Genomic DNA, 57,671 nt, shown 5'->3' with positions numbered 1-57,671 from the left:
TTTTACCTGCCTGCGCATATGAAGAGGCACACCGGTTGATGGAGGAGGCGGTCGGGGAGTTCGGTCACCTTGGTCCGCTTGTTTGGTATCACAACCTGGATGAACGACCAGAATAGCAGTTAATTGGTTTTTATTCCCAGTTTAATAGAAAACAGTACTTGCTATATCCAAAATTTACAGGTAGTTTCCAAATGGTAGGGATGATATATTGTTTGTACCAGTTCTTTAGGGAACTCAGTCCAACAATCACACTGAGAACGGGTCAGGGCGGGAGCGCAGCAGCCATAACTAGTGAAATTGTGTGGGCTAGTACATAACGATGGTTTTTAAGCTAAACTGACATAAGTTTAGCTTTTTCCTATTCCCGCTTCATTCAGTTTATATAATTTCCCCATAAATTAACTATAACCCAAAAGAGCACAATGTCCATTTAATGTCTATTAATTCAGAAGCAGTTAAAACCCTATCTATTTGACGTCAGAATCTGATTATCCGACCACTTAATTAAATAATTAAAGACCGCCATACTAAAAGCATTATAGCCTTCTGCAGTTAAATGGATGCCGTCATCACTGATTAAATTAATCGAATCACCTGCTTTTTTAATTGCCGTTCTAACATCAATTTTGGGTACCTTTAACTCATCTGCCAATTTATTTAAATGGTAGTTATACATTCCATGCCAGTGTTGAATGCCCCCCAATTTACCGATCCAGTTCCCAATAGAAGGGCTATATTGGGTGGAAATGGTCTGATAATATCTGACTGGGTCTAATGGGGGTAAGGTTGCTATGATTGGTATAATACCACCTTCTCGCATTTTTTTAACAATTTCACTGATATTCGCTAAATACCGTTGGAGAGAAACGATTGCTTGGTGTTCCTCCTTGGGTTTTTCGATAATTTCATTCCAGTTAAAATTGCAGTCGTTTCCGCCAACTTCAATAATCGTATAATCGGGATGTTCATTAAGTACATCCTTTTCTAGTCTTGACAACATTAAATCAGAGTTATCATTAAAAACTCCTTTGTTAATAACGGTAACATCATTTTCTTCCTGCTGATTAAATAACTCTTGTAAGAAAGCAGGATAGTTTTCCTTCAGGATTCGCAATCTCCCTTTTACTACGGAGACCCCACGTGTTAGACTATCGCCAAAACAAATAATTTTCATTTATATCACCATTCTTAGGCGGATTTTTCTTTTAATATAACATCTTCATAAAATGAATAATAATTACATTCGTCATCTTTTTGATAAAAATTAAAAAGGGGACAGACTTTTTGTCACATTTTTGGGGTTAGCGAACTTCAACAATAACCCCATTGTAGATACAAGTTATTTTTTAAAAGTTATCAGAAAGCAGTTTAAAACTCTAACATTAGATATTGGGATAAAAGCTGCTTTTCTATCCAAGGTTCTTTTAAATTGTAAGTAAATAGAGTGCTTGGCACTTTTTTTAACTCTCCAACGGGGACTGAATCCATTTCTCCCAAATAGCGGTGTCACCGCCTGAGTTTAGTAGTATTTTGTCGAAAATAAAAAGAATTCAGTAACCATTCAACAATTTTTGGTAAGTGCACTCTTTTGTATTCTAATGTAATAATTGGTCCCTAAATAGTAGAAAACAAAAAAGTTGAAGAAAGAAGTCCAAAATCAACTTTTATATCGGTTAATCTTGGACTTTTTCTGTACCTGAAATTCAATTTTTGTAATACATTACTGATATAATCTGAAACGAAATCATAAATCATATGGTAAAATAATACTATAGTTAGATTAATATAACCGGGGGAAATAACAAATGGAGAAACAACCATCCTATTTTTATCAATTTCTTGAACCGATGTCAAAAGAGCTAGCCTTAGTTGCAAATGAACTTGAAAATAGTATTTTCAGTAGCCCGCGGACAATGCTTACCCATGCAAGGATATTTGTAGAAAATATTTTAAAACAGGTCATTCGAGCAGAAAAATTGCCGGATGAGCAATGGTCAAATATAAAAGACCGTATCGATATACTAAATGTAAACGGTTATATAAAACCCGATATTCGAGATGCACTTCATTATGTTCGACAAATCGGTAACCAAGCAGCACATGATACTCGGACGTTTCGTTTTTCAGAAGCGTTATTATCTTGGGAATCTATCTATAAAATCGTTAAATGGTACGTAGAGGTATATGGTTCATTAGATTTTACGGTTCCAAGTTATCAAGACCCATCACCACAGGTGAAACAATCGTTTGACATAGTAGAAATACAAGAGCGGCTCAAATCGTTGGAAAAACTTCTTATTGCATCAACTGAAAAACAACAGGGTAAGCAAGGAGAAGGGGATGCAGGAAAGTCTACAGAAGGTTTTTCACCTAAATCAGAACAGCCGGGTTTTACACCTATTCGTAAACTTATCTATAAAGGAAAAGAACTTGAAGTTCCATACTTCTTACGAGATGCATTTCTATTGCCTCAGCGATTTGCCATTTCTGAGACCTTTCTCATTAGACTTGGGGCAGAGCAGCAAGCGCGAATTATGAGTGAATTACCAAACAATCTAGAAGGATTGCATAAACATGTAAAACGATATAATGAAAAAAATGATGAAACCTTCTTTCAAGAACTAAAAGTATTTTTTGAGGAGGAGAAAATACGGAGACAACTTTCACTGGAACGGACAGGGGAACTCTTCTACTTCTATAAAGCTGATTACATAATCGTAACGGAAGAATTATCACAAATACCCCTTACCGCTGCTGAGTTCACAGGAATACCGAGCCTTTTGAGGCAGCTTAATGAAGATCAAATTGAAACAGTTGGACAGCTGCCAAAGGAGCTTGTTATTTTGGCTAAGTATTCAAATGTAGGAATCGGGACTGTGCAAAAGTTATTTGATCAATTAAAGGAAAAACAACAAAGTAGTAAAGTTCCTGAGCCTGTAACATCTCAATTTTAATGATTTGATAATTGATTTATGAGCTTCATCGAGGAGTTTCACAAAGTAATTAAGAGGATAGTGCCGACCACAAGACCTGTGGGCGGTTCGATTCCCACGCAGTCACGCCATACATATTTGAATCTAACCTATCATCTTTTCAAATCTCTAAACGATTAGCAGGATTTATTTTGAAAATGATTGAAAATAGAATATAGGGAAAAATGAATAGAAATCTTTGAATAAACAGGTGATTCAACTTATGAAAATATTACCTGCGGAACGGGATGAACTGGAACGAAAAGGAATGAAATGGCTACTATTAACCAATCAAGTGCCCATTTTAAAAATAGTCTATCCTCCATCCAAAATGCACCGGTGGAACAATCTGAGGGAATTAGGAGGTATAACGTTTTGGTAGATTTGTTCATAAAGGAGTCAATTGTTTCAGATATAATCCATCCAAACCATACTAAATAAGCCATAAAAAGTTCCCCAGCTTAAATTTTGCAGGGGAACTTTTTTGTAATATAGATAAGAAAATTTGGGGTCTACCGCAGCCTTCAAAACTGCTTGAGACCTGCGTGCCAGAATTCTAGTGACAGTCCCCCGGTAAACTAAAGCTTTAACGCGCCGGGGGACTGACCCCATTTTTCCATTTTTGCGAAGCATGAGAACCGTCCCCCTGCTCCCTATCCTAAAAACTCAGAAATGCTATGAAATATAATATAGATGATTACTCCACTCACAAAAGAGATGGGAATGTTTCTGTTGGTGATTTTATTGGTCATTGGTAGTAAGGCGGTTCCGCCGAGGTAGAGGAATATGCCTGCGATTATGGCAATTGGAATGGCTAGAGCCTTTTCGTTTATCTCTATGAAATAAGATAACAAAATGGACATTCCAACACCTAACCACATAAATAGGCCTTGATATAACAGATTAATAACGGTTTTTTTATGATTTTGAGTTATGGCTAACACCGATGCGGCATAGGTGATTCCTTCAGGGATTTTATGTAGAACCAATGCAAAGGAAACCATTATTCCTAAATTGACACTAATAGAATAACTAACGCCGATGGATAAACCCTCAAGGAAATTATGAAGAGACATACCCAATGAGATTCCTAGCATGGAACCGTCATCGAATTCGTTGTTCCCTTTCCCTTTTTTTGATGCCTTTGACAAATAGGAAACAAGGTACATGAAAATAAGACCCAGCATGATAAAAAGACTGCTATTTTTTAGTTCAGCTTGAGTTTCTGGAATTAAATCAAGGATTGCTATAGACAACAACAAGCCGGCACTCATGGCAGCTACAGCGAGAACACTAGTTTGAGACCAGTTTTTCTTGATTAAAACAATCATGCCACCCAATATATAAGCAACAGACGAAATGAAAACAACGATAAACAGGACAATACTCATACATATTCCTCCAAGTTAGTTTGTGGAAGCATGGGGACGGTTCTCTTGCTTCTTTTTACTCCCTTCACCTAAAGGTATGATTTTAAAACAGGAGAATTGTCACAGACACTAAAAAAAAGACCAGATTCATGAGAATCCGGCCAAACCATAAAAAGACATTAAACAAGTTATATTTAATTACGAGAAGTTCCACATTATATGGTATTTCCTTCAATCAACTTGTAATCTACCATATTTTGTACTGGGACCGTTTCTCCTTGAATTTGTTTTAACAGTAATTCTACTGCCTTTGATCCGATGACATCTTCATCCTGTTTGATATGAGTGAAAATCATATCATTATACAACCATCCGGGATGGTCGAAGCAAGCAATGGCGTAATCATCCGGAATCGATTTTCCGAGGGATTTCAGTACTTGTGCAAGTACACAGGCGATTTCATACTCACAAGCAATAAATGCCGTTACATGAGAATTTTCCTGAATGAAATTCCGCAGCTTGATCTGATCCTCGAAAAACTCAGCTGATCGATCAAAAGTCGGCAATGTACTGAACATATCGGCTAAGATATAGCTCGGATTTACGGCAATCCCCTTTTGTAAATAAGCTGTTTTAAACCCTTGGATTCTCTCTTCGATTGAGGAGGTATATTCCTCTGGAGGTGAAACAAAAGCAATATGCTCATGTCCGCGAGTAAACAGAAATTCTGTTAGACTTTGAGCCGCGGTTTGATTATCAGTATAAACGGCGCAGGCTGGTATTCCTTTTAAATATCTGTCGATTAAGACGAGTGGAAATCCCTCCAGAACCAATCGCAGTAAGCTTGTTGTGTAATGCTGCCCATGGACAGGAAAAATAATGATCCCTTTCACCTGCTGCTGGACCATTGTATTGATGGCATCTTCCTCCTCTTCCTGGCTTCCATATGTCACCTTAACTAATAAGTTAAACTTCAATTCCGAGCAACGTTTCTCAATAATACTCAGTATTTGCCTGCCAAAGCAATCCCTAAAGAATTCGGGAATGATTAGTCCTATTAACTCATTCATTTCTTGATTTAGATGATCCCTTTGTTCCGAATTAGTCTTAGGACTAATGGCTCCAAAATCCGGAAGTGTATTAGATACAAAGGAGCCTTTGCCGCGGATGCGCTCAATAGCCCCAATTTGCACTAATTTCTCAAGCGCTTTTTTAGAAGTTATTCGACTGACCTGATATTGGTCGGCCAATTCTTTCTCAGTGGGAACCTGATCCCTTGGTTTCAATTGACCAGTCTCAATCTGGTTTAGCAAGTTAAGGTAAATTTTTTCATACAATGGAGTTTCCATATATCTCATCCCTAATAAGTTGGTATATTTAATATATCATATAGTACAAATTGTTTCAATGTAGTTTCATATTTTTACATGGGTATCCCTATTTTTCTTAAAGAAATAGACATATTTAATGCATTCAATAAAAAACAATCAACTAGAGCTTGAATAGTAATACGAAAATGCTATCTATTTACATTTTATAGTACTTTTGGATTGTTTTTGTGTGAATAGAAAGAAAATTCAAATGATATATTGACATGTACTTAATATATCAATTAATCTATTGATATATTAAGTTAGTATATTATGTTAAGGGAGGGATTAAGTACCAGGTGAGAGTAATCATCCATTTTTTTTAATCAAAATTGTAACCGTTTTCTTTAATGAAAATAAGCGTAAAAGGGGAGAGATTTATGAAAAAGAAGATGTTGAAGAAGATTGCGGCTGTTTCGATTATCACCGGCAGTGTTTTAGTAAGTTCAGCGTGTTCAAATCAAAGCACATCCTCCAACAGCAGTGATAAGCAAGAAATCAAAATTACCTACCGATCAGGAGGAGGAACAAACAAAGGGTTAACTGATTGGCTTAATAAAGAGATCATACCGCAATTTGAAAAGGACCACCCAAAGGTAGATGTTCAGCTTGCACCGCTTAATGTTTCAGAGGGTGATTATTTTGCCAAAATTGCCTTAATGCTGAAATCCCCAAATACGGCACCTGACATCGTCACAGAGGATACCTTTATGGTCAATTCAGATGCGAGTGCAGGCTATTTAGAGCCTCTTGATAATAAGATCAAGGACTGGAGTGATTGGAGCAACTTTAATGACAGCGTTAAAAAGGGTGTAATTGCTCAGGACGGAAAAATTTATGGGGTGCCATATAACACCGATTCCCGGGGACTTTGGTATAACAAGGATCTATTCCAAAAAGCGGGTCTTCCAGTTCCATGGGAACCTAAAGACTGGGATGATATCCTTCAAGCGGCTCGAACTATAAAAGAAAAGGTGCCTGGTGTCACACCATTATGGATGAACTCAGGTAAAGCCACAGGGGAAGCAACGTCGATGCAAACTTTTGAAATGCTGCTATATGGTACGGAAACGCCTCTATATGATACCGATTCGAAAAAGTGGATTGTAAAAAGCCAAGGGCTAACGGATTCATTCAACTTTATTCATACGGTCTATAAGGAGAAGCTGGGGCCGAATCTTTCCCAGGTACTAAATGGGCAGGGAGGTTCCATGGCATACCAGCAATTAATGCCTCAAGGAAAGCTTGCCATCGGATTGGATGGATTCTGGCAGGCAGGCACTTGGGGGGAAACGGGTGCTGCACCTTGGCCTGAAGCCTTCAAGACGTTAGGGTTTGCACCAATGCCGACTGAACATGGACAGGCTCCTGGAACTACATCCATGTCCGGTGGATGGGCTCTTGCTATTCCAAAAAATTCACATGATAAAGATGTAGCATGGGAGTTTATTAAATTTGCTTCAAGTAAAGAAAACAATCTTGGGCTCCTATCGAAAGAAAGGAATTTGACTCCGCGTACTGATGTTGCACAAGAACAAAAGTATCAAGAAATCCCAATGTTTAAAGAAGCCACTGACTTTTTGAAATTTACGCATTTCCGCCCAGCAGTTGATAAATATCCAACTGTATCGACTCAAATACAAACCCTTGTCGAAGACGTTGTATCAGAAAGAATAACACCAAATCAGGCTGCAAAGCAGTATCAGATCAATGTCACAAAAATTGTCGGTTCAGATAATGTAATCGAAAAATAGTCGCATAGGTATGCAAGGCTACCTTGCAATACCCTAAAAAGGTAGCCTTTAACATAAATAATAGGACGGGGTGTGAAATGAATACAAATACGGTTGTCTCACCAACAGTCACTATCAAGCAGAAAACGAAAAAGAATCATACGCTGCTGAAATCGGTTCTCTTTTTGTTTCCGGCATGGATCCTATTGCTTGTCTTTTTTGTTGGTCCTATTTTACTGACTTTTTATTTTGCGTTTACGAATCTTACTTTAACAGGTACAGCGGCTAAAAGTGTTCAGTTTATCGGTTTTCAAAACTTTATAACGATGTTTCAAGATCCGAATTTCCGGATTAGTGTGGTAAAAACGATTGTGTTCTTGCTTTTTTCTGCCGTCATTGGCCAGCAGGTTTTGGGGTTTATTCTGGCTGTCCTAATGAAGGAGAAAAACACAACATTTCGCCGGATCATTGGCATTATTGTCATTGCCGGCTGGGTAACTCCTGAAATCGTGGTTGCTTTTTGTTGGGTGGCATTTTTAAGTGATAACGGAACATTAAATATGCTCCTTCAGCATATTGGTTTAAAACAAGTTACATGGCTTTATACCTTTCCAATGGTCAGTGTGGTAGTCGCTAATATCTGGCACGGAACTGCTTTTTCGATGCTGGTTTTCCAGGCAGCATTGGATGATGTTCCGAAAAGTGTGGAAGAAGCAGCGATGGTAGATGGAGCTTCCCGTTTTCAAGTCTTGTTCCGTATCGTTCTGCCGATGGTGAAGGGATCCATTGTTACTAATATGATTCTAGTAACCTTGCAAACGTTAGGGGTGTTTACGTTAATTTTTGCTATGACAGGCGGCGGTCCTGGAACATCGACACAAACTCTTCCTATTTATATGTATAACCAGGCATTTGTAAATTACCAACTTGGCTATGGAACGGCCATATCATTAATTCTGCTCCTCATTGGTATTTGTGCGAGCTTGTTTTATATCCGGTCCATGAAGGTCGATGTTTAAGGGGGGAGTTAGAAGTGAACCGTTACAAAACTGAAAAAGTTGTGCCATACATCATTTTAACGATTATTGGTATTTTGTTTCTCATCCCGCTTTTATGGGTACTGTTTGCCTCTTTTGATCCTAATGCTCAGCAAGCATTGAAAATGCCCAGTTCCTTTACGGTGAAGAATTTCACTTCCATCTTAACGGATCCAGCCAACCTTCGTTCGTTTGGAATCGGGTTATTTATCTCATTTGGACAATCCGTACTGATTGTCGTTGTGGCCATCATGGCAGCCTATCCACTATCACGGTATGCTTTGAAATTTAAAAAGCCATTCATGTATTCCATTTTGTTCATGACAGCTTTGCCGATTACGGCAGTCATGGTGCCTGTCTATCAGCTCTTTCTTTATCTCAATATACAGGATTCTCTTATCGGGACGATTTTGTTTTTAACGGCATCCGGGTTGCCATATGCGATTTGGATGATGAAAAACTTTATGGATTCTGTGCCATTGGAATTAGAAGAATCCGCGTGGATCGATGGTGCATCCGTTTGGGCAGGTTTAAGAAAAGTGGTTGCACCCTTGATGATTCCTGGAATTTGCACGGTCGCGATCTTTACCTTTTCCGGAAGTTGGGGAAACTTTTTCGTTCCGTACATTTTAATCCAATCACCAGATAAATTTCCGGCCTCAGTCACAATTTTTCAGTTCTTTGGTAATTTTGGAATGATTGAATACGGAAAGCTTGCCGCTTTCTCGATGCTTTATACAATGCCTTCTGTCATTTTATATATGTTTTCGCAACGATTTATGTCCCAAGGTTTCAGTCTAGGTGGAGCTTCCAAAGGATAATCACTATTTAAAGGAGTGTTTGATATGTTTTGGACAATGGAAAAGCTAGAGAGAAGGATACAAGAACTAGATTCCTATCGTTATAGAAATATTCTGCCAGTGGCAGCGTTTCAAGCCCAAGATGATGTGGAAGGAAAAATTGCCGAAAAACCTCGTGAGGATGGGCCATGGAGGACGATGAATGTAGGGGATCGATGGGAAGGACGAGATCAATACATTTGGCTCAAAACGCTCCTGCCGATTCCTGAACAATGGGGTACTGAAACCATTGTTGGCGTGTTTGATTTCGGAAAAACAGGCGGTGGTAATAATTCAGGGTTTGAGTCCCTGCTCTACGTAAATGGAGAGCCGTATCAAGGAGTCGACATGAACCATCAGGAAGTATTTTTGGATGGAAGTACTGCAGGTACCACCATTGAAATGTGTTTCCGACTTTGGTCAGGGCTCGAAGGCGGAGGTAAACCGACCCTGCAGGAACATCAGTTGAAAACGGCTTTTATCGCCTGCCTGGATGAAAAGGTTGATGATCTTTATTACACCGCAAGGGCGGCACTCGCCACCATAGAGTATCTACAGGAAAATCAGCCGGAAAGGCAATCTTTATTAAAAGCCTTAGACAGGGCATTCCTTTTAATTGATTGGTCTGCGCCTGGTTCTGAAGGTTTCTATCATTCCCTTTCTGAAGCGCAAGCCGTTTTAAATGAAGAAATTGAGCAAATTCCGAATAACTACCCTGTAACCGTCACGGCGATTGGACACACCCACATCGATGTGGCTTGGCTCTGGAGGCTGAAACATACTAGGGAAAAAGCGGCCCGCTCGTTTTCAACGGTACTCCGTTTAATGGAGAAATACCCGGATTACGTTTTTTTACAAACACAGCCGCAATTATATGATTATATTAAAAAAGATTATCCGGAGATTTATAAGCAAATTGAAAAACGGGTTCAGGAAGGACGCTGGGAAACAGAAGGCGGAATGTGGCTGGAAGCGGACTGCAATTTAACGTCAGGCGAATCGCTTGTTCGTCAATTACTGTTGGGTACGAAGTTTTTTCGGGAACAATTTGGGAAGGAGTGCGAATATTTGTGGCTTCCGGATGTATTCGGGTACAGCTGGGCCCTTCCGCAAATTTTAGTGAAATCCGGCATTAAGACTTTTATGACAACGAAAATTAGCTGGAGTCAGTATAATCGGATGCCGCATGATACGTTTAAATGGAGGGGGATCGATGGAACGGAGATCTTAACTCATTTTATCACGACACCTGAAGATGACCGCTGGTTCTATACATACAACGGACAGATTACCCCCCGTTCTGTAAAAGGGGTTTGGGAAGCGTATCGTGATAAAGCTGTGAATCAGGAGCTGTTAATTTCCTATGGTTATGGGGACGGTGGAGGCGGTGTTAATCGTGAAATGCTGGAAATGAGAAGAAGATTAGACAAAATGCCAGGCTTGCCGGCTGTTAAGACAGGAAGAGCCGATGAGTTTTTCAAACGCCTTCATGAGACTGTAGACAATACAGATCAATATGTTCATACATGGGATGGAGAGCTCTATCTTGAGTATCACCGCGGTACCTATACCTCTCAGGCCTATAATAAACGGATGAACCGTAAAATGGAGCTGATTCTTCGTGAAACAGAATGGCTCAATACCTTGAGCAGTATCCTTTCGGGTTCATGGTCAGCATATCCTGTCCAAGATTTGGAGGAAAGCTGGAAAATTGTCCTGCGGAATCAATTCCATGATATCATTCCTGGTTCATCCATTCACGAGGTTTATGAAGACAGTAAACTGGAATACGCACAAGCCTATGAGCTTGCAGTTAATGCCTGGAAGGAAGCTTCCCAGTCTTTAGGGATAAATAATGGGCAACAATCGTTCTCCATTTATAATTCCTCTTCGTGGCAGCGAAATGATACGGTTACAATTAACACCAATACGACCGGAGATTTATTGTGGAAGAACAAGACAGGGGAAGTGCTCGATGCTCAGCAAACCTCTGATGGAGCATGGCTTGTCAAAGTAGATGAGGTACCATCTCTCGGAAAAAGCTCTATTTTTTATGAAACGGGAACGAATGAGATCACTTCGTCGTTTACGGTATCTGGAAATGGTATTTCGTCCAACTTTTATGAGATTTCATGGAATGAAAATGGTCAGCTGGTAAAAATCTATGACAAGAAAAATCAAAGAAATATTTTAGCACCTAATGCGCGTGGTAATGTGTTCCAAGTCTTTGAAGATAAACCAATGCGATTTGATGCATGGGATATTGATCTTTATTACCAAGAAAAGATGAAAGAGATTTCGGCTTTACAAGAAGTAAACGTCATTGAAAATGGTCCGGTCCGTTGTGTTGTTGAGTTTACATGGGTTTACTCAAACTCAGTGATCAATCAGAAAATGGTCCTGTATGCTGCAAGTCCACGAATCGATTTTGAAACGAAGATTGATTGGCATGATCAAGACCAATTATTGAAGGTCGCTTTTCCTGTTGACATTCGGGCAACTGAGGCAACTTATGATATTCAGTATGGAAATGTAAAACGTCCAACTCATTGGAACACGAGCTGGGATTACGCACGATTTGAATCTGTTGGCCATCAGTGGGCAGACCTTTCTGAAAGAGATTACGGTGTCAGCTTACTCAACGATTGCAAATACGGACATGATATCAAAGATAATGTCATCCGCCTTACATTGTTAAAGTCGGCAACTTACCCTGATGTTGAAGCTGACCAAGGTGAACATTTGTTTACTTATTCGATCCTTCCTCATTCTGGAAGCTGGTATGAAGGAAATACTGTCCGGCAGGCTTGGGAGCTTAATAATCCATTGACCTATGCCGAGGGCCATACACAAAGTGTTTCATTGTTTCATGTTGCGGCTCGGAATGTCATGGTCGATGCCGTTAAAAAAGGAGAAAGCAATGATCATCTGATTATTCGCATGCATGAATTTGCTGGTGCAAGAGGAACAGTGGATGTATCAAGCGAATTCCGCATTGAATCATGGCAGGAATGCGACTTAATGGAAAGAGGTACCTCCGAAGTTAGAGAAAATCAGCCCTTTACATTTGAAATCAAACCTTACGAAATTAAGACTTTTATTGTAAAGTTAAAATAACAGTGTGGGTGCACGGGGACGGTTCTCGTGCTTCTGTTTGGAGCTCGCCGCGTGCTGGGCTCCTCTTGTTATTTTTACATATTGGGGGAATAGCGATGATAGGTGCAATTGAAGCTGGGGGAACCAAGTTTGTTTGTGCTGTAGGCGATAATAATGGCGGGATTAGAGAACGGATGGAGATACCGACAACTGTGCCGGAGGAGACCATCCCGAAGGTGGTTGAGTTTTTTAAACAATTTGAGCTGGATTCGATTGGGATTGGGTCGTTTGGGCCGATTGATGTAAATCAAGATAGTTCAACGGATGGTTATATTACCTCCACTCCTAAAACGGGATGGCGTGATTTTCCATTTGTCCAAGCCTTGAGAGAGTCGTTCGATGTTCCGATTGGCTTTAATACAGATGTGAATGCTGCGGCATTGGCGGAGGTACGATTGGGAGCGGCAAAGGGGCTGGAGAGTTGTTTGTATATCACGGTTGGAACCGGAATTGGGGCCGGGGCTGTTGTTCATGGGAGGATCCTTCAAGGGCTTTCTCATCCGGAGATGGGTCATATTCTTGTGAATCGTCATCCACGTGATTCCTATCAGGGAAAATGCCCTTACCATCAAGCTTGTCTTGAGGGTCTCGCGGCGGGACCCGCGATTGAAGAACGGTGGGGGAGCAAGGGCATCAACCTTGTTGAACGTGCGGAGGTGTGGGATTTAGAGGGATATTACCTAGCTCAAGCTCTCATGTCCTATATTTTAATTCTTTCACCGCAAAAGATAGTTATGGGAGGCGGGGTTATGCACCAGCAGCGAGTATTTTCTTCTATATATAAAAATCTGCCGGAATTTATGAATAGCTATGTTTCTCTACCAGATCTGAAGGATTATATTGTAGCTCCGGGTTTGGGTGATAATGCAGGGATCACTGGGGCGCTTTTGCTTGGGGATATGGCGTTGGGGAATTAACTGGAACACGGCGGGGGAGCATGGGGACGGTATTGCCGGCATTTTTATGACATAAACTTCATAAGAAACCGTGGAAACCGTCCCTGTGGCCCATTTTAAGAAATCTAAATTATTACGGACTGTCTTAATTGTCTTTTCGGCATTATCCCACTATTTTGGTAGTCTACTTCAACCTATTCAGTTAAGGAGAGATTCTCGCAGGGAGTCCCCTGATAGGGTAATGCTATGCCCAGTAAGAACCCCAGTATTTCATTTCTTTTAATATGGTATGTAAGGATTGTCCTTTTTCAGTAAGTGAATATTCAACTGTTACGGGAACTGTAGCGTGAACAGTCCGAATTAAAACACCATTGGATTCTAAATGTCTTACCGTATCGGTTAAGGCCTTTGGACTTATTTTTGAAATAGCTTTTTGTAATTCTCCAAACCGTTTTGTCCCTTCGAATAACTCTCTTAATACAAGAAAAGACCACTTTCCCCCAATTACACTAAGTGCTTTTTCAATGGAACATTCAATCACTAAAGGTTTCGTTTCTTTTACTTCGCTCATAGACTACCTCTTTCTAATTTATAGAAACTATAAATTTAATAGTAATTAATATATAGGTTAGTATATCAAAAATATTTCAGTGGTTGTTGTTTAAATAAAGAAAACGTATACTTTTTTTGTGTAAGGGTTTTAATCATACATATTGAAAGAGAGGGAGATGAGACCAATGAAATACCGTAAGCTTGGAAAAACAGATTTAAATGTTTCCGTTGTTGGAATCGGAACTTGGCAATATGGCGGCGAATGGGGAAAAGATTTCACACAAAAAGAAGTAGATGAAATCTTAGACAAGGCCAAGGAAATGGGGATTAATTTGATTGATACAGCCGAATGTTACGGTGATCACCTTTCTGAAAAATTTATCGGCAGCTACTTAAAAAATCAAAAAAGGGAGGATTGGCTAGTCGCAACAAAATTCGGCCATCATTTCCATGAATCCTTTACCCGTACAAATCATTGGTCCGCTGGGGAAGTAGTTAAGCAGTTAGACGATTCTTTAAGAGCTCTTCAAACAGAGTATGTAGATATATATCAATTTCATTCTGGCAGTGATGACGTATTTCAAAATGAAGAATTATGGACTGTTTTGGACAAGCAGATTGAGGCAGGGAAAATCCGTCATCTAGGAATTTCAATCGGTTCAAACGAAAATATCTACCAAACGGACTTAGCAACGGAAGTAAATGCTCGTGTGATTCAAGTTGTGTATAACCGGTTAGATCGTAAACCAGAGGAACAAGTGTTTTCTTCCTGTGAGCGGCAAAATCTTGGGGTCCTGGCTCGGGTTCCATTAGCAAGCGGTTATTTAAGCGGCAAATATAAACCAGGTGTAGTGTTTGATAAAAACGATGTTCGTAATAACCATTTACAAAGTGAAGTTTTAAAACAGCTTCAACTAGTTGAAGAAATTCAACGAAATGAAGTCCCAGAAGGAGTTAATATGGCTCAATGGGCACTTGCATGGTGCCTAAAGCATCCAGCTGTTACGAGTGTAATCCCAGGATGTAAAAATGTAGAACAAGTTGAATTAAATGCACTGGCTGCAGACTTAGAATTGGTATCAGATGAGCATCCACAAGCTGTGTTTAAATAGGAGGAATTAAAATGCCAAAAGTAGTTGTAACAGGTGGCAGCGGCCTTCTTGGTCGAGATGTGATAATAGAATTTTTAAATCATGGGTATGAAGTTGTTAATGCCGATATAAAGCATCCAAAAGAAGAGCTTTGTAAAACAGTGATTACAGACTTAACAAATCTTGGCGAAGTTTATGGCGTCTTAGCAGGAGCTGATGCGGTTGTACATCTGGCAGCTATACCAGTTGCCTACTCCCATCCAAACGAAGTAACATTCCAAAATAATGTGATGAGTACCTATAATATTTTAGAAGCAGCAGGGACTTTAGGGATTAAAAAGGCGGTTATCTCCTCGAGTGAATCGTCCTATGGTATTTGTTTTTCTAAGCAAAATTTAGCACCGAAATATGTACCAATCGATGAGGAACACCCACAGCTGCCTGAAGAAAGCTATGGGTTATCGAAAATCGTAAATGAGAAAACCGCTAATATGATTCACCAAAGAACGGGTATGCAGGTTGTATCTATGAGGTTAGGAAATGTAATCTCACCTGAGATGTATAAAAATTTCCCTAGTTTTATACATAAGCCTGAATTACGAAAAACGATTCTTTGGAGCTACATTGACACAAGAGACGCAGCAGCAGCTTATCGTTTAGCAGTTGAAACAGACGGACTAGGTTCAGTTCCTCTATGTATTGCTGCGGATGATTCGAGTATGGATATTGAGAGCATGCAGCTTATGGAAACATGTTTTCCAGAAGTGAAAGATTTCCGCAGTGATTTGACAGGATTTCAATCATTGTTAAGTAACGAAAAGGCTAAAAAGCTATTAAATTGGAAGCCTGTTCATCAGTGGAGAAATTATGTAGAGTTATAATTAATAATTTTCTATAAAATGGAAAAGGAGAGAGATATGTTGACAAAAAATTTACTAAGTACTACTACGTTAAATAATGGTGTAAAAATGCCTTGGCTGGGGTTCGGTGTTTTCAAAGTACAAGAAGGAGAGGAAGTAGTTAATTCAGTAAAGACTGCCCTTGAGGTCGGGTATAGAAGCATTGATACTGCTGCTATTTATCGAAACGAAGAGGGAGTAGGCAAAGCTATAGCTGAATCGAACGTACCTCGTGAAGAGTTATTTGTAACAACTAAGCTCTGGAACGGCGATCAAGGCTATGAATCTACCTTGGCGGCTTTTGAAACAAGTTTGAACAAATTAGGTTTAGACTATTTAGACCTTTATTTAATTCACTGGCCAGTACCTTCTAAAGGATTATATGTTGAGACATGGAAAGCGCTTGAGAAGCTTTACAAGGATGGACGCATCCGCGCCATTGGAGTAAGTAATTTCAATGTTAACCATCTCGAAGACCTTCTTGCAAACTGCGAAATTAAACCGATGGTTAACCAAGTGGAATACCATCCAGTCTTTAATCAAAAGGAATTACATGATTTTTGTAAAAAGAATGAAATCCAGCTTGAAGCATGGTCCCCTCTTATGCAAGGCGGACTTCTTAACGACCCAGTCTTAGTTGAGATTGCAAACAAGTACAATAAGTCTACTGCTCAAGTGATCCTGCGCTGGGATATCCAAACAGGCGTCGTGTCTATTCCAAAATCAATCAAACCACATCGTATTGCTGAAAATGCGGATATCTTTGATTTTGAACTTACACAAGAAGATTTAAATCAAATAAGCACTCTTAATCAGAATAAGCGTCAGTTCGGTGACCCTGAAGTAATCGGCAGAGATTAATAGGAGGGAACTCTAAATGGAACAGCAAGTAGTCGTCATAACAGGTGCAACAAGAGGAATCGGCCGTAACACTGCTTTATTTTTTGCGGAAAAAGGATTTTCCGTGGTTGGAACTGGCAGAGATTCCGAAAAATTAAAAGAAGTTCGATATTTTAGTGGTCATTGAAACCGGAGGAAGCGCAGGCACTATTTATGCGTATATATTTTCTTATATTAACGGTCAATTAAGGCAAATTTTTAATTCGGATGTATTCAATGATTCCTACAAGTACGATGTGACATATGAAAATCAATACAAAGCAAAGGTCATAAGTTATCATCTCAAAGAAAAGTATATTCTTGACCTTACTTATAAGGGGAAGGAATATTTATCGGAAATTTATAGCCCCCAAGGTATTTTAAAGGCTCCCATTAATGGGTGGGTTAACCCTTTATCTGGTTTGTACCCGATTGATTTTAACAGGGATGATATTTATGAGCTCGAAGCGTATCAGAGGATAGCCGGCAGGTACAATGCTGACAGTCTGGGATATGTACAAACCCTATTGAAATGGAACGGTCAGGTGTTTGGTCCTGACAGGCAGACAGTGGCAATGTCGGGTGGGGAAATGTAAAAAATGGACTGAAAGTAGGATTTATTAGAAATTTCAAACAGGTAAAAGATTATCATTTTCAGAAAAAATAGAACACTCACCCAAAAGGATGAGTGTTCTATTTTACATTACGGTAGGAAAGTTTTTTAAATTTTCCTCTAAATGAAGTTACTTTTCTTTCTTAAATAACATGCAAGCTGCAGTTTCAGAACCAAGAGACTTAAAAGCCTTGATGACAAGCATAAGATTAATTAAACAATAGATGAACTTACTGGTAAGTATTTACTCCTTGGCATTGGTGAAGGTAATAATAGGAAAAAGAGTGTAAAGTTTCTTCACGAAGTAGTTTACAGAATATTTAAAATTATTTAAGCTTGAATAAGCTCTTAAAAAATAAATACAGAGGAGGTGAATAGAAGCTTATTGGATAAAAAGCTCAAACTACCAAACCATTAGCCTACTAACCAATCAGAAGAATCTTCGGAAATGAAAGTTGAACTAGAAAATGAAGGAGATGAAAAGATGACAAAATCCATTGAAAAAATGAAATTGAATAATGTTATCACAGGGTGGGTGGATGATCATGCAGAGGATTTAATAGATTGGTCGACAAAAATTTGGAATTACGCCGAACTGGGGCTCCATGAATATCAATCCTCGAAATTGTTAGCAAACAAGCTAGAAAAAGAGGGATTTTCCATTGAAATGGGTATCGCAGGTATGCCAACCGCATTTGTTGCGACGTGGGGGAAAGGGAAGCCTGTCATTGGGATTTTAGGTGAATATGATGCATTACCAGGTCTTTCTCAAAAACTAACAGCAAAAAAAGAGCCGATTATCCCAGAAGCCAGCGGTCATGGATGTGGACATAACATTTATGGAGTCGCTGCGGCAGGAGGGGCGATTGCGGCTAAGGAATGGATGGAAAAAGAAGGAATGGATGGGACCATTAAATTTTACGGCTGTCCTGCAGAAGAAACCCTTGTTGGAAAGGTCTTTATGGCAAGGGATCATGTTTTTGAAGATGCAGATGTTAGTTTAACCTGGCATCCCAATTCGTTGAATTCATTATGGGCAAGCAGCTCTTTAGCGATGAATTCGGTCAAATTTAATTTCTATGGAAAATCCGCTCATGCTGCTGCCAATCCAGAAGCTGCAAAGAGTGCCCTTAAAGCTGTTCAATTAATGGATATTGGAGTCAATTTTTTACGCGAGCATTTAATTGATCAAATACGGATTCATTCAACAATCACAAATGGCGGAGGTGCACCTAATGTTGTTCCCGACAAGGCTCAGATTTGGTATTACATACGCGCACCACACCGGTCAGAAGTGGAAGTAACCTATGAAAAATTAATCAATATTGCCAAAGGCGCCGCCTTAATGACGGGAACGGATTATAATATTGACTTTATTACAGGATGTTATGATATGCTCCCGAATAAAGTTCTAGGACAAGTTTTACTGAATAATTTGAAAAAAGTGGGAGCTCCATCCTTTGATGAAAACGATATGAAACTAGCAAATGAACTGACCGATTCCTTTGATCAAGGAATGAAGGAAGTAGTTGTAAAAACATCGGGTGCCCCTAATAATCTGCTAGACAAAATTTTGCATGATGAGGTGATCGAACCTTACGATGAAGGAAAATGTATGTCTGGGTCTACAGATGTCGCGGATGTTTCATGGAATATCCCGACAGCGCAATTTACAACAGCTTGTGCACCAATTGGGACGCCCGGACATTCTTGGCAAAATGTTGTCGCCGTAGGATCCACTATTGGTCAAAAAGGAATGATAACTGCTGCTAAGGTGATTGGTCTAAGTGTTGTGGAATTAATAGAGAATCCTAGTTTGGTCGCCCAGGCACAAGATGAATTCAGGAACGAAATAAAACATAAAGGGGGCTATGTGTCTCCATTACCAGACGGGCTCAAACCACCTGTCCCATCTATTTAGAAATCTTGTTTTAATAAAAATAATTTTATTAGTTCCCGAAAGGAGACTTACTATGAAAAATCAAAATCTAACCGATTTAAGAAATGAAACCAAAGAATCTATTTCCAGCGCAATCGAATGGTTAAAGGAATATTTAACATTCCCGACTATTTCTGCACAAAATACAGCCATTCCAGAAACGGTCCGTTTTGTTGTGAAAATGATTGAAGAGGCAAAAGGGGAAACCGAGGTTCTTGATGATTTAGGCGGCAACCCCGTCATTTATGGTTTTTTTCCAGCAGGAAGTAATGGTGATTCGACGAAAACTTTACTCTTTTATAACCACTATGATGTGCAGCCACCCGAACCACTTGATGAATGGATCTCTGAACCCTTTCAGCCTACGATTAGGGAGGGGAAATTATTCGCTAGAGGGGTTGCCGATAATAAAGGAGATTTGATTGCTAGATTAACAGCGATTAAGGTATTACAAAAAACGCAGGGAGGATTGCCCTGTAACATCAAATTTTTAATTGAAGGGGAAGAGGAAATTGGCTCCCCGAATCTTACACCATACCTTGAAAAATATCGTGATCGCTTTAAGGCTGACGCATGTATTTGGGAATTTGGAGGAAAGGACGAACAAGACCGCATCAGCATGGTTGCCGGCATTAAGGGGATGGCTTATTTAGAGCTGACTTGTGCTGGTGCCGATATAGATATGCATTCTTCTGTTGGAGCGTATGTAGATAATGCGGCATGGAGATTAGTCCAGGCGCTTGCTTCAATGAAAAATCAGCAAAATGAAATTTTAGTAGAGGGTTTCTTTGATGGCATTGAGGAGCCTTCCGAAGCGGTAAAACAATCTGTCCGTTCCTTGCCATTCAACGTGGAGGCTGTATCGAACCTTTATGGATTAAAAAGGCCGCTTATTACAGCAGCAAAAGGACAAGACCCAAGGGCCGCAATGGTCTTACATCCAACCATGACAATTTGTGGATTAATAAGTGGATATACTGGAGAAGGGGCGAAAACAGTTCTTCCTAAAGTGGCAAAGGCGAAAGTGGATTGTCGTTTGGTACCTGGTCAAGATCCAGATCATATACTTAGCTGTATTCAAAAGCATTTAGAAAACCACGGATTTTATGATATCGAGGTCACCCTTGTAAATGGGCAGAAGGCCTACCGGTCTGACTTTAGTCACCCATTTATCTCTCATGTCATGGAAACGGCCACAGAAGTGTACCAAAAGGAAGGGATTTTAGCCCCTAATTCTGCTGGCACCGGTCCGATGTTTGAATTCGGTAAACAGCTTCAGCTGCCAATCGTTAGTACAGGGGTGGGCTGGGTTGGATCAAAGGCACATGCCCCAAATGAATCTATCAAACTACAAGATTTTGAAAACGGAATCGTCCATATGGCTTATATGCTTCTAGGCTTCCCTGAGTCGTTAAACGCTTCCCAGGAGAAACTAGAAGGCATAAAATAATCCTGTTTTCAAAGAAAGCAATGTTCTCCATTGAGAGAACATTGCTTTTTTATTATATGGAAGAAAACCTAACACAGAATTTTCCAGTAAGATAGAAACCGTTTACTTTATGAAAAGAAAGGGAAAGAAAGCGCTTATTTTTTAATTTTAATATTCTAAATTGTCAGAATAATAGATTGACGCTTGGAAAATTCTTCATTATACTCAGTGACATAAAGGTTACATGTCATATTAAATAACATCAAATGTAATCTAGTAACATCATAAAAGGTAAACGGAGGGATTTTTATGATTAAGGATTGGCATTTTCAATTGGAAGAAATGTACGAGCAGATGGTAGTGTGGAGACGGCATATGCATGAAAATCCAGAACTGTCATTCCAGGAAGTGCACACACCTAAAATGATTGCAGAAATTTTATCTGACTTTGGAATTGAGGTAAGAACTAGTGTTGGCGGAAGAGGGGTAGTCGGGTTGATTAGAGGGGCGAAGCCGGGGAAAACCATTGCCCTTAGAGCAGACTTTGATGCCCTTCCGATTCAGGATGAAAAGAAAGTTCCTTATAAATCCAAAGTACCAGGTGTGATGCATGCCTGTGGTCATGATGGCCATACAGCCACATTACTCGCGGTGGCAAAGGTGTTAAGCGAGAATCGTGAACAGTTATCCGGAAATGTCGTGCTGCTTCACCAGCATGCGGAAGAATTAGCACCGGGCGGAGCGATCGCGATGATCGAGGATGGTTGCTTAGATGGAGTGGATGCGGTGTTTGGAACACATCTAGCATCGGGTGCACCGCTCGGCACTTATTTAGTCAAAAACGGTTATACCATGGCTGCAGCAGATGCCTTTAAAATCAAGATCCAGGGTAAGGGTGGACATGGATCCTCACCACATGAAACCATTGATGCCATCGCAATCGGCGCACAAATAATCAACCAGCTCCAATACATCGTGAGCAGACGGGTCAATCCACAACATTCCGCCGTTGTATCAGTCGGTTCCTTCCATGCAGGAAATGCATCGAATGTCATCGCAGATTCAGCCGTGTTAACCGGAACGATCCGATCGTTTGACATAGACGTAAGAGTTCAAATCGAAGAAGAGTTCAGAACGATGGTGAGTGGCGTATGTTCCGCATTCCATGCTGAATATGAAATTGAATATAACAACGGTTATCCGGCTCTGTATAATCATGAGCGTGAAACTGAAGTTTTTAAAGATATCGTGAAAAATACATTAGATGAAGGCATGCTTGTAGATATGAACCCAATCATGGGTGCTGAAGATTTTGCTTACTATTTGCAGGAAAAACCAGGGATGTTCTTTCATACAGGTGCACGAAATGAAGAAATAGGAGCCGCCTACCCACATCATCATCCAAAGTTTGATTTCGATGAAAAAGCGATGATATATGCTGGAAAAGCACTATTAAGCATTGTCCATCAATATACGGTAGAGAACGTGGAACAGATTCTCGAGGAACCTGCTTATTAAAACCAAGTTAGAAGAAGTTTAAGAATTTACCTGATTTTAAGAAGGGCAAGGGGTGAGGAAGATGTCCAACAAAATAATCGAAGTAGAAAATTTACAAACCGCATTTATGGCTGAAAAAGGAGAATTGATTTCGGTTGACGAGGTTACTTTCAATTTGGAGCCAGGAGAAACGATTGGAATTGTAGGTGAATCGGGCTGCGGGAAAAGTGTTACATCCTTGTCGATTATGAGATTGCTAGGGAAAAATGGTTACATAAAAAATGGTTCGGTTAAGATGAATGGCAAAGAATTAAACAAGCTAACAGAAGCCGAAATGAGACAGGTTCGCGGGAATCAGATCTCGATGATTTTCCAGGAACCCATGACTTCCCTGAACCCTGTTTTTACCATTGGTAACCAGATGATTGAAGGGATCAAGCTTCACTTAAAAATGAGTACCAAGGATGCTTCAGCATATGCAATTGATATGCTGAAGCAAGTAAAAATCCCACGTGCTGAAGAAGTGATGAATGAATACCCACACTCATTATCGGGGGGAATGAGACAAAGGGTCATGATTGCAATGGCCCTGTCTTGTAAACCTAAGCTGCTCATTGCCGATGAGCCGACGACAGCCCTTGATGTGACCATCCAAGCACAAATTTTAGAATTGATGAAAGAACTGAGAGAAGAATCCGATACCGCGATTATGTTAATCACTCATGATTTGGGCGTGATCGCTGAGATGGCAGATAAAGTCCTTGTCATGTATGCGGGGCAAGTGGTGGAAGAAGCGGATGTGTTTACGCTATTTGATGAACCGAAGCATCCCTATACAAAAGGATTAATTGAGTCGATTCCTCACCTTGAATATGAAGAGCATAAACGGCTTTATTCCATCCCAGGGATGGTACCAACCTTACAGCATATGCCTAAGGGGTGCAGGTTCCACACGAGGTGCCCATATGCTACTGAAAAATGTCTGCATGAAAAGCCTCCTCTTTCTTCTATTAATAAGGAAAAAGTTCATAAAGTCAGATGCTGGTTAGTGGAAGAAGAAGAGCATTTGACAAACGCGAAATCGATCGAGGAGGTTCAGGTATGAGTGTTACAACGGTTGAGACGAACATTGAAGATGTAAAAACAGTGCCTGATGTACCCTTGTTAGAGGTTCATAACCTTAAAAAATATTACCCTATTAAAAAAGGGATTATTCCCCGGACGGTCGGGCATGTAAAAGCGGTCGATGGTTTAAACTTCAGCCTCGATCCAGGAGAAACGCTTGCACTTGTAGGAGAATCCGGTTGCGGCAAATCTACCACGGGCCGGGCCATTGTAAAGCTGGACCCTCCTACGGAAGGGAAAGTCATTTTAGAGGGCATGGATTTATCCGATATCAGTGGATCCGAACTGAGAAAAACCCGTACCAAAATGCAAATGATCTTTCAAGATCCCTATTCATCCTTAAATCCAAGAAAGCGGATTGGAGATCTTCTTTCAGAACCACTGCTCGCCCATAAACTGGCAGATAAAGAGGAGGTGGACCGAAAAGTAAATGAAATGCTTGAAATCGTCGGATTGACAAAGATGCATCGCAGCCGTTATCCACATGAATTTTCCGGTGGTCAAAGGCAAAGGATTGGCATTGCCAGAGCGCTTATGTTAAATCCAAAGCTGATCATTTGTGATGAACCGGTATCCGCCTTAGACGTTTCCATCCAGGCACAAGTATTGAATCTACTAAAAGATTTACAAAAAGAGTTTCAGCTTACCTATCTTTTCATCGCACATGGTTTAGGTGCTGTCAAATATATTAGTGATCGGATTGCGGTCATGTATTTAGGGAAAATTGTTGAACTTGGTCAAACAGAAGATATTTTTAAGAAGCCGAAACATCCCTATACACAAGGTCTACTGAGTACCTATCCCATTCCAAATCCACATATGCGGAACAGGGAACGAGTCTTAGTGAAAGGGGATGTTCCTAGTCCGGCCAACCCTCCTAAAGGGTGCAGTTTTCATACAAGATGTCCGATTGCTCAAGACATTTGTCGTGTGGAAACCCCGGAATTAATCGGTCTTCAACATCAAACAGCTTGTCACTTTCCATTAATGTAAACGAGGAAGGAGGGATCCTATGGTTCAGTATATTATTCGAAGAATTCTGATCGCTATCCCTGTCTTGTTTGGTGTAACGATCTTTAACTTTTTAATTATTAATCTGGCACCTGGTAATCCAGTCGACATGTATGTAAGTCCAGATATAACGGCGGCAGATATTGAGATTAAGAAAGAAGCTCTTGGTTTAAATGATCCAATCTATATCCAATACTGGCATTGGTTGGGGAATTTGCTTAAAGGTGATTTTGGTTTCTCTTACTCCACCTATGAGCCCGTTACGAATATGATTTTCGAACGATTGGGTCCAACCCTTATCCTGATGGGCTCTGCCTTAATCATTGCGTATCTGATTGCCATTCCAATCGGAATTTTAAGTGCAACAAAACAATATTCATGGATCGATTACTTGACGACTACTTTTTCTTTTCTTGGCGTATCGATTCCACACTTCTTTATGGGTTTAGGTGCGATTTATGTCTTTGCGATTATGTCTCAGATCTTACCGACTGGCGGCATGAATACACTTGGGGGTACTGGGGGATTTTCGGATACGTTATCTCATTTGATTATGCCCGCTATCGTCCTTGGGACAGGAATCGCAGGAAGTATGGTCCGCTATGTTAGGTCCAGTATGATCGAAGTACTGGGACAGGATTATTTACGGACGGCAAGAGCGAAAGGCTTAGGCGAATTTATTGTTACTAATAAACATGCGCTGAGAAATGCACTCATCCCGATTATAACGATCATTGGTTTGGATATCCCTCTTTTAATTGGAGGAGCCGTGGTCACAGAACAAATATTTCAATGGCCTGGACTTGGACAATTAACCATCCAATCCATCGGTTCACGGGATTATTCGGTGTTAATGGCCATTAACCTGTTGGCTGCTTTCATGGTTCTTTTCTCAAATCTGCTTACCGACATCCTTTATTCCGTTGCGGATCCAAGGATTAAGTACAACTAATTTTCGGAAGGAGGAGGTTAAGGTGTCACTAGCAACTAAAATGGCAGGAATTCCGGTAGTCAATGATCCGAATCTCGACGTAAAACAAGAGCTGGGAAAAGAGGAAAGCTACTTAAGGGTCATCAGAAAAAAGTTTTTTAAACATAAACTAGCCGTTTTTGGACTAATTGTTTTCAGTTTAATCGTTTTAATGGCATTATTCGCTCCTCTTTTGGCACCTCAGAGTCCTTATGCTGTTAACGGGGAATTTGCTGATCAGCCTTCAGCTGAACATTTATTGGGGACAGACCAAGTGGGGCGGGATTTGTTAAGTAGATTGATTTATGCATCTAGGGTCTCCTTGGCTGTGGGTATCGGAGCGGTTGCTATTTACGTCGTAATTGGCACGATCCTCGGCGCTGTTGCTGGATACTTTGGAAAATGGGTGGATATGGTTATTATGCGTCTAACGGATGTGTTTATGTCCTTTCCTTATCTTATGGTCATCCTTGTCCTTGTCAGTATCATGGGACCAAGTCTCCTTAATATTATTCTTGTCATCGGATTATTGGGCTGGCCGTCGGTTGCCCGCATTGTTCGAGGCAGCGTCCTGATCATTAAAGAGATGGACTATGTGAAAGCGGGGGTTGCATTAGGATTACCTTCCTGGAAGATTCTCTTTCAACATATTTTGCCAAACTGTTTAGCACCTATTTTAGTCAATGCAACGTTTGGAATCGCCTCTTCGATTATATTAGAAGCCTCCTTAAGTTTCCTTGGAATGGGAGTACAGCCGCCAACGGCCAGTTGGGGAAATATGCTAAATGAAGCCCAGTCGCTAACTGTATTAGCCACGCAGCCTTGGTTATGGTTACCTCCTGGTTTAATGATTTTATTAGCTGTTCTATCCATTAATTTTATGGGCGACGGATTGCGCGATGCCATGGATCCAAAAAATTTAAAATAATTAATTAAAAAAAGAGATCAATTAGGGGGACATTATGGGTTATCTAAAGAGAACAGTAAGCTTATCCGCTATCGTCTTATCATTGGCTTTAACAGCATGCTCAGGTCAGAGTAAAACTTCTTCCACTGCTTCAACTGGTCAAACATCAGGCAGCAAAACCATGTATCTGGGAATGGTTAATCCGCCAATTAACTTCAGCACGATTAATTCCTCCGACATCGCTTCAGGTTTTATTGAAAAGTTTATGTTTGATTCCTTTTTAGAAATGACAGGTCCGCAAGAGTTTGTCCCAAAATTGGCGGATTCCTTTGAAACGACTGATAACCAAACCTTTACAATCAAGTTGAATAAGAATGCGAAGTGGTCTGATGGGAAGCCAGTTACAGCTGAGGATGCCGCTTTTACCTTTAACTTAATTGCAAATCCAAAGGTTGAAACCACTGTAGGCACCTATATCTCCGTCTTTGAAGGTCTTGATGGTACAGGCAAGTTAAAAGAAGGACAAACTCAAATTTCTTCGGTAAAGGTTATCGATCAACAAACAGTAGAATTTAAAACGAAAACACCTGTTGATCCGAATATGATTAAGGAACAACTGGGCTCAAAATTTATGATTCTGCCAAAACATGTTTTAGAGAAGATTGCGCCAGCTGATTTATCAAAGGATCCATTCTTCACCAAACCAACGGTCACCAATGGCGCCTATAAGTTTGTTCAATATAAAAAGGATCAATATGTCGAATTTGTAAGCAATCCAGACTATTATTTAGGAAAACCAAAGACGAATAGTATGTTTGTTAAAATTATGCCTGCTCCAAACCTCGTGGCCCAACTTCAGACAGGAGAGCTTCATATGAACGTGGCTGCAGGAATCGGAAAGATTCCGGCTCAAGACTATGAAACTGTTGAAAAGTTTAATAATGTAAAAACGAAAGAGGAGCCAACGATCGGTTTTCAAACGATGATGTTTAATACAACAAAAATAACAGATGCCAAAGTACGTCAAGCGCTTGCTTACGCCCTCGACCGTGAAAAATTCGTAGATAAGCTATTAAAAGGAAAAGGGGAAATAGTAGATGGGCCGTATACTTCGGTCAGCCCTTACCTTGATAAGGATTTAGAAAAATTCACCTACAATCCGGAGAAAGCAAAACAATTATTGAAGGAAGCTGGCTGGGACTTTAACCAGACCCTTCAATTAGTAGTCCCAATCGGTAATAAAGTCCGTGAGCAGTCCGCGGATATTATTACCCAGAACCTAAAGGACGTGGGAGTAAAGGTTAAAGTCACAACGTACGATTTCCCGACCATTATGCAAAAAGGAAAAGCCGGAGAATTTGATTTGTTATTAATGGGCTTTACCTTTACTTTGGATCCAGAAATATCAACTCTTTATAGTAAGGCTGGTTCCTATAACTTTATGAGATATAATAATCCAAAGTCAGATGAGCTACTGTTAAAAGGACAATCAGAAGCTGATCCAGAAAAGAGAAAAGAAATTTATAATCAGCTGCAAGCAATTTGGGAGAAAGATGTTCCGATCATTTCACTTTATTCAGATTATGATTTCGCAGCCATTTCTAAACAAGTACAATTTGGAGAGCCTAAGATATTCGGATTCCATAATAAAATTCAGGATTGGTCCTTTGTTGGAGCAGAATAAGTAATCGAGATATCTTTAAAAAAATTGTTAATTCTTAATTATTTAGGGTGTCCTTTAAAATAGGGGCACCCCTTTTAAGCAATAAGAGTGATCATGAAGGCATCATCTTAAAACTAGATGATGCCTTAACATATGAATACATATAGATTTTTTAAGAAAGATAAACTATATATTTTTTATTTGACGTGACAGGTAGTGGCCAAGTTGTATTACTTGAAGCCAATCATGTCTTTTTGTATAAAATAAAAATAGAAAAAACTAGAAAAGGTGAGACCATGAGTCAATTATCCGAGTTGTTATCCAATCAACACAATCAAAATGTCGAGGAATTAAAAGAGTTGCTCCGGATTCCAAGCATCAGTTCCTTATCTGAGCATAAAGAGGACATTCAAAAAGCGGCTTCATGGATTGCCAATAAATTAGAAAGAATTGGAATGGAACATGATGAAATCGTCCAGACAAAAGGTCATCCGATAATCTATGGGGACTGGCTTCATCAGGAAAACGCTCCAACAGTCTTAGTATACGGCCATTATGACGTACAACCCGTTGACCCTGTTCATTTATGGGAAACGCCTCCGTTTGAACCAACGGATCCGTGATGAAAAGATCTTTGCCAGAGGGGCAACAGATGACAAAGGGCAGACGTTCCTACATATCAAAGCAGTGGAAACACTATTGAAATTAGAAGGTAAATTATTGGTAAACGTAAAATTCTGCATAGAAGGAGAAGAAGAAATCGGAAGTCCTAATCTTCCGTCATTTTTATCCGAAAATAAAGAAAAATTATCCTGTGATGTGGTCGTTATTTCCGATTCTGATATGTGGGACAGAGGCGTCCCTGCCATCACCTATTCATTAAGAGGTCTTTGTTCACTAGAATTTTCTATAAAAACCGCTAATTCCGATTTGCACTCGGGCATGTTTGGCGGGGGAGTCCAAAACGCCAACCATTTATTGGTACAGCTGCTTTCGACCCTTCATTATGCAGACGGAAAAGTAAATGTTGACCATTTTTATGGTGATGTCGTCGAACTCACAGAATTTGAAAAGGAACAAATTAAAGCATTGGGTTTCAATGAAGAAAAGCTAAAACAATCGTTATGGTTAACGGATTTAACGGGAGGGGAAAACAATTTTCCTTACCCTGAGAGAATCAGTTCCCGGCCAACATTAGAAATAAACGGATTATGGGGCGGATTTCAGGGGGAAGGAACAAAAACGGTCATCCCGTACGAGGCTCATGCCAAAATCACCTGCCGACTAGTCCACAATCAAAACCCTGTAAAAATTCAGGAATTGATCAAAAAGCATCTTGAGGAACATGCACCAAAGGGATGTACGGTGAAAGTGTCTCTTGGCGATACGGGAAATCCATTCTTAACGCCGATCGACAGTACGATGATTCAAAAAGCGGCCGAAGCGTATGAAACTGTTTATGGGAAAACACCTGTTTACAAAAGAGAAGCAGGTTCTATTCCTATTGTATTGGATTTCAACCAATCACTACATGCTCCTGTTGTCTTAATGAGATTCGGTTTGCCAGATGAGAATCTTCATGCTCCAAACGAACACTTTAACTTAGAAAACTTTGATAAAGGTATCTTAACCATTTGTTCCTTTTTAGAACTTCTTAAAAAGTATATTGGTACCTGTCACAACCTTCGGCTACAATATTCAGGTGGTGACAGGCACTTTTATTTGATTCAGGTGTTTGAATTTAATGTAGTATCGTATAAACGAGGAGTGATAGTATGAACGAAACCATTCAATTATTAAGAAATCATCGCTCAGTTAGGGACTTCGACGCAAAAAAAGAGGTAAGCGAAACACAGATCGAAGTGATTATTGAGGTAGCTTTGGCTGGTCCCAATTGGATTAATGGTCAGCAAGTGAGCGTGATTGAAGTCAGGGAGCCTGAAAGGAAAGCAGCATTGGCAAAAGCGGCAGGCAACCAAAGGTGGATTGAGGAAGCTCCAGTTTTTCTAGTGTTTTGCATGGATTTTTATCGCGCGAAGCTGGTAGCTGAAAAAAATGGTACTGAGTTTAAAATCGTCGAGGACTTAGAAGCAATTATTATCGGTTCAACGGATGTAGGGATCGCTCTAGGAAGCGCGGTTATAGCGGCTGAATCGATGGGACTCGGGATCGTTCCGATCGGAGGATTACGGAGAAATCCCCAAACCTTTGTTGATCTATTGAATCTTCCGGAATATGTTTTTCCAATCTCAGGTCTGGTCGTCGGATATCCAAAATCCGTCCCCGCTCAAAAACCAAGGCTGCCAATTATGGCAACCCTTCAGAAAGAACAGTATGATACGAAAATTCAAAAGGAAATCATTGACCAATATGATCAAACGATATCATCCTATATGTCTGAACGTACCAGCGGAAAAGATACGAGCGACTGGTCAAGTAAGGTCGCTCAATTTTATGATACCGGTTTTGAACAATACGCAAAAAATTCCAGTACTACGGTAAAAAATCAGAGGTTCCGATATAAGTGAATAAGTAGAACTCATATATCTTGACTCAAAAAAAGAGCAACGGACAACCCAAGCTATTCCTTTATTTTTTCATACTATGATATAAAGTGGAGAATAAAGGAAGTGTGGCATTTGAAAGGTGCTAATGGAAGTAATACTGAACCATTAAATTATGATCTAAATTTTAGAATGCAATTTACTTTTATGGCGGACGATCGAACCTTAGCTTGCATTTTGAGACAAATTGCTGCAAACGCTGTTAATCTTGTGAGTTTAGTCATAACCAAAAGCCGTAATAACAAGAATTTTATCAGACTAGTGGCGGGTACCGCAGAGTCCGAGACCATTAGTGATTTAAAGGTAGTAAGAAAAACACTACAATCGCATCATATTACATTTAAAGAGGAAGAAATCATCACCATTTCAAATATTCCTGCTGGAATTCCAGGTGTATTTAGCAGATTTTACAACAGCTTGTGGTGTAAAGTAGAGGTTAAGGCCATGTATTTAGGAGAAAACGACATCATCTTTATTAACGTCTCAAATGTGAAAAAAGCAGTAGAAATCCTGTCCCAACAAAATTTAATCCCATGTCAAAACGATTGTTAGCCTGAATCTATTATTAAAAGATACAGGCTTTTTTTTATGACCAACCCTCATAATCCTTAAACAAACGGGTTTTTCGTGTTGAAACAGAAATTGAGAAATTACTAAGACAATAAGTTTTTTTGCTAGTACGCATTAAATACTAACTATGTGCTAATAGGGCTTCCAAATTTGGATGCCCTATTTTTTATAAATATTTTACATCAAAAGGAATATCTTCAGATCTTTTTCAGTTTTTAAAAAATTAATAGTTTCATTAAGGTGATTCATGTTTTCTTGTTTGGCCCAGCTTAATCGTTCGGTAGAATCAAGAGCGGCCGATGATGTCTGATAATCGGGAATCGGGCAGTGTTGAGCAGGACGTGATGTCATTTTGTACTTATATCGTGAGTCGTACTATGACAAGGACACGGACAATCATTCCCTTGAAATCATTGTCTCGAAAAACGGAAATGGTCAGTTGGAAGCATCGCTGTAAATTACAACGAACATACAGGAAGGATTTAAGACCGAAAGGAAACCCCTTATTAAACTATAAACAACCCTAAAGAATGAAGACCACGGGGTAAAAAAATCTATTACCGAGGTGTTATTACATGTTTGTCAAAGATCTTTACCTGGATTGTTTTCGTTTTGAAGAATCATCATTGGCTCATTACATCTACCATTTACTAGAAGAGAAGAAAATTTCATTAGATGACGATGTATCCAAATTAGACTTAGTACAAGCAGACCATCAGAATGTAAGGGAATTGGTTCAAAACAATGTATTAGGTATTCATAAAGTTGGCATCTACTCACTGAAGATGAACCAGATGGATTTTCTCTTTATTTTTGCGGCAAGCAAGCATGAAGCGATGCAATTCTATACCAAAACATTTCATCAAAACCCATTGAACTGTCACGCATATTCGCTAGATTACCAGCTCGCTAGAGGCAATCATGTGATTTCGTTTCGGGACATGAGGAAGGAATTCATGAGTTTTCCAGCTATAGCGGGTATTTTAAAAGAGAGGAGAAAAAATAGTTTAGAGACGCCCAGGACTAAATTATCTAGGGAAGGTGAATACAGAACTTGACCCCGACCACCGATATCTTTAGAAAAAATCGAGTCCGTTTTAGAAAAGTAAAATGCCTGCAATTGTTGTTAAAACAACATTATTAGGCATTTTTTTTAGGATTTGTACAAGATTTTTACGAAAATATTGAATAGAAAGCATCCAAGACCACTGAATGGCTAAAAAATCCTCGTATGAGCAAATACCTCAGGCCGTAAACATAATTTGGAGGCAATCTACCTCAACGAAAAGTCTGTGAAGAAAAAATTTACATCAGAAACCAAAATATATATATCTGATTCAACGTGTCAGTTCATTTTTCATTACTAATATTTGAGTAGGAATGTTTCCGTTTCAGAAATATGTATTATTCTTGAATTTTGAACATTTAATTAGCAATAAAGTATATTTTTATAAAATCCAAAATCTTACGTTAAAAAAACCAATTATCTTAATAAAATTTATATTTTATTAAAAAAACACCCGGGTAAAAGAATCTAAAATTTTTTAAAGTTATTAATTGTACACATTTTAGTTCAGAGCGTATTTGATGAGAGTGTTCTGAATAAAATGATCGACAATGGGAATAAGACAAAGATTCAAGAAAATCCCCTCAATGATAATTTCTACAAAAAGGAATTTCAAACTTTATGGGGATATATTAACCACCAATATGCTTACACAGTTGAATTTGACAGTGCTGAAATGATTCAAAAGGCTATTAAAAATATTAACGAGAAAATGTTTGTTACGCGACTCCAATATGCGGTTACCACCGGTGAGCAAACTAAAGATTTGAATGAGAATGCTGTTGCTCTTGGCGATAGCTTTAATCAGGATAAGACAAGGACAGAAAGCTTGAGACACTCAGAAACAAGCCAAATTAGATATGATTTGGTTGGTAAAATTGCAGATGGTACTACCCTTACTCGTCGGACAATTGTGGCAATTTTAGCTGGTATACAAAAACCAGTATTTGCGATGTTTAAACACAATCCGGAGGAGTTTATTACCAAAGCTATACGTCTGATTAAAGAACAAAAGGCCACAACGATTGTGGAGCATATTACCTATGACCAAATTGAAAAGCAGTATGACAGCAGTATTTTTACTACTGAACAAGGTTTGAGTGATTTTACAAAAGCGTTCCAGGCAAAAAAACACATTCAGGATTATGTTTTTACCGATGGCTCTGCAGAAAAGAGTGTAGAGCGTCGATTTGCAGAGGATATGGATATTGCTCAAGAGGTTTGTGTGTATGCGAAACTACCAAAGGGCTTTTCTATTCCAACTCCTGTCGGTAACTATTCGCCTGACTGGGCAATTGCTTTTATTGAAGGTACTGTAAAACATATTTATTTTATAGCTGAGACAAAGGGTACAATGGAAAGCATGAATCTTCGGCCAATTGAACAAGCAAAAATAGCTTGTGCAAAGAGACTTTTCAACCAGATATCAACAAACAAGGTTAAATACCATGATGTAGACAGTTACCAAAGTCTTCTAGATATTATGGGTAAAGAAAATTAAACACGATAATGCGGGTGATACAGGGGGAAAGAGGGAAATGTTAGTTAAGTAGGTATCGGAAAAGGGTAGTTAAAAAAGGATTTAGGGACCAACAGAAGTTGGTCTCTTTTTGTTAGATAATCACGATTATCTTTAAGGGTGCGCTTTGACATCGTAGGTTATTAACAATGCCACAGCGCTAGATCACATAATATCCTTTTAAAGGAATGGCGAGTGCTTCTCCTCTTTTTAGTTTGATAGAAAAATGGTCTAATTTTGTATTGGAGGGAAGTAAAAGAATGAAACTTCAGATGGAGCCGATTTTTCATATGAAGAGGATGGAATCTATTTCCTTGTTGATCATAAAAGCAACAGAATTAAGATTTACGCCCGTTTGGGAAACAAAACAGTGATTGAGTACGCCAACACGCCATACGAAGCTGCAGAAAAAGCCAAGAAAAGATTAACTATGCAATAATATGTAATTTACCGAGTCAGGAAAAGAATTTAATTTTTTTATATGGTTAGAACTGCTGATAGGTAACGAAAAGGATAATAACTCAGGCAGGTTTCCTTAAATTTTATTGTCTTTAATAGCCTGTGTCGATCCAGTATAGTAGAGTAAAGAGTGTAGTACATAATAGTAATGGAGGCGGTTTCTAAATGGCAAACATGAAATTCGAAATAAAAGAAAATTTAGGGATAGTTTCTGAAGGAGCAAAAGGGTGGAAAAAGGAACTCAATCTTATCAGTTGGAATGACCGTGAACCAAAATTTGATATAAGAGATTGGGATCCGTCTCATGAAAAGATGGGAAAAGGAATTACCCTTTCTAATGAAGAATTATTGCAATTAAAGAAAATATTGAATCAAATGGAATTATAGGCTGTCAAAGGGATTATCAGACTAGGAGTAATTCGTAAAAATATTCTTTAATAAAAAAAAGTAACTCCCCTTGCCCCGCTAATGTAAGGTAAGAGTTACTTTTTTTATAGTTAATTGTAATTACCAAAAAAGTAACCCCGTTTTCCACACGGCCTAAATACCAGACTTTAAAATCACCAGAATGTACTACTAGCGGCACAAATCACCTCTTATGAATCATCCCAGGATAGGCACAGTTTTACATATTATGTATTTTTATATATTTTTGTGTTTTAATAAAAATAAATATAAGTTAAAAATGGAGGAAGTTAGCATGGATATAAGCACTGTTAATACAAATGAGGAAGAAGTGAGAGATGACGAGGCTGATTATTTTCATCAGTTAGAGGACAATTTAGACGACTCATCAAATGATGAAGCAGAGAGTAAGATAGTCTGGCAAGCAAAAGACTTTAGTATTAGAGAATTTCAATCAATGAAAGAAGATGGTGATTTAGAAATTCAACCTTTTTATTAAAGAAAATATGTAATGGATGATAAATTAGCTAGTCGTCTAATTGAATCTATTTTGATGGATGTTCCTATACCTGTAATTTATTTGGCAGAAGAAAAGGATGGAACATTTAGTGTGATTGATGGACAACAAAGATTAACATCTTTTATTTCTTTTTTAGAAGGTTCTTTCCCAGACGGTCAAGAGTTTAGACTAAAGGGATTACAAATATTAAAAGAACAAAATAGAAAAAAATTCTCAGAACTTGAAAGACAATATCAAACAAAGGTTAAAACAACTACAATACATACGATAATAATAAAGAAAGAATCACAGGAGGACATAAAATTTGAGATATTTGAAAGGCTTAATACTGGCTCAATTAAACTTAATGAGGATGAAATAAGAAATACTATTTACAGAGGTGATTATATTAATTTATTGGCAAGACTTGAAAATAACGACACATTCCATTCAATAGTTAAGAAAGACAATTTTAAAAAAAGAATGATTTACAGAGGTATGTTATTAAGATTTTTTGCATTATCAGAAAAAACCTATATTAATTATAAACCAAGTGTTAAACAATTTTGTAATAAAGAATTACGTGATAATCAATTTATGAATAATGAAAAACGGAAAGAGTACGAGGATAGATTTAAAAAGTGTATTGAATTAGTTAGTATAGTTTTTGGAGATAACGCTTTTAGGAGATTTATCCCTGGAAATAAAAGTAATAAAAACGGAGAATGGGCAACAAGAATTAATATGGCATTGTTTGATATTCAAATGTGTGGTTTTGTTAATTTTGAAAAATCTCAGGTAGTTCCTAAAGCGGATGAAATAAGAGAAGCTATGATTAGGTTAATGTCCTATAATGATGAGTTTATTAATTCGATTGAAATAAAAACAAGTGATAAGGATCAAATGACCAAGAGGTTTGAAATATGGTACAGCACACTCAGAGAAATAATAGGAAATACTAGGAGGGATAGTAGGGTCTTTCCGTTTTCCTTAAAAAAGGAACTTTTTGATAATGATCCTACTTGTAAAATTTGCAAACAACAAATTTTGTTAATAGAGGATGCTGAGGTTGACCATATAGTACCTTATTCTGAAGGTGGAGAAACAATAAAAGAAAACGCACAAATTACTCATAGATATTGTAATAGGGTAAAAGGAAATGATACTCAGGGTTTGAATTTATTTAACTTATCATAATTCCACACGAGGTTGACCTAATAAAGAATTAACTTAGAAAAAAGGAGGTAAATCGCCTTTTTTTCTAAGTATTACATTTATCTTATTCAAATAACATGCCTCGTTAGTAGAAAAAGCAAGAATGAACATGTTCGCATAAAAATAAACAACTAAACGCTGTTTTAGTTTATAAAATACATATAGTTTCATAAACATACTTGTGTTAACTACCCTCAAGTTCTCTATAGTAATACTCAAAACCATTTTGTTTTTGAGTATTAATAGAAAATTGGGGACAATTTATTTATTGTTGTCCCCAATTTATAATGATTATTTATTTTGTAATTCAATTAGCTGAACATTATTGCTATTTTTTAATTCTTTCGTACTTGTCCATTAAAACGAAAAAGTTAAATAATTCTTCTATGCTAATACCAATTTGATTAGATGCAGTTTCTAAAGCGTCATTGAACCCTTGCAAATAGCATAAATAATTTTGATTTATTATGTCTTGTTCTTTAGCTTTTTCTACTGCTATTTTTTTAGAATTTAAATAATAGTTGCAGGATAAAATTTTTGCCATGCCTGTAAAGAATCTCATTAAATCTTCTTTTTCTTTTGCATAAGCCTTTAAATATTCTATTTCGTCTTTTGTCATTTCAGCCATTTTTTATGCTCCTCTTTTGGTCACATCTTGGTCACAGACTAGATGTTTTTATTTAGTTCAAGATAAAATTAAATGTTATTTCATTTGTTAAAAAGCGAGTAATATCAAAATTTTACCCTATTAGATAAGACCAAACGTAACCAAAAAAGATAACTTCCCTCTAACTTCAAAACTGCTTGAGACCTACATGCCAGGTATGGTGGGTTCGATTCCTCGCAGTCCTGCCAACGATCTTACCTTAATTAGGGTTTGACGATGATTGACAAGCTGATTGTTGCCGGTGATTAATCCGTTAAATAACACAGTTTCAATCCAGTATCGTTGCAAAACTGTTAAAGGCTGGCGGGTAAATTGTTTTGATAGTTGCCGGAAACTGTTTGTCCTCTTACGCTTTTAATTTTGCGGAAGGGGATTTTTATCTATATATCATAGAGAAAAAGATACTGTGGATAATTTCAAAAAATTTGATATTGAATAAATTTTTAATCAATTTAACAAGTAACACATAGTCAACTTAAATGAGAATTGAACACAGTGTACGTAATTTTGAAAAATAAAACTTATTTTGAGTTTTTTGTAAATAGTTTCCGATTAATTTCCCAATCTTTTCAATGATTCGATATAATAAAATTATATTTCGAAATTGGGGGTAGCATTAAATGCCAATTTACAACAAATTAGTCCGAGACCGTATACCAGAATTAATCGAAAGTACCGGAAAACAGTTTTCCACAAGAACATTAGACATTCAAGAATACATAAAAGAACTTAAAAATAAGAGCAAAGAAGAACTTGACGAATACTTAAATGCTGAAAATGATAAAGATTCGATTGAGGAGCTCGCTGATTTATTGGAAATCATCCATGCCTTAGCAGAGTGTCATGGTATAACTTTTGAAGAGTTAGAAGTTGTCCGTCAAAAAAAGGCTGAAAAGCGCGGTGGTTTTAAGGAAAAAATTTTCTTAATTAAGGTTGAAGATGAGTAAGGTTCAACTGATCACCAAAAACCTTGGCAATCATCTAATAGAAAAGCTAGAAGGTGCTAACACCATATGTATTTTAGCATCCTTTGTTATGAAGTCTGGGGTAGATTACTTAAGGGAGGCATTAAAAAAGGCTGCGGATAACGGTACTGACATTAAGATCTGTACCGGAGATTATTTATACATTACTCAACCAAAGGCATTGGAAGAACTTTCATCAATTGATGAAAGTATTAAGATTAGAATTTGGAAAAGTAATGGTGTTTCTTTTCATCCAAAAGCGTATCTATTTCAATCCAATGAACATGATGTTTTGTTTATTGGTTCATCTAACTTATCAAATTCGGCTTTACATAATGGTGTGGAATGGAACCTTTTGGTTAGTGATGAGCAGCAAGTTTTTGATGATGCGCAATCGGAGTTTCTTAAAGTTTACTACTCCGATCAAACCGTGCCATTAAATAAAGAAACCTTAGAAGAATATCGAAAAAGCTATGAGGAATACCAACAGAAACATCCGAATTTAGTTCAAAAATGGACGGAGCTTGAAGAATTAGATTTAATGCTGCCAGTAGAGAAAGAGATAGCTGTACAGCCAGAGGTTATTTTGGATTCCCCGGTTACTTATGGTGAAATGCAGCCTAGATTTGCTCAAATAGAGGCACTTGAAGAGTTAAACAAAACTCTTGATGAAGAGTATAATAAGGCACTTGTAGTGATGGCCACGGGGTTAGGGAAAACCTATTTAGCTGGATTCTTTGCACAAAATTTTAATAAGATTCTTTTTATTGCCCACCGTGAAGAAATTCTATATCAGGCTAGAGATTCTTTTAAGAAAATTATGCCCGAAAGTAAATTTGGTATCTATAATGGGAAGTCGAAAGAAAGCGATGCCGATGCCATCTTTGCCTCCATCTTTACATTAAGTCTGAAAAGGCATTTGGAGATCTTTCAGCCAGATGAGTTTGATTTAATTATCATTGATGAATTCCATCATGCTGCAGCTGACTCCTATCAACGGGTTCTTGATTATTTTCAACCACGCTTCCTGTTGGGAATTACGGCTACCCCGGATCGAAATGATAATAAAGATGTTTATGCGATATGTGATGGGAACGTCGCTTTTCGTTTAGATTTCTTAGATGCGATTAATCGGAAATGGTTAGCGCCTTTCCAATATTTTGGTGTTTATGATGATACGGATTATAGTCAAATAACGTGGCTGGGTAACCGCTATGATGAAGAAGAATTACTCCAAGCCCAGTTGCGAGAGGAGTTAGCTCTTAAAGTACTTCGGGCCTGGGAAAATAAAAAACAGACGAGAACTTTAGGCTTTTGTTCCTCTATTAGACAAGCTGACTTTTTATCCCATTACTTTAATCATCATGGTTATCGAACCGTTAGCCTTCATTCGCAGCAAATTGGTGTGAGCAGAACTAAAGCTATTTCACAACTTACAAAAGGTGAAATTGATATTATTTTTACTGTGGACCTGTTTAATGAAGGGGTTGATATCCCTGCAGTCGATACTCTTTTATTCGTCAGACCCACTGAATCCTTAACTGTTTTTACCCAACAAATAGGACGCGGACTCCGTTTACATCCTGGTAAAGAAACGTGTGTCATTATTGACTTAATCGGTAATTATCGAAATGCGGATATAAAGTTAAGTCTATTTGATACACAACCAAGCGAAGGAAAAACTAGAATCATTGAACCTACATTGCCAATTTACTGTGAATTAAATTTAGATGTAAATGTAATTAACCTACTTCAAGAAATGTCCCGGAAACGGCAGCCGCGCAAAGAGAAGTTGTTCAATGATTATATGGATTTAAAAAGAGAGCTAGGAAGAAGGCCATCATATTTGGAATTACATTTAAAGGGTGCATCTGATTCTCCTCAATACAGACAGGAATTTAAAACGTATTTTGGATTTTTGAAATGGGCGGAAGAATTAACTTCTGAGGAAGTGGATGTATTTAATCGATATGAGAATTGGTTTGTTGAAGTTGAGAAAACAGGAATGAGTAAAAGCTATAAAATGGTTGTCTTACTTGCCATGCTAGTGCGCGGGCCTTCCAATTGGTTTGATCCGATTACTCCAAACGAGGCTGCACCATTTTTTCATAACTATCTGATGGAGAAAGAGCATCGGAAAAGAATTGATTTTTCCGATAAGTCTTCCGTAAAACTTTGGGATTATAATGAACAAAAAGTAAGTAAATTGATTGCTACGATGCCAATGACAATGTGGAATAAGGGGCTAACATCCTTTGAAAATAACGTTTTTCGGTTAAATTTTGATGTAGCTAAGGTAGATGAGGAAATTTTATTTAACTGGACAAAAGAAATTTGTGAATACCGGCTGCATTATCATTTTGAACGGAAAGCTAAAAATCCTCAAAACTGAAGTGACCCCTTTAAGTTGGAGTAATAGTCCAACCTAAGGGGTCACTTCACATTTGATAGGGCTTTGTGCTTTATTTTACTACTACATTTGCAAATGTTACGACGCTAATATCATCTAAGCTTTCTAAATCAGGTTCACAGAATACTCTAATGTTCACAAGAACGTTAAAGTTTATGCTTGTTAGCTATTATTGATTTAACACAGAGAATATATTCGACAACAGAGTTTAAGTGTTGGTAAAATTATACTAATAAACAAACTAGGAGAGCACAAAGTGAAAAATCACAATATCGTAATCAACCTAATCGAAAGTGGATATGAGTGTGAGTACATAGATTTTAAAGCAAAGCATTATCCTGCTAAAGGCGCTACTGATTTACTTAAAGATATAATGGCCATGGCTAATTCACAACATCAAGGTAGTAAATTTATAATAATGGGCGTTAAGGATGACCTTATAGAAGGAAGAAGTATTGAAGGGATTAATAAAAATGACCAAGTTGATCCATCTACATACCAAGAGTTTATCCTTAATAATATTGAACCTGATATCGATATGAATATTTACTATCTTAATTATCAGGATAAAATTATTGGGGTTATAGAAATACAAAATACTATGGACAGACCATATATGATTAAAAAGTAAAACGGCCCACTGAATGAAGGCTTTTGTTTAGTTAGAAAAGGATCTCAACAATCTGTAGCAAGAAGAAGTGATTTCGATCGATTTTATTTAGAGAGTAATAGATTAGAAATAAAAATATTAGATAAATGTTTATACGCAACTAATGATCGTGAAAGTGTAGCATCCTTACATGTTTCATTTAGAAACTTGTCAAACAATCCAATTACCCTCCTTAAGGGAGGTTTGTTAGTTAAAAGGGAAGGGGATTGTATTTCACAGCACATTTTGTATGGGTTTAATAAGGTTATTGGTGCTGATTTCACACTAGAAGTACCTCCAAAACGAGAACTAAATGGTTATCTATGTTTGGGCTTTAGTTCAACTGATTGCTTAAGGTTGGGTTTAGATGAATATGGGATAACGGATGAAAAATTCATGTTCGAGTTGATTGCATTTGATACGACAGACAATAAATATATTTCCGTGTGTGAAGAAGCAACTATCATTGCGAAAGGTGACTTTTTATAGAAAGTAAAACAAAAGTTTGGTTACTCTAAAAAGAATGTATTTAAAAAATATCAAAAATAATTTTTTTGCATTATAAAGCTTAAAGCAATATGGTAAAAATAAAAAATGGACAGATAGAAATGGTCAAGAATATATGTCTGTTTTTGTTTCTGACGAGTTCGTTTACCCAAGTCACCTGTGTGAATTGTTTTGATGAGGAAGAGTTGTGTATGTTAAATTAAAAGAAGAAATGGCTCTTAAAATTCTCTGTCCCTGGTAGAAAAAAACAGAATCGAACATTGGCGTACTGTTCTTCTATTCGACTAGGCCAACTTCCTTTTGAGGTACTTTAATGAACAATGCAATCAAACCGTTAGTCTTCAATCACGAGAACAGGTTAATTTCAGTAGAAGTCATGCAAGACCTCAGCCCGATAGAGATGAAATCGATTTAGCTGGAATTTTCTGATAAATCTTATGGTCCTAGGGGGATTTTTGTTATCATAGTAAATTAAGGTTGCAGAACTAGTTATTGTATTATTGTATGTAAGAGGGGCTGTTTTATGGGACTAATTGGTAAAACTATTCAAATTTATATGCCAGATGGCTCTCCAACAAGTATTAAAATTACAGAAATAACAACTAGAATTGTTCAATTAATTCTAATTCCCAGAAATAAATTAAATGAGATTGGCCAAAGGGAAGAAGTAAAGAATGTAGGTGTGTATTTTTTATTTGGAAAGTCTGATACAGACGGAAAGACTAGCGTTTACATCGGCGAAGCTGAGAATTGTTACGAGCGTTTAAAACAACATAACAGAGACACTAATAAAGATTTTTGGAATGTGGCGATAGTAGCCATCTCAAAAACAGGAAGTTTTACAAAGGCTCATGTAAAATATTTAGAATCTTTTTGTTATCAGGAAGCATTAGCCATTGGGCGCTACAAATTAGAAAATGGGAATAGTCCTACCCAATCCTCTTTACCTGAACCAATGATAGCAGATTTAATGGACAACTTTGAAACAATTAAAACTCTATTATCTGCCCTAGGTTTCCCTATTTTTGAGAAATTGGTTAGTGAGGAATCGAAGGAAATTTTTTATTGCAAAGGTAAAGATGCAATAGCTCAAGGTGAATATACAAATGAAGGATTTGTTGTACTAAAAGATTCCCTTTGTAATCTTGTGGAGTCCCCGACCGCAGGAAGCTGGATCGAAAACATGAGAAATGACTTAGTTGAAAAAGGTGTCTTAGTCCGACAAGAAAATGTTTTAAAATTTACGGAAAATTATATATTTAATTCCCCAAGTGCAGCTGCAGGTGCGGTTCTTGCTAGAAGAGCAAACGGGTGGACGGAATGGAAGGATATTAACGGGATTACACTTGATAAGTTAAAAAGGCAGGGGTAAATAACGATACTACATTACAGAACTTGGTAAAGCTAAAACTAGTACCATTGACACCAGTAAGATCCTGGATTTTTATGGGATAATTATTGTTAATGTTTTACTCGATACCACTTCCACTAATGAAGAATACAAGATAATAAATTGAAAGTTTAATGGTAGTAATAATAGCTAATTTTATTTAACTATCAGAGACAAAAATCTATAGGGACTGGAACCTTGTTGTATCAAGGGGCTCAGGCTCTTTTTTTGTTAGTAAGAAGTTCCTGTTTTGTTGTATCCTAGAGATATACATAATTTTATGGAGGTACCTTTATGCAAATGGTGCAAGGTCCAGGCTGGACAACCTCTGATATTAAGACTATTAATGGGGAGGATCATCTGGGAATTCGTTTTGTAGGGATTTCTATTGCAGATACTCTACAGGCTGGAATTACAAGTATCACATCACGGGCGAGGTATTGGTCTTTTTATTCTTGGGTAATTCATGATTTTATTCAAAATGGCCCAGAGCAAAAATCAATGAAAGAATTTAAACAATACTTAAAAAAACAGGAATGGTATTACATCTTAGCCAATATTGGCTGGTCGGTAAAAAATAATATGACTACAAGCGGACTCATTGGAAGTACGAAGGGGAGCGCAGAGTGGAACAGTGAGCAGACAGTATTTCTACCTGTTTTCGATTATGTAAAAGATTCGTTTGGGGGCTACGGTACATATCGGAATGTTTTAAAAATAGTTGGACTGACGCGAGAAGGTAACATTGAAAAAGGGGTACAAATTGATCGCCTTACTTCGTTAGGAAAAGAACTAGCGGAGGCTTATGAGAAATCGATAGACGGAACTGTCTATTATCAAAAATATCGTCATTCCAATAACCCTGTCCCTCGGGAAGTTTTAATTGATTATGGCCAGTTTGGAGGATTATCAAGCTTGCATACTAACGCATTGGACTTACCGTTATTAACGGATATTTTTATGCCGAAAAATCCAAGTGGAGAAAGGGGAAAACTTCGAAGGAACTCTCTCCTTTACTACATGAGCATAATTCAACAAAAGGCAGCGAAACCATTTTCTTTTCAAGTATGGCAAAACCTTATGTATGATGGATATTTTACTGGCACAATAAAAGTTTCTAAGGAGCTGCAGGTTGTTGCCATTGGCTGGGAAATTTATCAAGCCCGACAGTTAATTACCTATAGTCTGGATGCTATATGGTCATTTTTACTAGATAAAATGTCCAGAAGAATTTACACGACTCCTGAATTAATATCCCATGTTTTAGAGGAATTAAGCGCTTTGGATTTTAATTTAAACCAAAGTATAAAAAGCATAGTTGAATCGCTCGATCTCCAACAGAAAGATCGCAACAACTATATAAATTTAATGGGTTCTGATGAAAAGAATCTTATTTCACATGTTTGGAGTCCGATTCTAGTGATGTTGGAGGTATATTGCCGCTTTAAGGATCGGCAGGATTTTACCGACCTTCATAAAAACCTCCTGACAATGGGGGGAAGAGACAGTATCTCCTTTAAAACATGGTTTGTATTTGTTGAAGATTATTATGATCAAACGATTGAAGAATTTTTATCGTATATCATGAATTATTTTATTCTCGATCAGCACCAGAAGGTCGCCCTTAATAAAGTGATTACTACTAAAAACGAAACCTACCATTTTGTTGAGAATGATGGAAAACTGTATTTTATCAATGACGATCATCCTGCTTTTAATGCGTTTCGAGTTAATCAAGGGCTATCCATTTTAGAGGATTTACAATTAATTAAAGGAATAAAGGGATCATTTATGATCACTTCTTTAGGCCAGGTGAAGCTAAGTGGAAAAAATTAATCTTTTAGACGAAATAAATGATTCAAGCTATAAAGTAGCATTACTTACCTCCTTTTCGACTGATCTTGTCTTCTTTGAGAAGATGATCTTACGTTTTCTAACTAATCAAAATTGTACCTATATAGGAATGTTTATTGATGGAAAGAGCCTGCAGGAGGCGGTTATTAAACCCAATATTAAGGAACTCGGTAAGCATTATATTGTAAAAGGAATACAAACAGATCTGGCTTTTCATCCAAAGATTTATCTTTTGCTTGGGGAAAAGAAGGCAAAGGTTATGATTGGGAGCGGAAATCTGACGCCGGCCGGCTTTTTAACCAATCACGAGGTCTTCAATGTTTTTTCGTATGATGAAGAAAAGGAAGATACACACCATATCGGAGCAATTCAGGAAGCGTTTCGACTCTTTCAAGCTTTTCATGGGGAAAAGGAAAATAGGCTTTGGAATACTATTTTTAACATTGTTCGGGACTTTTCCTATCTTTTTCATCCCATTGCTGACAATCGAATGAAACAAATCATCTCGAACTATTCTCAGCCACTGGAAGAACAACTAAAAGGAATTTTACCCGAGAATATACAATTGATCGAATGCTTTGTCCCATATTTTGACCGTACATTGACTGTATTGGAAAAATGGAGAAGAGACTTCGCAAAAAGTGACATTAACGTTTATTTGCAAAATGGGACAACAAATTTTCCGAGTGAACGTTTACTGGGCAGTAGTTTCTCACTTTATGAAGCCATTTTTATACAAGATGCAAGTAGGCGGTATCATGGAAAAGTGGTTCGCTTTGTTGGGGAAGTTGAAGAAGTCATTGTTTACGGAAGTGCCAATTGTAGTCATCAAGCTTTTCTACAATCCTTTCTTCAAGGAGGAAATTGTGAAGCGGTTGTGGTTGAAAAAGGGCCAAAAGGGACGTTTGATTCGTTTTTTAAAGATAGTATCGATGTTAAACATCTCATTCCAGAAACATTTGAGGTAATCGACCAAGATGAGACTGGTTCAAAGCAGATTTCCCCGATTCGTTTTGTCGAAGGGTTAATTGAACAGGGAAAGATAACCGTTAGGGTTCAATCCTCGATTTATATTGATGACCTTCTTATTAGGGGAGAAAAAGGAATTATTAAGGAATTTGACTCCACCTTATGGATTTTTGAATTTAACGATGTTGTTTACAATAACTCTACCATCATGCAGATGGAATGTTTATCAAATGGTGAGACTTACACCTTCTTTGGATGGTTTCATCATGTGGAGACCTTACGGCACAATTTTGAAAATTTGAAGAAACTCCCCTATGAAGGCCTTAAAGAGGATCCGTATCTTGAGGATTATCACAATATGGTAAATTTGCTGGAAGATTTACATCATCGCCTGATCCTAACTGAGGAAGATATGGAGGAAAAGAGATATGGAAGGAACCAAGCCTCTTCCATTCACCAACAGGTGGAAGTCACGGCGGGTAATGATGAAAATATAAGTGGAAACCTCGAGGATTATTACATTGGTGAGAGTTTAGAGGAACTAAAGTATGGCTCCGCTGTTGGTATAGATGTGTTAGGGAATCTCATCAATACATTGCTCAGGCCATTTTATCATGATGCGACTGCTTCACTTGAAATCACAAGTGGCTCAGGAAGCAGTCATCAGAAAGAAGCACCTACCAAGCAGGAGCTAACGGTTGATTTAAAAGAGCAGCTGATCTGGAGAATGTATCGATTTACGAAAAAGCTCCATCAAGGCATGTTATCCCCTTCCTATTTAGCGAAAATTGATAGTGATGCTTTTATTAAAAATATGACCATTTACAGTGGATTTTTGTTTAAGCTTTACGAAAGATTAGGAAGTGAACTATACACAAAGGACCAAATGGTCGATGAATTTTATCAAATTCTCAAAGCGATTGAAAACTACAGCGATCACCAACTTTTAGATCCAAATAGAGATGATATGCAATTTTTACTAGTACAATCTTTAGCAACTATTTTTATGAAGGATTACCTCCTTAGGGAGGAAGATAATTTTCATTTCGTTCGGGGAGTGAAAATAAAATTAGGCTTACATTTAAAACATGTTCACCAACAAATACAACCGATTCGGAATTCCTATGCTGTCTATACAGACTTAATTTTAAATCATCTAAAGAAGTTAAATTTCAATGTTACAGGTGAAGAGATTGAGAAAACACTAGAGGAACGCTTTCCATTTATTACATATGATCAATTAATTAAAAAGCTTACACAGTTCAATGGCATTGATAAAGACCATTTGCCAACAATCCACGAACCAAGAGTATATTCTGATTTAGATTTAAAGCCCTTTAGTTATGATTTCAATATTTTACAGCTACATTTACTTTATTCGATGGTGACCGTGGATGAATGGGAGAAACAAACTTCCTTTTATATTATCTGGAAAAATAACAATCCTAAATCAAACCTAAGGCGCCTGGTATTGTATTTCAACCAGAAGAAGGGAATTCTGAGGAAAAAGTATGTTTATCGAAATGGCCTTGATCCTAGAAAAGAGGAAAAACGGCATGTCTCAAAATCGCAATTACTAGCTGGGGCTATCAAGGGGGAAGTAAGTATTTTGGCTGAAGGTTTTAAGGAAATGGTAAAGAAATAAAATGGTGTCATCCAAGGGAAATATGAAAAGTTCTAAATTTATATCAAAAATGTAATGTGTCCCGAAAAGGGAAAGGAATCTTAAACGAGGAGAAGGTCCTCAAAAGTCATAGGATTGAAATAAGGGATACTGTTAACAGTATCCTTATTTTAGTAGAAAGTATATTTTTAGTTAAAATTTACCAGTTCAATGATGTCTGATATAAACTTCCTTTTGTGTTGGAAAATGTTTCAATTTAGGAGCTAAACGCAAATTAAGGGATTTTAAATCAAATTTGTATCATTTTAATCATTGATTTTTAGAGTATTATTCTATTATGGTACGGTTAATACATGCATGAGCACATTGCGTTTAAAACCCTTACCTGTTATTTTGAGGTATGAAAGATTTTCTATCAGGAATATTCAGACTATTCAAAATTAACTATTGAATTAACACTACGATGTTGTTATTATTATTTAGAAGAGTGAACGTTCACTCTCTAATTATGAAAGAAAAAAGTTAGTTTCTGAATCCTTAGGTCGATTGAATCATATTTGATGAAGGGGTGCAATTGGAAAGGAATTCTATCTAGTTTTATTTAATTTCCTTGTCAATGATCCGTAGCTTAGCCTGCTGGTTCGTGATGCCAAAAAATTGAATAAAGGGGGAACTCTTGTGGAGAGAACAATTTCTATGGACGATCTGCCGTTAAGCAAAACCCATATTAGGACAGCCATCTTTACGACTGGCGGAAAATTTTGCGATGGTTATATTTTAGGTGTTATCGGAATAGCTCTTACATTGTTAGGTCCGCAAATGGAGTTAAGCTCTTTATGGTATGGGTTAATTGGAAGTTCTGCATTGATTGGTTTATTCTTGGGAAGTTTCTTCTTTGGATGGCTGACTGATAAAATTGGAAGGAAACCTATCTATCTAGTAACGATTGCTTTGTTTGTGGTGCTTTCTATTCCACAATTTTTCGTTACATCCCCAGAGCAATTGTTCATTCTTCGGTTATTGATGGGCATTATGATTAGCGCTGAATATGCGACAGGTGCGACGCTGCTGTCAGAGCTGCTTCCGAAAAAACAGCGGGGCACGGTTCTAGCGTGTTTGAATGCTATGTGGACTGTGGGCTTTGTGTTTTCTGTCATTATCAGTTATGCCATGCTATCGTTTGGAGGAGAAGAGGTTTGGCGTTGGATGCTGGCAAGTAGTGCTGTACCAGCTTTCCTTTTATTTGTCATGAGATTAGGAGCTCCAGAATCTCCTAGATGGCTCGTGAGCAAAGGGAGAATTGACGAAGCAACAGCAGTTGTGGACAAATTTTTTGGCAAACATGTCCGGATTGATGACCTCCGTCTTGAGGAAAACAAGAAGACAAATGTCAAAGAGTTATTTAATAGAAACTATCGAACACGAACGGCATTTGCTGGTTTATTTTGGGGCCTGCATGTCTTGCCTTATTTCGGAATGATGACTTTTACACCCATTGTTTTCACGAGCCTTAATATGGAGGACGGGTTTTTCAGTACCCTAATATCCAATCTCTTTCAATTGGCCGGGGCAGTGGTAGGGGTAGTGATTATGGATAAAATCTCACGCAGAAGCTTTGCCATTTACTCTTTCTTTATCCTCGCTATTTCAATTGCATTGCTTGCCATTATTCCAAATCCATCCTCATTTATCGTTGTGGGATGTTTTGCCATTTACGTATTCGCTGCTTCTGGATCTGGCAATTTGCAAACCGTCTATCCAAGTGAGATTTTTCCTACTCACATTCGTTCAACGGGAGTAGGATTTGCCACCATGATCAGTCGGATCGGGGCAGCTGTAGGAACTTTTCTTTTACCGATCAGTTTAGATGTCCTTGGTATTAATATAACAATGGGAATTTTAGCTGGAATTTTATTGCTTGCTGCATTCATTTCAATTAAGTGGGCTCCAGAAACTAGGAATATTTCACTTGTGGAGGCTTCAAACGTGGCAACACCACTGTATAACGTTAACTTGAGGGAGGAAAAGGCTAGATGAAAAAAAGAGTCGCAGTCATTGGGGTAGGATCAATTGGCAGTATGACACTCTGGCAATTAGCAAAGAAAGGTATAGAGGCGGTGGGATTTGAACAATTCGGAATCGCCCATGATCGTTCAGCTGCCGGAGGCGAGTCTCGTATGTTCCGGACAGCGTATATGGAGGGGGCTGAATATGTTCCATTGCTGAAAGAATCACGGGTTTTATGGGGTGATTTAGAGGCTGAAACTGGATACAATTTATTGACTCTAAACGGCGGACTTATGATCGGGCCGAAAGATTCCTACAAAATGAAAAACGTCATCAAAAGTACCCATGATTTTGATATCAGTCATGAGGTGTTAGATGCAGCTAGTGCAAACGTGCGATTTCCCCAACACAAACTTAACCCAGATGACATTATGGTACTTGATAAAGAAGCTGGTTTTATGAGACCCGAATTGGCTGTCTTTGCAGCAGCAGAAAGAGCAGAAGCACTTGGAGCCGTCATTCACCGCCATGTTGCTGTAGAGCAGATTGAAGAGTTCGAAGGCAAGGTTAGGGTTGTTGCTAATGGAGTGCCATATGATTTTGATCAAGTCATTGTTACAGCTGGACCTTGGACAACTAAACTATTTCCTGAATTAAAAGAGAATTTAACTCCTCGAAAGATTGTCATGACGTGGTATCCAACAGATAAAATGAATCATTATGTGCCGAATGCTTTCCCTGTATTTGGAAGATGGGCAGAAGAGATTAGTTTTTTTGGGATTCCGACATTAGAGGGAACCATGGTCAAGATAGGGAGCATTGATACTTTTGGAGATGTAGAAGATCCAGACAACTTACACCGTGATGTTGCTCTTTCTGAGTTGAACAACATTAATCAGGCAGTCCGTAACTATATGCCAGACTTAAGACCAGATCCAGTCAGAATCAGTGTGCACATGGACGGCTATACAACGGATGAGCACGCTGTAGTCGGATTGGTTCCTGGGTTTAAGCGGACGTTTATTATGGGAGGATACTCTGGCCATGGATTTAAGTTAGCGCCTGTTATGGGTAAAATCGGATTAGATCTCATCGAAACAGGCAAGACAAATTTTAATATTTCACACTTACGTCCAGAGAGATTTTTAAAAGTAAAAATGTAAGCTTAATAACTTTTCGAAGGGAGGAATCCCACTGAAGGATGCGAGAGTAGCGGTAATTGGGGTTGGCACAATGGGCAGTATGGCCATGTGGCAACTGGCACGAAAAGGAATTACATCTGTCATTGGATTTGAACAGTTTTATCTTGGACATGATCGCTCTGCAGCAGGAGGAGAATCAAGAGCATTTAGGACGGCCTATTTGGAAGGAAGCAAGTATGTTCCGCTCCTCATGGATTCCCGCCAACAATGGCGCGAATTGGAACAAGACACCAATACGGATCTCCTTAACTTGAATGGAGGTCTAATGATTGGCAACGAACAGCATGAGTCGATAAAAACTATTTTGGAGTGTGTTCGTACCTATGACTTAGATCACGAAATCATTGGGCCGGCACAAGCGAAAGTGTATTATCCTTATCATCCTTTAAACGAAGGAGAGGTGATGATTCTAGATAAGCAGGCCGGATTTATACGGCCAGAACGCTCTGTCCTAACGGCAGCAAGAAGGGCTGAGGAATTAGGGACCACTATACTAAGGAAAGCGACCGTCCAAAATATAATTCCTCATTCAAACGGTGTAACCGTTATGGTCGATGATAGGGCATATGAGTTTGAAAAAGTGATTGTGACAGCTGGACCTTGGTTAGATAAATTGCTGCCTGCCCTAAAAGACAATTTTGAAGTTAACCGCCTTTTATTGACTTGGTTTACATCAGAAAAGATAAATCAATTCCTGCCAGAGCGATTTCCTATCTTTGTCCCTTTTTCGGAGGAAATTAATTTATTTGGAGTGCCTTCATTGGATGGCAGCATGGTGAAGATTGCACCTGTTAGTGATCGAGGTGATGGGCGTGTCATAAATCCCGATTCCTTGGACCGGAATGTGCCGCTTCAAGATATCGAAAAACTGATTCAAGGTGTTAAAAGCTGCCTGCCAGATCTAATTCCTGAACCGGTAAGAGTGGCCGCCTATATGGATGGCTATACACCAGATCATGCTCCCCTAGTTGGATTTCTGCCAGGAAATAAAAATGTAATCGTAATGGGTGGATTTTCAGGGCATGGGTTTAAATTTGCCCCTCTCATGGGCAGGATTGCGTCTGAACTAGTCCTAACTGGTGAAACTCATTATGATATCAATTTTATGGACCCAGCAAGATTTTTAAAAGTAAAGTCCAGCTTGTAATAGGCTGGATGTTTGAAAAGAGCTTGTCGATCCTAAGTGATCGACAAGCTCTTTAGTCTTACTGGTAAAAAATGAATCTATGACCCATAAAAACATTGCCTTCTATTAGGAGTTTTTCAAGAAAAGTTGGACTGAGTTCAAAATAAAGTCGATTTTCTCTTGATTAGTTAGAGTTTCATTTTTTTCTTTTCTTAGAAAAGAACGGAATCTCTTTTCGTGGTAATCTGAAACTAATGAATAAAGGAAAAGGATAAATTGATTATCCAATAAAAAAGACAGCACTTTTTCATCAACTGTAGGATGAATTTCTCCTCTATCTTTTGCTTCTGAAACCATGTTAAGGATGTAAGCGCCTGACTCCATAAAAGCATCATGTAACTCTTGAGAGAACTTTTCCATATTGTTCGAGCCGAGATTCGCATAAACTTTTATGTAGTTAGGGTATTTGGAATGGAGGTTTTCAATCTCCTCTAAATACTCCCGAACGGAAGTAAGAAGTGAGTGATGAATATGTGTATACTTCTGGTATAAATGCTCCACTAAAATATTTTGGCATTGATTCAATACTGCTAAAAATACTTCCTCTTTATTGGAAAAGTATTTATATAAAGCGCCATTGGAAATATTGGCTTTTTGACATATATCTTTAATACTGGCTCCATAATATCCTTTTTCGGCGAAGCATTCGGCCGCGGAGTCTAAAATATGAAGTTGTTTTTCGCTGGGTAATTTTTTGAAAGTATTCAATGTTCTCACCAACTCCTCATCAAAGCATTAAACCGTGAGGCTCCAAATATACGGGTATTTTAGTACACTCAAAAAGGTCAAATTTAAAAAAGGCCACCTTTTTCATCATAAATCGTAAAAATATCGTAACTATCACAAAACCTCTAAATACTATTTCCGACCAAGGAGATGAAAATAATGGCATATATTTTAATTGAATCATATCCAAGGAAAAAACGGAAGTCGATAGGTGAAAATTGTTAGAAGTTCCAGAGCCGGGCATCGTGAAGGCAACTAATTTCTTCGAAGAGAGAAAAAGCACAAAGTTTGACCATCCTGGATTTTTATTGTTCCTATTTTTGAATCCAGTTAATATCTTTATGGCACTATAATATTATAAATAAGAAATAAACTTATATTTTATTGGAGGACTATAATTGGATATTGAAAATACGCAAAAAGTCACATTTAAGTTGGAGAATGGCAAAGGGAAGCTTGAAGTAAAAGGGGAAATTATCGGGGAAAGCCGAATCCCATTTTTTGATGATTTAAAGTTTAAAGGGATAATTGCTTTACTTAATTCCATCGATAAACAAAACTTTAATGAATCAGAGAATCCTCAACTATTTGATCATTTTATCAGGGAAATAGAAGAGACAATCGATGAGATGAAAAACTATGACCAATTTCAGGGGAAACTTAACTGATCCAAGTATTTTCAAAATCATCTTAAAATAGTTGGTTTTGTTAAAAGAGGAGATATAACCAGGGAAGGAACAATAAATGAATTTGTTTGCGATTGGTTTTGCTGGTTTAATCTTAACCATACTGTCATTTAAATCAAAAAAATAACCCAATTGATCTGTTAATTGACCAATTACCTGGCATTAAAGTTGGTGCTATCGCCATCATACCTGAACGAAACGTATTTGCGGGAAATCGAATCAATACGGCAGAGTGTTTCGAAGAGCTTTCAAAAATAGAAGCGATTTCTTCTGTTTTCTTGGTAGATAATGATCAGATGCGCAAAATGAAGCCGCAATCAAGCAAACACGAGATTTACCTCTCTGCTAATCATCAAACGATGGAGGCCATTTGTCATCTCCTAAAAATAAAACACCGCGATGTCAGAAGTTCGTAAAATAATGAGCGGGAAACCATTCATAATTAAAATTTTAATGTACAAAATATTCAAAAAATATTGACAACGGAGGGAAATCACGGTAAATTATGTATTAATAGTAAATATAGTGTAAGGTTATAAAGTTATAATATTATAAATTAGGTGTGATTTTATGAAAATAGATAAACATAATCATGTTCCTCTCTATCGTCAAGTGGAACTGGTATTAGAGGAAAAAATTAAATCCAAGCAGTGGGATATAGGTTATCAGCTGCCAACTGAACAGGAATTAGCTGATCTGTTTGATGTGAGTACCATTACGGTCAAACGGGCGGTCATTGAATTGGTAAACAAAGGGTATCTTTACCGGCAAAGAGGGAAAGGTACTTTTGTAGCGGGTTCCACTAATGAACAAGATATTAATGTGTTCTTCTCCAAAACAACAGAAGAAGAGGAACATCCGCATGAATTACTCGGTTTTTCGATTGAAAATGCGGAAAACGAGGTGGCAGAAAAACTAGAATTGCAGCCTGAAGCAAAAATCATTAAGATCAAGCGTTTAAAAATTGAGAATGATGTTCCAGTTGCACTTGAGTACTCGTATCTGCCCTATGATCAATGTCCTGGCCTGACTCCAAATGATATAAATAATGAACTTATCTACAATATTCTGAGAAATAAGTTTCATATTTTGTTAGGAAGAGCCAGGCTATTAATTAAGCCGTATATTGCTTTAGGTGAAATGGCAGAATGGCTTCAGGTTGAACCAGGTACACCTGTGTTTGAATGGGAGAGGTTTACGTATACCAAGCAGGGAAAGGTAATTGAATACTCAAAATTTTATGTACGCCATGATCAAGTTACCTATTATACTGAGATTCATTTTTAGATAAGAATAAATGTATAATATTATAACTTAATAGATTATAATATTATATTTTTTTGAAAGCGATTATCTGAAAATTTAAAAAATTACATCAATGATTACTAAAATAATTTAAAAGGAAAGGGAGGAAAGTCGAGTAGCTAAAGTATTGCCACATATGAGAGATATCTATATTTGAGGAGGAGTAATGATGAAAAAAAGAAAAGTGTCGTTAGCTCTATTAATTATTCTTGTTCTGGGTATTATTTCTGCGTGCAGCAGCCAAACGGGCAATTCGTCTGAAAAATCAGCAGGTGAAGGCGGAAAAACATTAGTATTTGCTGCCTATGGTGGAAGCTATGAAAAAAAGATGAAAGAGACACTTATTCCAAAGTTTGAAAAGGAATACGGTGTGAAAGTGAAGTATATTACCGGAAGTTCTGTTGATACACTGTCAAAACTTCAGGCACAAAAGGATAAGCCGCAAATCGATGTCGCTTTCATGGATGATGGACCGCAGGCTCAGGCAAAAGCTTTTGGTTTACTAGCACCATTAGATGAGAGTATTGTGACAAACCTGAAAGATGTCTATGATATTGCCAAAGATAAGGACAAGATCGGAGTTGGTTTTGGGATTATTACGACGGGATTAGCTTATAACAAAGATACCTTTAAACAAAATGGCTGGGAGCCGGTTAAATCCTGGAATGACTTAGCAGATCCTAAGTTTAAAGATAAATTAGTTCTGCCATCCATCGCCAATACGTACGGAGTGCATATGCTTCTCATGTCAGCTATAGCAAACGGCGGAAGCGCGCAGGATATTGAACCTGGATTTGAAAAAATGAAGGAAATTGCTAAAAACGCAGTGACATTTGATAAAACCGCTGATGTTTCTAACTACTTCTTACAAGGTCAAACAGTTGCAAGTGCGTGGGGAAGCAGCCGCGTGTACACCCTGCAAGATACAGGATTCCCAATTGAGTATGTGATACCAGAGGAGGGTGCCCCTGCACTTATGGCAACGGTTAGTGTGGTAAAAGGCGCTCCAAATGAAGAGCTGGCCCAAAAGTTTGTTAATTTTATTTTAAGTGAAGATACCCAAGTGGAATTTGCAAACGCTTTATTTGACGGTCCTGTCAATAAAAACGTGAAACTAGATGGGGATATTACCAAGAAGATCGTTTACAGTGAAGATGAAATTGCAAAGCTTGTTAAAGTAGATTGGGAGTATGTCAATACAAAGAGAGCTGAATGGACAGAGAGAGCAAATAAAGAAATTGAAGTGACCCACTAATGAAGGGGTGAAATGATGAGCTATTTATGCCTTGAAAACGTAGTAAAAACCTTTAATAAAACAGAAGTTGTAAAAAAGATGAACCTTGAAATCAAGCAGGGTGAGCTTGTTTCTTTCCTTGGGCCATCAGGCTGCGGAAAAACAACTACCTTAAATATGATTGCTGGGTTTCTAGATGTAGACGGCGGAAGAATCGTGGTGGATGGGAAGCCTGTTCACCTGCTTCCTCCTAATAAAAGAGAAATGGGCATGGTTTTTCAAAACTATGCTCTCTTTCCCCACATGACCGTATTTGATAATGTTGCCTATGGTTTAAAGCTTCGCAAGGTTAGTAAAAGCGAGATTCATACCCGTGTTACAGAAGCGCTTGAGATGGTCCGGCTGGCAGGCTATGAAAAACGCTATCCAAAGGAGCTGTCCGGTGGTCAGCAGCAGCGTGTTTCACTAGCAAGAGCACTCGTGATCAAGCCGAAAGTTTTGCTTCTTGATGAACCATTAAGCAATTTGGATGCCAAACTCCGTCAAGAAATGCGTGAAGAAATCGTGGAAATTCAAAAAAAGGTTGGGATTACCACCATTTTTGTAACTCATGATCAGGAAGAGGCACTTGCGATTTCAGACAGAATAGCGGTTATGTATGAAGGCAGAATTGAACAGGTCGATACTCCAGTGGCCATTTACAACTACCCTCAGACTGATTTCGTCTCTAGGTTTATTGGCGAAGTAAACCAGATTCAAGGTCAGGTGCTCGAGGCACTAAGTGATAATCAATGTTTAGTGTCTTTTGACGGCTATGAGCAGGTTCTTTCGGTTCACCAGCCGAAGGATTCTGTGATTGACTTTTATATTAGGCCTGAAAAAATACAAATTTCGATAGAAAATAGTGATGGTCTTCAGGTTAGCGTGGAAAGGAAAATGTTTTTGGGTGCGAAAACCCGGTACATTTTAGTAAACAAGGAGAAACAATTCATTGCTGATATTTCCAATGTTTCGTTAAATCCTGATCTGGTTCAAGAGGGGAAACATGTATGTATTAAATGGAATCCAGAGGATTTATTAGCTACCAAAAAGTGAGGTGACTCTATCCAATGCAGGCTGAAACAGCGTATCAGGAACAGGAACTGCTATTCAGGGAGAAAAAAAAGCACTTAACGAAAAAAAAGCTTGATTATTTGCTTTTATTACTTCCGACCCTCGGTATTTTTATTTTCTTCTTTTTGCTTCCGTTGTTCTTCCTTTTTATCACAAGCTTTAAGACTTTTGACGCAGCAAGCGGGATTGGCAATGATTGGACGCTACAGAATTATATTAAATTTATTACAGATAAATTCTATCTTGGGGTTATATGGCGGACGGTCAAAATAGCGCTGATTACTACACTGGCTGCGATTGTTATTTCGTTCCCAGTAGCCTATCAAATTACAAAAGCAAAGGGAAGGATTAAGAATTATTTAACCCTTTTAGTTCTGTCACCCCTGTTAATCAGCATGGTAATCCGTTGTTATGGCTGGGTCATTTTGTTGTCCAATAATGGAGTAATCAATCATACGTTAATGAATTTTGGGTTGATTGATAAACCATTAACCTTGCTCTATACGGAGTTTAGCGTAGTCATAGGAATGGTGCACGTGTTATTTCCTTATATGGTGTTAAGTATTATGGGTTCGCTTGATAGAATCGACCCTTCTGTGATCCGAGCTTCACAAAATTTAGGTGCCAGCTCGATTCGAACCTTCTTTTCCGTCATCTTGCCTTTAACGCTGCCTGGAATATTTGCTGGTTCCGTTATGGTTTTTAGTTTAGGCGTGAGTTCCTTTGTTACTCCTGCGATTCTAGGGGGGCCTCAGGTAAAAGTGATGTCATTCCTTACATATGAACAGGTTGGTATCATGCTGAATTGGCCTTATGGGTCGGCAATTGGGTTCCTATTAATCTTTATTGCCACTATTACCATCATTATTTATAGCAAATTGCTAACTAGTTCCAAAAAAGGGGTGGCCATTCAATGAGGAAGGCATTACCAA

General features: G+C 38.1%; 49 protein-coding genes and 3 pseudogenes (2 of these 52 cut by a window edge). 45 read left to right on the top strand and 7 right to left on the bottom strand.

The features are described from left to right. On the top strand, positions 1–116 hold the 3' portion of the coding sequence (locus J7E63_RS16730) for a class I SAM-dependent methyltransferase (RefSeq protein WP_215014429.1). Its footprint begins 1,066 nt before the window's first position; 116 of the gene's 1,182 nt are visible here — the last part of the coding sequence; its start codon lies beyond the left edge, outside the window; its stop codon occupies positions 114–116. Between the two features lie 347 nt (positions 117–463). On the opposite strand, the gene J7E63_RS16725 is transcribed toward J7E63_RS16730, so the two are convergent. After that, on the bottom strand, positions 464–1,174 hold the full coding sequence (locus J7E63_RS16725) for an SGNH/GDSL hydrolase family protein (protein WP_214731028.1): 711 nt from the start codon (positions 1,172–1,174) through the stop codon (positions 464–466). 631 nt (positions 1,175–1,805) lie between these two features. Between J7E63_RS16725 and J7E63_RS16720 the strand changes: the two genes are divergently transcribed. Next, positions 1,806–2,954 (top strand): DUF4145 domain-containing protein, encoded by a 1,149-nt coding sequence (locus tag J7E63_RS16720; protein ID WP_215014427.1) that lies wholly within the window; start codon positions 1,806–1,808, stop codon positions 2,952–2,954. 239 nt (positions 2,955–3,193) lie between these two features. Here the strand turns inward: J7E63_RS16720 and J7E63_RS16715 are convergent, their stop codons facing one another. The 3 genes from J7E63_RS16715 to J7E63_RS16705 form a co-directional block, all read right to left on the bottom strand. After that, positions 3,194–3,418 (bottom strand): hypothetical protein, encoded by a 225-nt coding sequence (locus J7E63_RS16715; protein ID WP_214711665.1) that lies wholly within the window; start codon positions 3,416–3,418, stop codon positions 3,194–3,196. A gap of 207 nt (positions 3,419–3,625) precedes the next feature. Further along, positions 3,626–4,363, bottom strand: a complete 738-nt coding sequence (locus J7E63_RS16710; RefSeq protein ID WP_215014425.1) for a ZIP family metal transporter — start codon at positions 4,361–4,363, stop codon at positions 3,626–3,628. 194 nt (positions 4,364–4,557) lie between these two features. After that, the gene (locus J7E63_RS16705; RefSeq protein WP_215014423.1) at positions 4,558–5,691 is read right to left on the bottom strand and encodes a GntR family transcriptional regulator; all 1,134 of its coding nucleotides are present in this window, start codon (positions 5,689–5,691) and stop codon (positions 4,558–4,560) included. Positions 5,692–6,092: 401 nt separating this feature from the next. Between J7E63_RS16705 and J7E63_RS16700 the strand changes: the two genes are divergently transcribed. From J7E63_RS16700 to J7E63_RS16680, 5 genes are all read left to right on the top strand, one after another. After that, positions 6,093–7,466 (top strand): extracellular solute-binding protein, encoded by a 1,374-nt coding sequence (locus J7E63_RS16700; protein WP_251026551.1) that lies wholly within the window; start codon positions 6,093–6,095, stop codon positions 7,464–7,466. Between the two features lie 77 nt (positions 7,467–7,543). Beyond that, complete coding sequence (locus J7E63_RS16695; RefSeq protein WP_214711659.1) at positions 7,544–8,464, top strand: carbohydrate ABC transporter permease; 921 nt, start codon at positions 7,544–7,546, stop codon at positions 8,462–8,464. A gap of 14 nt (positions 8,465–8,478) precedes the next feature. Continuing rightward, positions 8,479–9,303 carry a carbohydrate ABC transporter permease gene (locus tag J7E63_RS16690; RefSeq protein ID WP_215014421.1) on the top strand — a complete coding sequence of 275 codons (825 nt, stop codon included), beginning with the start codon at positions 8,479–8,481 and terminating at the stop codon, positions 9,301–9,303. A gap of 24 nt (positions 9,304–9,327) precedes the next feature. Then, positions 9,328–12,438: an alpha-mannosidase gene (locus tag J7E63_RS16685; RefSeq protein ID WP_215014419.1), complete on the top strand. Its 3,111-nt coding sequence runs from the start codon at positions 9,328–9,330 to the stop codon at positions 12,436–12,438. Between the two features lie 95 nt (positions 12,439–12,533). Further along, the gene (locus J7E63_RS16680) at positions 12,534–13,394 is read left to right on the top strand and encodes an ROK family protein (protein WP_215014418.1); all 861 of its coding nucleotides are present in this window, start codon (positions 12,534–12,536) and stop codon (positions 13,392–13,394) included. A gap of 223 nt (positions 13,395–13,617) precedes the next feature. On the opposite strand, the gene J7E63_RS16675 is transcribed toward J7E63_RS16680, so the two are convergent. Beyond that, positions 13,618–13,944, bottom strand: a complete 327-nt coding sequence (locus J7E63_RS16675) for a winged helix-turn-helix transcriptional regulator (protein WP_214711651.1) — start codon at positions 13,942–13,944, stop codon at positions 13,618–13,620. Between the two features lie 166 nt (positions 13,945–14,110). Here J7E63_RS16675 and J7E63_RS16670 point away from each other — a divergent pair, with 166 nt between their 5' ends. The 22 genes and pseudogenes from J7E63_RS16670 (at position 14,111) to J7E63_RS16565 (ending at position 36,227) form a co-directional block, all read left to right on the top strand. Then, positions 14,111–15,037 (top strand): aldo/keto reductase, encoded by a 927-nt coding sequence (locus tag J7E63_RS16670; RefSeq protein ID WP_215014416.1) that lies wholly within the window; start codon positions 14,111–14,113, stop codon positions 15,035–15,037. 11 nt (positions 15,038–15,048) lie between these two features. Beyond that, positions 15,049–15,897: an NAD-dependent epimerase/dehydratase family protein gene (locus J7E63_RS16665; protein WP_215014414.1), complete on the top strand. Its 849-nt coding sequence runs from the start codon at positions 15,049–15,051 to the stop codon at positions 15,895–15,897. A gap of 36 nt (positions 15,898–15,933) precedes the next feature. After that, entirely contained in the window at positions 15,934–16,776 is an 843-nt protein-coding gene (locus tag J7E63_RS16660) for an aldo/keto reductase (protein WP_215014412.1), read from the top strand. A 16-nt stretch (positions 16,777–16,792) separates the two neighbouring features. After that, positions 16,793–16,942, top strand: a complete 150-nt coding sequence (locus J7E63_RS16655; protein WP_215014410.1) for an SDR family NAD(P)-dependent oxidoreductase — start codon at positions 16,793–16,795, stop codon at positions 16,940–16,942. Beyond that, positions 16,923–17,390 (top strand): annotated as a pseudogene (locus J7E63_RS16650) (VCBS repeat-containing protein); the annotation flags it as partial. The gene J7E63_RS16655 and the pseudogene J7E63_RS16650, both read left to right, overlap by 20 nt. A gap of 501 nt (positions 17,391–17,891) precedes the next feature. Next, positions 17,892–19,328, top strand: a complete 1,437-nt coding sequence (locus J7E63_RS16645; protein WP_215014408.1) for an amidohydrolase — start codon at positions 17,892–17,894, stop codon at positions 19,326–19,328. Positions 19,329–19,380: 52 nt separating this feature from the next. Then, positions 19,381–20,796 carry a M20/M25/M40 family metallo-hydrolase gene (locus tag J7E63_RS16640; RefSeq protein ID WP_215014406.1) on the top strand — a complete coding sequence of 472 codons (1,416 nt, stop codon included), beginning with the start codon at positions 19,381–19,383 and terminating at the stop codon, positions 20,794–20,796. 288 nt (positions 20,797–21,084) lie between these two features. After that, entirely contained in the window at positions 21,085–22,293 is a 1,209-nt protein-coding gene (locus J7E63_RS16635) for a M20 family metallopeptidase (protein WP_215014404.1), read from the top strand. 61 nt (positions 22,294–22,354) lie between these two features. Next, on the top strand, positions 22,355–23,377 hold the full coding sequence (locus J7E63_RS16630; protein ID WP_215014402.1) for an ABC transporter ATP-binding protein: 1,023 nt from the start codon (positions 22,355–22,357) through the stop codon (positions 23,375–23,377). Beyond that, positions 23,374–24,390, top strand: coding sequence for an ABC transporter ATP-binding protein (locus J7E63_RS16625; RefSeq protein ID WP_215014400.1), 1,017 nt, complete (start codon positions 23,374–23,376; stop codon positions 24,388–24,390). The genes J7E63_RS16630 and J7E63_RS16625 overlap by 4 nt, the downstream gene beginning before the upstream one ends. Positions 24,391–24,409: 19 nt before the next feature. Then, positions 24,410–25,360 carry an ABC transporter permease gene (locus J7E63_RS16620; RefSeq protein ID WP_215014398.1) on the top strand — a complete coding sequence of 317 codons (951 nt, stop codon included), beginning with the start codon at positions 24,410–24,412 and terminating at the stop codon, positions 25,358–25,360. 40 nt (positions 25,361–25,400) lie between these two features. Further along, positions 25,401–26,306 (top strand): oligopeptide ABC transporter permease, encoded by a 906-nt coding sequence (opp4C, locus tag J7E63_RS16615; RefSeq protein ID WP_215014528.1) that lies wholly within the window; start codon positions 25,401–25,403, stop codon positions 26,304–26,306. 34 nt (positions 26,307–26,340) lie between these two features. Beyond that, a complete protein-coding gene (locus tag J7E63_RS16610) occupies positions 26,341–27,969 on the top strand; it encodes an ABC transporter substrate-binding protein (RefSeq protein WP_215014396.1) in 1,629 nt (542 codons plus the stop codon). A gap of 275 nt (positions 27,970–28,244) precedes the next feature. Next, positions 28,245–29,598: pseudogene (locus J7E63_RS16605) on the top strand (dipeptidase); the annotation flags it as partial. A 125-nt stretch (positions 29,599–29,723) separates the two neighbouring features. Further along, positions 29,724–30,476 carry an NADPH-dependent oxidoreductase gene (locus J7E63_RS16600; protein ID WP_215014394.1) on the top strand — a complete coding sequence of 251 codons (753 nt, stop codon included), beginning with the start codon at positions 29,724–29,726 and terminating at the stop codon, positions 30,474–30,476. 102 nt (positions 30,477–30,578) lie between these two features. Continuing rightward, a complete protein-coding gene (locus tag J7E63_RS16595) occupies positions 30,579–31,064 on the top strand; it encodes a hypothetical protein (protein ID WP_215014392.1) in 486 nt (161 codons plus the stop codon). 277 nt (positions 31,065–31,341) lie between these two features. Continuing rightward, positions 31,342–31,518: pseudogene (locus tag J7E63_RS30750) on the top strand (DnaB-like helicase C-terminal domain-containing protein); the annotation flags it as partial. Positions 31,519–31,657: 139 nt separating this feature from the next. After that, positions 31,658–32,140: a hypothetical protein gene (locus J7E63_RS16585; RefSeq protein ID WP_215014390.1), complete on the top strand. Its 483-nt coding sequence runs from the start codon at positions 31,658–31,660 to the stop codon at positions 32,138–32,140. A gap of 549 nt (positions 32,141–32,689) precedes the next feature. Further along, entirely contained in the window at positions 32,690–33,649 is a 960-nt protein-coding gene (locus J7E63_RS16580; RefSeq protein WP_215014388.1) for a restriction endonuclease, read from the top strand. Between the two features lie 642 nt (positions 33,650–34,291). After that, entirely contained in the window at positions 34,292–34,513 is a 222-nt protein-coding gene (locus J7E63_RS16575; protein ID WP_215014386.1) for a YdbC family protein, read from the top strand. Between the two features lie 313 nt (positions 34,514–34,826). Continuing rightward, the gene (locus J7E63_RS16570) at positions 34,827–35,030 is read left to right on the top strand and encodes a hypothetical protein (protein ID WP_215014384.1); all 204 of its coding nucleotides are present in this window, start codon (positions 34,827–34,829) and stop codon (positions 35,028–35,030) included. Positions 35,031–35,042: 12 nt separating this feature from the next. Then, a complete protein-coding gene (locus J7E63_RS16565) occupies positions 35,043–36,227 on the top strand; it encodes a GmrSD restriction endonuclease domain-containing protein (protein ID WP_215014382.1) in 1,185 nt (394 codons plus the stop codon). A gap of 346 nt (positions 36,228–36,573) precedes the next feature. Here the strand turns inward: J7E63_RS16565 and J7E63_RS16560 are convergent, their stop codons facing one another. Beyond that, positions 36,574–36,873: a hypothetical protein gene (locus tag J7E63_RS16560; RefSeq protein ID WP_215014380.1), complete on the bottom strand. Its 300-nt coding sequence runs from the start codon at positions 36,871–36,873 to the stop codon at positions 36,574–36,576. Positions 36,874–37,532: 659 nt separating this feature from the next. Here J7E63_RS16560 and J7E63_RS16555 point away from each other — a divergent pair. The 10 genes from J7E63_RS16555 to solA (J7E63_RS16510) all read left to right on the top strand — a co-directional run bounded on the left by J7E63_RS16555 (position 37,533) and on the right by solA (J7E63_RS16510) (position 51,636). Continuing rightward, complete coding sequence (locus J7E63_RS16555) at positions 37,533–37,859, top strand: nucleoside triphosphate pyrophosphohydrolase (RefSeq protein ID WP_215014378.1); 327 nt, start codon at positions 37,533–37,535, stop codon at positions 37,857–37,859. Next, complete coding sequence (locus J7E63_RS16550; protein ID WP_215014376.1) at positions 37,852–40,269, top strand: DEAD/DEAH box helicase family protein; 2,418 nt, start codon at positions 37,852–37,854, stop codon at positions 40,267–40,269. Before J7E63_RS16555 ends, J7E63_RS16550 begins: the two co-directional genes overlap by 8 nt. A 274-nt stretch (positions 40,270–40,543) precedes the next feature. Further along, positions 40,544–40,918 carry an AlbA family DNA-binding domain-containing protein gene (locus tag J7E63_RS16545; RefSeq protein WP_308161965.1) on the top strand — a complete coding sequence of 125 codons (375 nt, stop codon included), beginning with the start codon at positions 40,544–40,546 and terminating at the stop codon, positions 40,916–40,918. Between the two features lie 222 nt (positions 40,919–41,140). Further along, on the top strand, positions 41,141–41,425 hold the full coding sequence (locus J7E63_RS16540; RefSeq protein ID WP_215014374.1) for a hypothetical protein: 285 nt from the start codon (positions 41,141–41,143) through the stop codon (positions 41,423–41,425). Between the two features lie 541 nt (positions 41,426–41,966). Next, positions 41,967–42,815 carry a GIY-YIG nuclease family protein gene (locus J7E63_RS16535; protein ID WP_215014372.1) on the top strand — a complete coding sequence of 283 codons (849 nt, stop codon included), beginning with the start codon at positions 41,967–41,969 and terminating at the stop codon, positions 42,813–42,815. Positions 42,816–43,127: 312 nt separating this feature from the next. Further along, on the top strand, positions 43,128–44,669 hold the full coding sequence (locus J7E63_RS16530; protein WP_215014370.1) for a hypothetical protein: 1,542 nt from the start codon (positions 43,128–43,130) through the stop codon (positions 44,667–44,669). After that, positions 44,656–47,301: a phospholipase D-like domain-containing protein gene (locus tag J7E63_RS16525; RefSeq protein ID WP_215014368.1), complete on the top strand. Its 2,646-nt coding sequence runs from the start codon at positions 44,656–44,658 to the stop codon at positions 47,299–47,301. The genes J7E63_RS16530 and J7E63_RS16525 overlap by 14 nt, the downstream gene beginning before the upstream one ends. 657 nt (positions 47,302–47,958) lie before the next feature. Continuing rightward, positions 47,959–49,317 carry an MFS transporter gene (locus tag J7E63_RS16520; protein WP_215014366.1) on the top strand — a complete coding sequence of 453 codons (1,359 nt, stop codon included), beginning with the start codon at positions 47,959–47,961 and terminating at the stop codon, positions 49,315–49,317. After that, positions 49,314–50,450 carry an N-methyl-L-tryptophan oxidase gene (gene solA, locus J7E63_RS16515; protein ID WP_215014364.1) on the top strand — a complete coding sequence of 379 codons (1,137 nt, stop codon included), beginning with the start codon at positions 49,314–49,316 and terminating at the stop codon, positions 50,448–50,450. The genes J7E63_RS16520 and solA (J7E63_RS16515) overlap by 4 nt, the downstream gene beginning before the upstream one ends. A 25-nt stretch (positions 50,451–50,475) precedes the next feature. Beyond that, the gene (solA, locus tag J7E63_RS16510; protein ID WP_308161969.1) at positions 50,476–51,636 is read left to right on the top strand and encodes an N-methyl-L-tryptophan oxidase; all 1,161 of its coding nucleotides are present in this window, start codon (positions 50,476–50,478) and stop codon (positions 51,634–51,636) included. 105 nt (positions 51,637–51,741) lie between these two features. Here solA (J7E63_RS16510) and J7E63_RS16505 read toward each other — a convergent pair whose 3' ends face one another. Then, complete coding sequence (locus tag J7E63_RS16505) at positions 51,742–52,383, bottom strand: TetR/AcrR family transcriptional regulator (protein WP_215014360.1); 642 nt, start codon at positions 52,381–52,383, stop codon at positions 51,742–51,744. 416 nt (positions 52,384–52,799) lie between these two features. Here J7E63_RS16505 and J7E63_RS16500 point away from each other — a divergent pair, with 416 nt between their 5' ends. The 6 genes from J7E63_RS16500 to J7E63_RS16475 all read left to right on the top strand — a co-directional run. Further along, complete coding sequence (locus J7E63_RS16500; protein WP_215014358.1) at positions 52,800–53,069, top strand: hypothetical protein; 270 nt, start codon at positions 52,800–52,802, stop codon at positions 53,067–53,069. Between the two features lie 588 nt (positions 53,070–53,657). Further along, the gene (locus tag J7E63_RS16495) at positions 53,658–54,374 is read left to right on the top strand and encodes a GntR family transcriptional regulator (RefSeq protein ID WP_215014356.1); all 717 of its coding nucleotides are present in this window, start codon (positions 53,658–53,660) and stop codon (positions 54,372–54,374) included. 184 nt (positions 54,375–54,558) lie between these two features. After that, positions 54,559–55,647: an ABC transporter substrate-binding protein gene (locus J7E63_RS16490; RefSeq protein ID WP_215014354.1), complete on the top strand. Its 1,089-nt coding sequence runs from the start codon at positions 54,559–54,561 to the stop codon at positions 55,645–55,647. 15 nt (positions 55,648–55,662) lie between these two features. Continuing rightward, on the top strand, positions 55,663–56,721 hold the full coding sequence (locus J7E63_RS16485) for an ABC transporter ATP-binding protein (RefSeq protein WP_215014524.1): 1,059 nt from the start codon (positions 55,663–55,665) through the stop codon (positions 56,719–56,721). A 14-nt stretch (positions 56,722–56,735) separates the two neighbouring features. Beyond that, positions 56,736–57,656 carry an ABC transporter permease gene (locus J7E63_RS16480; protein WP_215014352.1) on the top strand — a complete coding sequence of 307 codons (921 nt, stop codon included), beginning with the start codon at positions 56,736–56,738 and terminating at the stop codon, positions 57,654–57,656. Next, positions 57,653–57,671 carry the 5' end (the start) of an ABC transporter permease gene (locus J7E63_RS16475; RefSeq protein ID WP_215014350.1) on the top strand. The gene runs 782 nt beyond the window's last position, so 19 of the gene's 801 nt are visible here — the first part of the coding sequence; it begins with the start codon at positions 57,653–57,655; the stop codon falls past the right edge of the window. The genes J7E63_RS16480 and J7E63_RS16475 overlap by 4 nt, the downstream gene beginning before the upstream one ends.

The sequence above is a fragment of the Bacillus sp. ISL-75 genome (genome assembly GCF_018613095.1).
This window is presented reverse-complemented; position numbering and strand designations above follow the sequence as displayed.

What these genes read in the sequence shown, in the direction of transcription:
- J7E63_RS16725 (WP_214731028.1), bottom strand. Translation starts at nt 1,174, where the DNA reads ATGAAAATTATTTGTTTTGGCGATAGTCTAACACGTGGGGTCTCCGTA.
- J7E63_RS16720 (WP_215014427.1), top strand. Translation starts at nt 1,806, where the DNA reads ATGGAGAAACAACCATCCTATTTTTATCAATTTCTTGAACCGATGTCA.
- J7E63_RS16715 (WP_214711665.1), bottom strand. Translation starts at nt 3,418, where the DNA reads ATGGCTTATTTAGTATGGTTTGGATGGATTATATCTGAAACAATTGAC.
- J7E63_RS16710 (WP_215014425.1), bottom strand. Translation starts at nt 4,363, where the DNA reads ATGAGTATTGTCCTGTTTATCGTTGTTTTCATTTCGTCTGTTGCTTAT.
- J7E63_RS16705 (WP_215014423.1), bottom strand. Translation starts at nt 5,691, where the DNA reads ATGGAAACTCCATTGTATGAAAAAATTTACCTTAACTTGCTAAACCAG.
- J7E63_RS16700 (WP_251026551.1), top strand. Translation starts at nt 6,093, where the DNA reads ATGAAAAAGAAGATGTTGAAGAAGATTGCGGCTGTTTCGATTATCACC.
- J7E63_RS16695 (WP_214711659.1), top strand. Translation starts at nt 7,544, where the DNA reads ATGAATACAAATACGGTTGTCTCACCAACAGTCACTATCAAGCAGAAA.
- J7E63_RS16685 (WP_215014419.1), top strand. Translation starts at nt 9,328, where the DNA reads ATGTTTTGGACAATGGAAAAGCTAGAGAGAAGGATACAAGAACTAGAT.
- J7E63_RS16680 (WP_215014418.1), top strand. Translation starts at nt 12,534, where the DNA reads ATGATAGGTGCAATTGAAGCTGGGGGAACCAAGTTTGTTTGTGCTGTA.
- J7E63_RS16675 (WP_214711651.1), bottom strand. Translation starts at nt 13,944, where the DNA reads ATGAGCGAAGTAAAAGAAACGAAACCTTTAGTGATTGAATGTTCCATT.
- J7E63_RS16670 (WP_215014416.1), top strand. Translation starts at nt 14,111, where the DNA reads ATGAAATACCGTAAGCTTGGAAAAACAGATTTAAATGTTTCCGTTGTT.
- J7E63_RS16665 (WP_215014414.1), top strand. Translation starts at nt 15,049, where the DNA reads ATGCCAAAAGTAGTTGTAACAGGTGGCAGCGGCCTTCTTGGTCGAGAT.
- J7E63_RS16660 (WP_215014412.1), top strand. Translation starts at nt 15,934, where the DNA reads ATGTTGACAAAAAATTTACTAAGTACTACTACGTTAAATAATGGTGTA.
- J7E63_RS16655 (WP_215014410.1), top strand. Translation starts at nt 16,793, where the DNA reads ATGGAACAGCAAGTAGTCGTCATAACAGGTGCAACAAGAGGAATCGGC.
- J7E63_RS16645 (WP_215014408.1), top strand. Translation starts at nt 17,892, where the DNA reads ATGACAAAATCCATTGAAAAAATGAAATTGAATAATGTTATCACAGGG.
- J7E63_RS16640 (WP_215014406.1), top strand. Translation starts at nt 19,381, where the DNA reads ATGAAAAATCAAAATCTAACCGATTTAAGAAATGAAACCAAAGAATCT.
- J7E63_RS16635 (WP_215014404.1), top strand. Translation starts at nt 21,085, where the DNA reads ATGATTAAGGATTGGCATTTTCAATTGGAAGAAATGTACGAGCAGATG.
- J7E63_RS16630 (WP_215014402.1), top strand. Translation starts at nt 22,355, where the DNA reads ATGTCCAACAAAATAATCGAAGTAGAAAATTTACAAACCGCATTTATG.
- J7E63_RS16625 (WP_215014400.1), top strand. Translation starts at nt 23,374, where the DNA reads ATGAGTGTTACAACGGTTGAGACGAACATTGAAGATGTAAAAACAGTG.
- J7E63_RS16620 (WP_215014398.1), top strand. Translation starts at nt 24,410, where the DNA reads ATGGTTCAGTATATTATTCGAAGAATTCTGATCGCTATCCCTGTCTTG.
- opp4C (WP_215014528.1), top strand. Translation starts at nt 25,401, where the DNA reads ATGGCAGGAATTCCGGTAGTCAATGATCCGAATCTCGACGTAAAACAA.
- J7E63_RS16610 (WP_215014396.1), top strand. Translation starts at nt 26,341, where the DNA reads ATGGGTTATCTAAAGAGAACAGTAAGCTTATCCGCTATCGTCTTATCA.
- J7E63_RS16600 (WP_215014394.1), top strand. Translation starts at nt 29,724, where the DNA reads ATGAACGAAACCATTCAATTATTAAGAAATCATCGCTCAGTTAGGGAC.
- J7E63_RS16585 (WP_215014390.1), top strand. Translation starts at nt 31,658, where the DNA reads ATGTTTGTCAAAGATCTTTACCTGGATTGTTTTCGTTTTGAAGAATCA.
- J7E63_RS16580 (WP_215014388.1), top strand. Translation starts at nt 32,690, where the DNA reads ATGATCGACAATGGGAATAAGACAAAGATTCAAGAAAATCCCCTCAAT.
- J7E63_RS16575 (WP_215014386.1), top strand. Translation starts at nt 34,292, where the DNA reads ATGGCAAACATGAAATTCGAAATAAAAGAAAATTTAGGGATAGTTTCT.
- J7E63_RS16570 (WP_215014384.1), top strand. Translation starts at nt 34,827, where the DNA reads ATGGATATAAGCACTGTTAATACAAATGAGGAAGAAGTGAGAGATGAC.
- J7E63_RS16565 (WP_215014382.1), top strand. Translation starts at nt 35,043, where the DNA reads ATGGATGATAAATTAGCTAGTCGTCTAATTGAATCTATTTTGATGGAT.
- J7E63_RS16560 (WP_215014380.1), bottom strand. Translation starts at nt 36,873, where the DNA reads ATGGCTGAAATGACAAAAGACGAAATAGAATATTTAAAGGCTTATGCA.
- J7E63_RS16555 (WP_215014378.1), top strand. Translation starts at nt 37,533, where the DNA reads ATGCCAATTTACAACAAATTAGTCCGAGACCGTATACCAGAATTAATC.
- J7E63_RS16550 (WP_215014376.1), top strand. Translation starts at nt 37,852, where the DNA reads ATGAGTAAGGTTCAACTGATCACCAAAAACCTTGGCAATCATCTAATA.
- J7E63_RS16535 (WP_215014372.1), top strand. Translation starts at nt 41,967, where the DNA reads ATGGGACTAATTGGTAAAACTATTCAAATTTATATGCCAGATGGCTCT.
- J7E63_RS16530 (WP_215014370.1), top strand. Translation starts at nt 43,128, where the DNA reads ATGCAAATGGTGCAAGGTCCAGGCTGGACAACCTCTGATATTAAGACT.
- solA (WP_215014364.1), top strand. Translation starts at nt 49,314, where the DNA reads ATGAAAAAAAGAGTCGCAGTCATTGGGGTAGGATCAATTGGCAGTATG.
- J7E63_RS16495 (WP_215014356.1), top strand. Translation starts at nt 53,658, where the DNA reads ATGAAAATAGATAAACATAATCATGTTCCTCTCTATCGTCAAGTGGAA.
- J7E63_RS16490 (WP_215014354.1), top strand. Translation starts at nt 54,559, where the DNA reads ATGATGAAAAAAAGAAAAGTGTCGTTAGCTCTATTAATTATTCTTGTT.
- J7E63_RS16485 (WP_215014524.1), top strand. Translation starts at nt 55,663, where the DNA reads ATGAGCTATTTATGCCTTGAAAACGTAGTAAAAACCTTTAATAAAACA.
- J7E63_RS16480 (WP_215014352.1), top strand. Translation starts at nt 56,736, where the DNA reads ATGCAGGCTGAAACAGCGTATCAGGAACAGGAACTGCTATTCAGGGAG.